The sequence below is a fragment of the Magnetospirillum moscoviense genome, from assembly GCF_001650635.1.
In the GTDB taxonomy this organism is placed as follows: Bacteria; Pseudomonadota; Alphaproteobacteria; order Rhodospirillales; family Magnetospirillaceae; genus Magnetospirillum; species Magnetospirillum moscoviense.
This window is the reverse complement of sequence record NZ_LWQU01000196.1, coordinates 1-56,053: the sequence shown is the minus strand read 5'-3', so window position 1 is coordinate 56,053 and position 56,053 is coordinate 1. Positions and strand designations below refer to the sequence as shown.

At 63.7% G+C, this 56,053-nt stretch carries 57 protein-coding genes and 1 other RNA gene (1 of these 58 cut by a window edge); 40 read left to right on the top strand and 18 right to left on the bottom strand.

All coding sequences use genetic code 11. The annotated features are described in order from the left end of the window. From A6A05_RS18765 to A6A05_RS18760, 3 genes are all read left to right on the top strand, one after another. On the top strand, positions 1-1,341 hold the 3' portion of the coding sequence (locus A6A05_RS18765; RefSeq protein ID WP_245644377.1) for a hypothetical protein. The gene continues 1,275 nt to the left of window position 1, outside the view; 1,341 of the gene's 2,616 nt are visible here — the last part of the coding sequence; the start codon falls outside the window, past its left edge; its stop codon occupies positions 1,339-1,341. Next, positions 1,322-1,687 (top strand): DUF6626 family protein, encoded by a 366-nt coding sequence (locus tag A6A05_RS21085; protein WP_172822324.1) that lies wholly within the window; start codon positions 1,322-1,324, stop codon positions 1,685-1,687. The genes A6A05_RS18765 and A6A05_RS21085 overlap by 20 nt, the downstream gene beginning before the upstream one ends. Before the next feature lie 89 nt (positions 1,688-1,776). Continuing rightward, positions 1,777-2,205 carry a hypothetical protein gene (locus A6A05_RS18760; protein ID WP_245644376.1) on the top strand — a complete coding sequence of 143 codons (429 nt, stop codon included), beginning with the start codon at positions 1,777-1,779 and terminating at the stop codon, positions 2,203-2,205. 115 nt (positions 2,206-2,320) lie between these two features. On the opposite strand, the gene A6A05_RS20400 is transcribed toward A6A05_RS18760, so the two are convergent. From A6A05_RS20400 to A6A05_RS18745, 3 genes are read right to left on the bottom strand one after another with little or no spacing between them, the layout of a single operon-like run. After that, positions 2,321-3,952 (bottom strand): DNA N-6-adenine-methyltransferase, encoded by a 1,632-nt coding sequence (locus A6A05_RS20400; protein ID WP_082911065.1) that lies wholly within the window; start codon positions 3,950-3,952, stop codon positions 2,321-2,323. Then, positions 3,952-4,350 (bottom strand): hypothetical protein, encoded by a 399-nt coding sequence (locus tag A6A05_RS18750; RefSeq protein ID WP_068504523.1) that lies wholly within the window; start codon positions 4,348-4,350, stop codon positions 3,952-3,954. Before A6A05_RS18750 ends, A6A05_RS20400 begins: the two co-directional genes overlap by 1 nt. Continuing rightward, a complete protein-coding gene (locus A6A05_RS18745; protein ID WP_068504521.1) occupies positions 4,351-5,088 on the bottom strand; it encodes a hypothetical protein in 738 nt (245 codons plus the stop codon). A 468-nt stretch (positions 5,089-5,556) separates the two neighbouring features. Between A6A05_RS18745 and A6A05_RS21080 the strand changes: the two genes are divergently transcribed. Both A6A05_RS21080 and A6A05_RS18740 read left to right on the top strand, forming a co-directional pair. After that, the gene (locus A6A05_RS21080; RefSeq protein WP_156521148.1) at positions 5,557-6,282 is read left to right on the top strand and encodes a hypothetical protein; all 726 of its coding nucleotides are present in this window, start codon (positions 5,557-5,559) and stop codon (positions 6,280-6,282) included. Positions 6,283-6,454: 172 nt separating this feature from the next. Continuing rightward, complete coding sequence (locus A6A05_RS18740) at positions 6,455-7,006, top strand: recombinase family protein (RefSeq protein WP_068504520.1); 552 nt, start codon at positions 6,455-6,457, stop codon at positions 7,004-7,006. Between the two features lie 7 nt (positions 7,007-7,013). On the opposite strand, the gene A6A05_RS21075 is transcribed toward A6A05_RS18740, so the two are convergent. The 4 genes from A6A05_RS21075 to A6A05_RS18730 form a co-directional block, all read right to left on the bottom strand. After that, positions 7,014-7,466, bottom strand: coding sequence for a hypothetical protein (locus A6A05_RS21075; protein ID WP_156521147.1), 453 nt, complete (start codon positions 7,464-7,466; stop codon positions 7,014-7,016). 10 nt (positions 7,467-7,476) lie between these two features. After that, a complete protein-coding gene (locus A6A05_RS21070; protein WP_156521146.1) occupies positions 7,477-8,349 on the bottom strand; it encodes a DUF6731 family protein in 873 nt (290 codons plus the stop codon). Between the two features lie 112 nt (positions 8,350-8,461). Continuing rightward, positions 8,462-9,739: a Y-family DNA polymerase gene (locus A6A05_RS18735; protein ID WP_068504518.1), complete on the bottom strand. Its 1,278-nt coding sequence runs from the start codon at positions 9,737-9,739 to the stop codon at positions 8,462-8,464. 6 nt (positions 9,740-9,745) lie between these two features. Further along, a complete protein-coding gene (locus tag A6A05_RS18730) occupies positions 9,746-10,237 on the bottom strand; it encodes a LexA family protein (RefSeq protein ID WP_245644375.1) in 492 nt (163 codons plus the stop codon). 686 nt (positions 10,238-10,923) lie between these two features. On the opposite strand from A6A05_RS18730, the gene A6A05_RS18725 reads away from it, so the two are divergent. The 5 genes from A6A05_RS18725 (at position 10,924) to A6A05_RS20395 (ending at position 13,308) form a co-directional block, all read left to right on the top strand. Beyond that, positions 10,924-11,943 carry a helix-turn-helix transcriptional regulator gene (locus A6A05_RS18725; RefSeq protein ID WP_245644374.1) on the top strand — a complete coding sequence of 340 codons (1,020 nt, stop codon included), beginning with the start codon at positions 10,924-10,926 and terminating at the stop codon, positions 11,941-11,943. 42 nt (positions 11,944-11,985) lie between these two features. Continuing rightward, positions 11,986-12,192, top strand: coding sequence for a hypothetical protein (locus tag A6A05_RS18720; RefSeq protein WP_172822323.1), 207 nt, complete (start codon positions 11,986-11,988; stop codon positions 12,190-12,192). After that, positions 12,189-12,338: a hypothetical protein gene (locus A6A05_RS21065; protein WP_008621732.1), complete on the top strand. Its 150-nt coding sequence runs from the start codon at positions 12,189-12,191 to the stop codon at positions 12,336-12,338. The genes A6A05_RS18720 and A6A05_RS21065 overlap by 4 nt, the downstream gene beginning before the upstream one ends. Positions 12,339-12,415: 77 nt before the next feature. Then, positions 12,416-12,982: an HD domain-containing protein gene (locus A6A05_RS18715; protein ID WP_245644373.1), complete on the top strand. Its 567-nt coding sequence runs from the start codon at positions 12,416-12,418 to the stop codon at positions 12,980-12,982. A 47-nt stretch (positions 12,983-13,029) separates the two neighbouring features. Then, positions 13,030-13,308, top strand: coding sequence for a DUF3572 domain-containing protein (locus A6A05_RS20395; RefSeq protein WP_235063004.1), 279 nt, complete (start codon positions 13,030-13,032; stop codon positions 13,306-13,308). Here A6A05_RS20395 and A6A05_RS18710 read toward each other — a convergent pair. From A6A05_RS18710 to nrdR, 3 genes are all read right to left on the bottom strand, one after another. After that, positions 13,294-14,187, bottom strand: a complete 894-nt coding sequence (locus tag A6A05_RS18710) for a 3'-5' exonuclease (protein ID WP_068504516.1) — start codon at positions 14,185-14,187, stop codon at positions 13,294-13,296. The genes A6A05_RS20395 and A6A05_RS18710 overlap by 15 nt on opposite strands. Before the next feature lie 16 nt (positions 14,188-14,203). Next, positions 14,204-14,998, bottom strand: coding sequence for a hypothetical protein (locus tag A6A05_RS20390; RefSeq protein WP_082911063.1), 795 nt, complete (start codon positions 14,996-14,998; stop codon positions 14,204-14,206). 65 nt (positions 14,999-15,063) lie between these two features. Further along, complete coding sequence (gene nrdR, locus A6A05_RS18700; RefSeq protein ID WP_068504513.1) at positions 15,064-15,525, bottom strand: transcriptional regulator NrdR; 462 nt, start codon at positions 15,523-15,525, stop codon at positions 15,064-15,066. Positions 15,526-15,713: 188 nt separating this feature from the next. Between nrdR and A6A05_RS18695 the strand changes: the two genes are divergently transcribed. The 3 genes from A6A05_RS18695 to A6A05_RS18685 are packed head-to-tail and all read left to right on the top strand — an operon-like array spanning position 15,714 to position 16,916. Next, a complete protein-coding gene (locus A6A05_RS18695; RefSeq protein WP_068504511.1) occupies positions 15,714-15,992 on the top strand; it encodes an HU family DNA-binding protein in 279 nt (92 codons plus the stop codon). After that, positions 15,982-16,395 carry a Ros/MucR family transcriptional regulator gene (locus tag A6A05_RS18690; protein WP_068504509.1) on the top strand — a complete coding sequence of 138 codons (414 nt, stop codon included), beginning with the start codon at positions 15,982-15,984 and terminating at the stop codon, positions 16,393-16,395. Before A6A05_RS18695 ends, A6A05_RS18690 begins: the two co-directional genes overlap by 11 nt. Positions 16,396-16,415: 20 nt before the next feature. Further along, entirely contained in the window at positions 16,416-16,916 is a 501-nt protein-coding gene (locus A6A05_RS18685; RefSeq protein ID WP_245644372.1) for a helix-turn-helix domain-containing protein, read from the top strand. A gap of 62 nt (positions 16,917-16,978) precedes the next feature. Here A6A05_RS18685 and A6A05_RS18680 read toward each other — a convergent pair whose 3' ends face one another. Then, the gene (locus A6A05_RS18680) at positions 16,979-17,599 is read right to left on the bottom strand and encodes a JAB domain-containing protein (protein ID WP_068504506.1); all 621 of its coding nucleotides are present in this window, start codon (positions 17,597-17,599) and stop codon (positions 16,979-16,981) included. After that, positions 17,596-18,144, bottom strand: a complete 549-nt coding sequence (locus tag A6A05_RS18675) for a hypothetical protein (RefSeq protein ID WP_068504504.1) — start codon at positions 18,142-18,144, stop codon at positions 17,596-17,598. The genes A6A05_RS18680 and A6A05_RS18675 overlap by 4 nt, the downstream gene beginning before the upstream one ends. 108 nt (positions 18,145-18,252) lie before the next feature. On the opposite strand from A6A05_RS18675, the gene A6A05_RS18670 reads away from it, so the two are divergent. Next, the gene (locus A6A05_RS18670) at positions 18,253-18,972 is read left to right on the top strand and encodes a hypothetical protein (RefSeq protein ID WP_068504502.1); all 720 of its coding nucleotides are present in this window, start codon (positions 18,253-18,255) and stop codon (positions 18,970-18,972) included. Positions 18,973-18,980: 8 nt separating this feature from the next. On the opposite strand, the gene hemA is transcribed toward A6A05_RS18670, so the two are convergent. From hemA to A6A05_RS18650, 4 genes are all read right to left on the bottom strand, one after another. Beyond that, on the bottom strand, positions 18,981-20,207 hold the full coding sequence (hemA, locus tag A6A05_RS18665) for a 5-aminolevulinate synthase (protein WP_068504500.1): 1,227 nt from the start codon (positions 20,205-20,207) through the stop codon (positions 18,981-18,983). Between the two features lie 147 nt (positions 20,208-20,354). Next, complete coding sequence (locus A6A05_RS18660; RefSeq protein WP_068504497.1) at positions 20,355-21,725, bottom strand: aspartate aminotransferase family protein; 1,371 nt, start codon at positions 21,723-21,725, stop codon at positions 20,355-20,357. 1 nt (position 21,726) lies between these two features. Continuing rightward, complete coding sequence (locus tag A6A05_RS18655; protein WP_068504496.1) at positions 21,727-22,032, bottom strand: hypothetical protein; 306 nt, start codon at positions 22,030-22,032, stop codon at positions 21,727-21,729. 69 nt (positions 22,033-22,101) lie between these two features. Next, complete coding sequence (locus A6A05_RS18650) at positions 22,102-23,529, bottom strand: thioredoxin-like domain-containing protein (protein ID WP_068504494.1); 1,428 nt, start codon at positions 23,527-23,529, stop codon at positions 22,102-22,104. Between the two features lie 177 nt (positions 23,530-23,706). On the opposite strand from A6A05_RS18650, the gene A6A05_RS18645 reads away from it, so the two are divergent. Both A6A05_RS18645 and A6A05_RS18640 read left to right on the top strand, forming a co-directional pair. Continuing rightward, the gene (locus A6A05_RS18645) at positions 23,707-24,531 is read left to right on the top strand and encodes a universal stress protein (protein ID WP_068504492.1); all 825 of its coding nucleotides are present in this window, start codon (positions 23,707-23,709) and stop codon (positions 24,529-24,531) included. A 205-nt stretch (positions 24,532-24,736) separates the two neighbouring features. After that, the gene (locus A6A05_RS18640) at positions 24,737-25,588 is read left to right on the top strand and encodes a VOC family protein (RefSeq protein WP_068504490.1); all 852 of its coding nucleotides are present in this window, start codon (positions 24,737-24,739) and stop codon (positions 25,586-25,588) included. On the opposite strand, the gene A6A05_RS18635 is transcribed toward A6A05_RS18640, so the two are convergent. After that, positions 25,566-26,558 (bottom strand): endonuclease/exonuclease/phosphatase family protein, encoded by a 993-nt coding sequence (locus tag A6A05_RS18635; RefSeq protein WP_245644371.1) that lies wholly within the window; start codon positions 26,556-26,558, stop codon positions 25,566-25,568. The two genes, A6A05_RS18640 and A6A05_RS18635, sit on opposite strands and share 23 nt — an antisense overlap. A gap of 118 nt (positions 26,559-26,676) precedes the next feature. On the opposite strand from A6A05_RS18635, the gene A6A05_RS18630 reads away from it, so the two are divergent. From A6A05_RS18630 to recN, 24 genes are all read left to right on the top strand, one after another. Further along, on the top strand, positions 26,677-27,126 hold the full coding sequence (locus A6A05_RS18630) for a bacteriohemerythrin (protein WP_068504489.1): 450 nt from the start codon (positions 26,677-26,679) through the stop codon (positions 27,124-27,126). Between the two features lie 24 nt (positions 27,127-27,150). Then, positions 27,151-27,903: a protein phosphatase CheZ gene (locus tag A6A05_RS18625; protein WP_068504487.1), complete on the top strand. Its 753-nt coding sequence runs from the start codon at positions 27,151-27,153 to the stop codon at positions 27,901-27,903. A gap of 269 nt (positions 27,904-28,172) precedes the next feature. Next, an RNA gene (rnpB, locus tag A6A05_RS18620) (RNase P RNA component class A) lies at positions 28,173-28,560 on the top strand. A 344-nt stretch (positions 28,561-28,904) separates the two neighbouring features. Next, complete coding sequence (mraZ, locus tag A6A05_RS18615; protein WP_068504485.1) at positions 28,905-29,378, top strand: division/cell wall cluster transcriptional repressor MraZ; 474 nt, start codon at positions 28,905-28,907, stop codon at positions 29,376-29,378. Continuing rightward, positions 29,375-30,373, top strand: coding sequence for a 16S rRNA (cytosine(1402)-N(4))-methyltransferase RsmH (gene rsmH, locus A6A05_RS18610; RefSeq protein WP_068504483.1), 999 nt, complete (start codon positions 29,375-29,377; stop codon positions 30,371-30,373). The genes mraZ and rsmH overlap by 4 nt, the downstream gene beginning before the upstream one ends. Then, positions 30,370-30,942: a cell division protein FtsL gene (gene ftsL / locus A6A05_RS18605; protein ID WP_068504481.1), complete on the top strand. Its 573-nt coding sequence runs from the start codon at positions 30,370-30,372 to the stop codon at positions 30,940-30,942. Before rsmH ends, ftsL begins: the two co-directional genes overlap by 4 nt. Beyond that, entirely contained in the window at positions 30,939-32,693 is a 1,755-nt protein-coding gene (locus tag A6A05_RS18600; protein WP_068504479.1) for a peptidoglycan D,D-transpeptidase FtsI family protein, read from the top strand. Before ftsL ends, A6A05_RS18600 begins: the two co-directional genes overlap by 4 nt. Further along, complete coding sequence (locus A6A05_RS18595) at positions 32,677-34,101, top strand: UDP-N-acetylmuramoyl-L-alanyl-D-glutamate--2,6-diaminopimelate ligase (protein WP_068504477.1); 1,425 nt, start codon at positions 32,677-32,679, stop codon at positions 34,099-34,101. Before A6A05_RS18600 ends, A6A05_RS18595 begins: the two co-directional genes overlap by 17 nt. Beyond that, positions 34,098-35,474 carry a UDP-N-acetylmuramoylalanyl-D-glutamyl-2,6-diaminopimelate--D-alanyl-D-alanine ligase gene (locus tag A6A05_RS18590; RefSeq protein ID WP_068504577.1) on the top strand — a complete coding sequence of 459 codons (1,377 nt, stop codon included), beginning with the start codon at positions 34,098-34,100 and terminating at the stop codon, positions 35,472-35,474. The genes A6A05_RS18595 and A6A05_RS18590 overlap by 4 nt, the downstream gene beginning before the upstream one ends. Positions 35,475-35,481: 7 nt before the next feature. After that, entirely contained in the window at positions 35,482-36,570 is a 1,089-nt protein-coding gene (gene mraY, locus A6A05_RS18585) for a phospho-N-acetylmuramoyl-pentapeptide-transferase (protein WP_068504475.1), read from the top strand. A gap of 6 nt (positions 36,571-36,576) precedes the next feature. Next, on the top strand, positions 36,577-37,923 hold the full coding sequence (gene murD / locus A6A05_RS18580) for a UDP-N-acetylmuramoyl-L-alanine--D-glutamate ligase (RefSeq protein WP_068504473.1): 1,347 nt from the start codon (positions 36,577-36,579) through the stop codon (positions 37,921-37,923). Beyond that, positions 37,920-39,047 carry a putative lipid II flippase FtsW gene (gene ftsW, locus A6A05_RS18575; protein WP_068504471.1) on the top strand — a complete coding sequence of 376 codons (1,128 nt, stop codon included), beginning with the start codon at positions 37,920-37,922 and terminating at the stop codon, positions 39,045-39,047. Before murD ends, ftsW begins: the two co-directional genes overlap by 4 nt. Beyond that, positions 39,044-40,159 carry an undecaprenyldiphospho-muramoylpentapeptide beta-N-acetylglucosaminyltransferase gene (murG, locus tag A6A05_RS18570; protein WP_068504469.1) on the top strand — a complete coding sequence of 372 codons (1,116 nt, stop codon included), beginning with the start codon at positions 39,044-39,046 and terminating at the stop codon, positions 40,157-40,159. Before ftsW ends, murG begins: the two co-directional genes overlap by 4 nt. Further along, positions 40,156-41,580 (top strand): UDP-N-acetylmuramate--L-alanine ligase, encoded by a 1,425-nt coding sequence (gene murC, locus A6A05_RS18565; protein WP_068504467.1) that lies wholly within the window; start codon positions 40,156-40,158, stop codon positions 41,578-41,580. Before murG ends, murC begins: the two co-directional genes overlap by 4 nt. Continuing rightward, a complete protein-coding gene (murB, locus tag A6A05_RS18560; protein ID WP_068504576.1) occupies positions 41,580-42,503 on the top strand; it encodes a UDP-N-acetylmuramate dehydrogenase in 924 nt (307 codons plus the stop codon). The genes murC and murB overlap by 1 nt, the downstream gene beginning before the upstream one ends. After that, on the top strand, positions 42,500-43,420 hold the full coding sequence (locus A6A05_RS18555; protein ID WP_068504465.1) for a D-alanine--D-alanine ligase: 921 nt from the start codon (positions 42,500-42,502) through the stop codon (positions 43,418-43,420). Before murB ends, A6A05_RS18555 begins: the two co-directional genes overlap by 4 nt. After that, the gene (locus A6A05_RS18550) at positions 43,408-44,373 is read left to right on the top strand and encodes a cell division protein FtsQ/DivIB (protein WP_068504462.1); all 966 of its coding nucleotides are present in this window, start codon (positions 43,408-43,410) and stop codon (positions 44,371-44,373) included. Before A6A05_RS18555 ends, A6A05_RS18550 begins: the two co-directional genes overlap by 13 nt. Position 44,374: 1 nt before the next feature. Then, a complete protein-coding gene (gene ftsA, locus A6A05_RS18545) occupies positions 44,375-45,610 on the top strand; it encodes a cell division protein FtsA (RefSeq protein WP_068504461.1) in 1,236 nt (411 codons plus the stop codon). A gap of 59 nt (positions 45,611-45,669) precedes the next feature. Then, on the top strand, positions 45,670-47,448 hold the full coding sequence (gene ftsZ, locus A6A05_RS18540) for a cell division protein FtsZ (protein ID WP_068504575.1): 1,779 nt from the start codon (positions 45,670-45,672) through the stop codon (positions 47,446-47,448). Between the two features lie 276 nt (positions 47,449-47,724). Further along, the gene (gene lpxC, locus A6A05_RS18535) at positions 47,725-48,651 is read left to right on the top strand and encodes a UDP-3-O-acyl-N-acetylglucosamine deacetylase (RefSeq protein WP_068504573.1); all 927 of its coding nucleotides are present in this window, start codon (positions 47,725-47,727) and stop codon (positions 48,649-48,651) included. Between the two features lie 185 nt (positions 48,652-48,836). Next, complete coding sequence (locus tag A6A05_RS18530; RefSeq protein WP_068504459.1) at positions 48,837-49,643, top strand: CbbQ/NirQ/NorQ/GpvN family protein; 807 nt, start codon at positions 48,837-48,839, stop codon at positions 49,641-49,643. Next, positions 49,636-51,621: a nitric oxide reductase activation protein NorD gene (locus tag A6A05_RS18525; RefSeq protein WP_172822321.1), complete on the top strand. Its 1,986-nt coding sequence runs from the start codon at positions 49,636-49,638 to the stop codon at positions 51,619-51,621. Before A6A05_RS18530 ends, A6A05_RS18525 begins: the two co-directional genes overlap by 8 nt. A 63-nt stretch (positions 51,622-51,684) precedes the next feature. Next, the gene (locus A6A05_RS18520) at positions 51,685-52,503 is read left to right on the top strand and encodes an outer membrane protein assembly factor BamD (protein WP_082911061.1); all 819 of its coding nucleotides are present in this window, start codon (positions 51,685-51,687) and stop codon (positions 52,501-52,503) included. Between the two features lie 7 nt (positions 52,504-52,510). Then, entirely contained in the window at positions 52,511-54,178 is a 1,668-nt protein-coding gene (recN, locus tag A6A05_RS18515; RefSeq protein ID WP_068504452.1) for a DNA repair protein RecN, read from the top strand. A 297-nt stretch (positions 54,179-54,475) separates the two neighbouring features. On the opposite strand, the gene A6A05_RS18510 is transcribed toward recN, so the two are convergent. Beyond that, positions 54,476-55,762: an IS4 family transposase gene (locus tag A6A05_RS18510; RefSeq protein WP_068504450.1), complete on the bottom strand. Its 1,287-nt coding sequence runs from the start codon at positions 55,760-55,762 to the stop codon at positions 54,476-54,478. Positions 55,763-56,053 lie beyond the last annotated feature (291 nt).

Sequence of the window (56,053 nt, the reverse complement as noted above, 5' to 3'; positions counted from 1 at the left end):
TGCAGTCTTCGTGATCTCCATTGCGATGTACCAGTTCGGGTCGTGGTCACCGATGTCAGTGTAGCCCAGTGGCTGGCCGATCAGTTTCCTGGCTGCACCATGGTCCAAGCTCCAGGTGTTCAGCTTGCAAAGAAGGGCAAGGGGCACCGCATTCGGCTCCATGCGGATAATTCAGCCCGTGTTCGGGCATATCGCAAGAGGCAAGATGAGCAGATGGGGGAAGTGGAACTGGCTAATATATTGCCCGGAATACAAAATGGTAAGATTTCACCGTTACGATTGGCGAATAATATATATTCACCTATCGTTACATCGAAACATGACCATTTGCCGTTAGCAGATACATCTGCATCTGATTTCATGGATTTGTCTATTCTGGAACGGGAGCTATTCGCTGGAACTTTGTTCCGCCACATCCGGGACACCAACACCACCCGTCATCTGTTCCTCAAGTCCATGGGCGACATGATCGAGTGGCTTCGTCATTGCCATGGGCGGACCTGCCAGGACAAGCACAGCAACTTCCTGATCAGCCCGACCCTGTTCAACCCAACTCTGGGCGACAAAAGCAGGGGAAGGGAAAACGCGGTGATCACCTGGGGCATCTGGCTCGATATCGATGATGGCGACATGCCCTATCACGCCTTCGCCAAGATGTTCGCGGGAAAAGCCATGGTGGTTTACAACACGGCCTCCTCGACCAACGACACCCGCTACCGGGTATTCATGCCGACGACCGGCTACATGATGGCTGAGACCTACGACTCCATCTGCAAACAGATCATCAAGGTGGTCCAGTCCAACGGATATTGCTCACCCCGGCAACGGAAACGGGGATCGGCAAAGCCATGCCATGGGATAGACCCGACCAAGCTGTCGGTGGAGAACATGATGTACCTGCCGTGCAAACCCATGGATGGCAGTGATGGGTTTTTCCGGGTCTATGACGGCGATCCGATCAATCCCACCCTATGGGTCCAGAACAACATCCTGCCTGTCGATATGCCTCCGCCGGTCTTGATTGCCGTTCCAGATGAATTGCCCATGCCCGAAGATCACTCTCATGCCGCTGCATATTTTGAGAAACTGGTCGCCGCCATCGGTGATGTCGTGCTGGGACGAAACTGCGGCCTATACCGGGCATCGCTGCATGGGTTCGCCATGGCAAGTGCCGGTTTGCTCGACACATGGATGGTCGAAACCCGGCTGGAACAGGCGGCATTCGCTGCGGGATTGGAAAAAAGAGAAATCGGGCCGACCATCGGAAGTGGCCGCTACAATTCCAGAAATCAGATAGGTCGATATCTGGGGTGGGCTGCACGTGGGAACGCAGCAGCTTGATAAATACTCCTGCAACATCAGCAGGAGTAACGTCGATATGCGTGAACTACAGGATATATACGAAGAGTTCCATTGCCTTGGAATCGTGAAATCAGGTCGTGAATTCGGGGAGTGGTTAAATCGTGGTCAAAGCTACTTAAGCTCATCGAAATCAAGAAACCGAAGGATATCGACTGAAGCACTTTTGTCATTGATATCAAATGTGACCGGAGTGATCGATGCAACAAATGAAGCTGCCGTAGAATGCACCGATGCTGCACAAGCTACTGAATATAAAGAGGGTGTGAAGGCACTGAAGAAACTTGAAAACGAAGCGTGGACGGAAGTTTGGCGTCGTGTCGAGTGATCGATACAAAAAATTATTTGTCTGGCTATATTGCAAATACTAAATTGAGTCCTTAACCTATGTGCAGATGTCAATGCATGGAGGTTACTATGCTTAACCTTAAGCTTTCCGATGCCAAGCGTCCGCTGATCTCGGAAACCCGCAAGAAGTCTGCCCGTGATGTGGTGATCGATGGGATTCAGAACCAGATCGGTCTGCTGGGTGATGCCAATTTCAAGGTCGAACGCACCCGCTACACCAAGGATTCCGAAGGCAATGCCATCCGCAAGTCGGTCGCGGCTCCCCCGAAGCCCTGGTTCTGGCGTGCTACCGATGGGAACATCATGGTGCAGGTACGCTACGGTCATGCCGTCGTGGTCGAACTCCAGCCGGGAAAGCCGAGCATTGTTGCCGGTAAGACCGAAAAGGAGGTGATCACTGTACTGACCCAGGTGGTCCAGGCCGTGAAGTCCGGCGAACTCGATACCCAGATCGAAGCGGCAAAGGCCAAGGCCAAGCGGAACAGGTCGGGTGAATAGGTCATCAGGGATCGGCGTGAAGGTTGGGTGAAAATTCGGCCTTCACGCCGCTTCATTGCATCGTTTTGAAATCCGGTGCAGCAATGTTCCGATGTCGCGGGCAGACGGTACTCCATCATCCCACCTTCTTGATCGCATCCCAATACCGCACAGGGTGATCGTGGATGGCAGGGCCGGATCGTTCGTACACGTCGATCACCGACTTGGGAAGCGACCGGAGATAATTCGAAAACGGCCTATGGTTTCCCCAGATCACAAAGGCCAAGCCCTCGGGCATCCGGGATTGAACTTCGACACCTTTCCCATCAATCCCCTTCAAGAACCCAACCTTGCCCGTGATGAAGAACACGCAGGCATGTTCACTCACGAATTTCCGCCAGTAGCTCGTGTGGGTGCGAACCGGGATGATACCGACCACGGTTTCGCATAGGGGCTGGTCACGAACAGCAGAAGATTCGGTCGGAGCATCGGGCATGTGGCGGCACCACACCGCATCGGCGGCCTTTTCGACCCAGTGACGAAGGCTATGATATGGGGGGTTCAACCAAACACGACCGTGCCATTTTTGAGCCAAGCCGTCGTCGTCCTGGGTGAAATGCTGGAGTGCCCAAACCGGGGCACTCTCCCCCTTGCTGGGCGAACAAGGGTCGAGATCGAGCGGCTGGTTGTCGTTGGCGGCATAGATATGGCGGAGCAAACTGGGCGGTGTATACCACTCGCAATTCTTTTTTTCGTTCCCCTCGGTGATGAAAAGGGTCCGGGCCTTCCATTCCTTCTTCGTGGGTTCACCAGCGGGTGAATCGTCGGTGGCCGTTTCGGCCTTCACCACCGGCACCTCATCATTGTTGGGCAAGACTACCGGGGCGGCCTGCTCGATCTCCACCCCGATGCTGCGGGCATGGAAGGCATAGAGCGGGGTGGAGTAGTTGGCACAGATCAGTTCCGCCGCCTCGTGAAACTTGCCCATGTTGCTGGTGTAGGTGCGGCAGATCGGATTCATGTCCGAGAATGCGACACGATTCTCCGGGCTGTCGTCCACAGTGACCAAGCAGGAATGGCCGCTGTTGCGAACGTGCCGGGCAAGCTCTTCCAGGTCGAGTTCGCCGCACGTATACATCCGCTTGCTTACCTTGGCATAGGGCGGGTCGAGAAAACACATGACCCCGGAGCCAGGGGCGTCCAGAACCTCGCGGTAGTCCAAATTGGTGATCCGGGCACCCTGGAGCCAAGCCGAAAACTGGGGGATGTAATTGATGTGGACCGGCTTGAGGCCGCGACCGTCACGTTCAATGCTCGGGGCAAAACGCGACATGCCGTTGGTGCCAAACATGGACAGGTGGTTGCGAACGTAGAAGCCCGCCGCCGCCTCGGCCCGGTCGTCGCTCTCGACCATCTGAACGGCCAGATCGAACAATTCTTGGCTGGCAGCCCCAAACTGTTCAATCAGCGAATGCAGCACCCGCATCAGACCGGCGGGGTCGTCGCGAACCACGGTCCACTGGTTGGCAATGTTGGAATCGAGGTCGTTGAGCCAGATATCCGTGACACGGCCCGTCCGAACCATACGGAAACCCACGGCGGCAGACCCGGCGAAGGGTTCGCGGTATTCCTCCACATTGAATGGGGCGAGGTTGACCAGATCGGAAGCCGTCCGGTGCTTCCCCCCAGGGGACTTGATCATGCTCGACATGGATTCAGGAACGGGAACCACGGTGGTGTTCAGGTAAGACTTGAGGGCGGTAATCATCACATGGCCTCCTGGAATTTCTGATTGTCGTTGCTGCTTTTCGTCATGCCGTGAATCTCAGCAGGGTACTTCTCGCTGTATTCCTTCCAGAGTTCCAGGCAGCCCCCGAACTTCTTGTAGCTCCCGGCCCCGGACTTGATCGCCTTGATCGTCCCCACCTTGATGCCATAGCGTTCGATCAGAACCGAAGGCGGGTCTTCGGAGAGGATGATGTCCGCCGCTTCGTCATAAGTACGGCGGGGCTTGTGGGTCTTCAGACCCTGCTTGGTCGGCGGCGGGTTGACCATGTACTGGTCCATGAGCCAGAGAATGCTCTTCCGCATGGCCTCGGATTCGGGGTGGTCGAAGGGCGTCCGCAGGGTGTAACGGGCGGCTTCAATCTGGGACTTGGTGAACATTTAAATGGCCTCCTTCATGGGCTGATTGTCATTGCTTCCGGTCTTGGCGACCTGGGCAGCCTTGCGGGTAAGCAGGCGGTCGATTTCGCCCTGGTCGCGTTCAACGACCCGTAAATTCGTAAGATTGAACTGCTCGTCGATGTCGCCCACGATCAGGACTCGACCCGGCGATTGAGCCAGGGCTTCGAGAGTCTGGCTGTCCTTGACATCATTGATGGTCGTGCACTGATGGTCGGCGTAGTGGGTGGTCGTCCCGATCTGCGGCAGACCGGCGACGTAGGTCTGGATGGTGCGGACCTTCTTCTCTTCGCGGTTCGGGTTGCGGCTGGTCCGACTCTCATTGCGGAAAGCTTTCACCAGCCCCGACATACCGCCCTGGTCGTGAATCAACCGCTTGACGTATTCGGCGGGGAACTCGTCACGGTGCAGTTCCAGATGCCGAAGGGCGGTCGCAATCTGCCCAAGACGGCGGCGGAAGTCCGTCTTCTCCGAGACGTTGTGGAACAAGACCTTGACCACGAGCAGGGTGAAATCGTCCACCGCCTTGCCCTTGACGGTCAGGCCATATTGGTGCTGGGCGAAATTGATAAACGCGGCCTCGTCCTTGCGGAGTTCGGGGAGCACCGCGAAAGCGGCGACGACGACGTTGACGAGGGCAATGTGGGTACGAAGCCCCAGGGAGACGGCGGAGTTCACCGCCTTCCGGGAAGGGCGAAGAATGACTTCATAGTCGGACATAATGGGTACTCCTTTTGATTCAAGCGGCCCGCCGCATAGCCAAGGCGGGGGGCTTGGGCGGGGTGGGCGGGTTGTTGTCGTTGGCAGGCGTCGGAATGGTCGAGTGACGTTCGCAAAGCACCAACCGCAAGCCGGTTGAGCATCCAACCAGCACATTGAAGTCCATGTGCATCGTTTGGTTGGCAAGTGCAGTGCAATTGGTAGCCATCTCAAACTCCTTTGAATGCCGACGCTGCATTTGAATTCAGCGTGTTTACAGGCTATCAGGCGAATTGGAGGCAGTAACGATGCAGCGAGATGATTCGGAGAAGGCAGTTTGAAACTGGCCGGAATCCTGAGAATATTCGACTGAACAACGGTATTCTTGGTGAGGAATGGCGTGGAATGAACCGGAATCGAAAGCCATGTGCAGCATTCCTCTGGACACACAGAGGGCATGATAGGGATCGCATCAAAAATGATACGCCCTTGGATGTTGCCCTGGCTCAATCGGTCACATTAAAGGTGCAGCATAAAAAGGCAGGCGAGATGGCCCGCCTTGCTGGCTTTGAAATTTCAAAAGTATTTTTGTTTGAAGAGACGGGGCATCTTCCTACATTTAAGGTCTTCCCAACGATTAATCTTGCAATGTCATGGTGCGAACGGAATGACGCACCGCTAATTATTCATTCTTTTAGACATCACAGTGGTCGCGGGTTTTCATCACTAACTACTGGAAGGATAAAATTCCAAACAGAGATTAATCATCGCGGCATCCAAATTATATGGATTGACCCTGCCGATAGGGACGAAGCTCTCCACGAGTATTTTGAACAGCAGAGAGATAAAGAGCGGCAACGGAGAAGAGATAAAATTAAAAAGCTTAGACGCACTGCGGGTCTAAAAAAATTCATTTCCGATGGCGGTAAACTCGGGTTTGCCGCAGAGTGGGCTAATAAGAAGGATGCACAGTCAAAAGGACGAGCAGCACAGAGTGATGCTGCAAAAGAGCGTGCTAAAATAATAATTGATGCAGTTAAAAGCATAAAGTCAGGCCATAAATCCGTTCCGAACAGACATCTTGCCGATATAATAAACACTATGATGATGAACAATCCTGAACTTCTGCCGCCGAGAGGGACGCGGTGGACGGAGTTTTCTATCCGTATCTACATCAAGAGGCATGGCGATAACGATCAACAAGACACAACATAGCTATCTACGAAATGTTCTGTTTAAAATACAATTTGAAGACATATTCCCTGCAACATTAAGGTATACTCTGCTGCAACACGGCCACAGTCAGGAAATATTGTTCCAGATGGGTTGCTTTTGTATTTATGTAACGCTTTAATATATGGGTCTATGACCCATATGGAGCAAATCCATGTTTTACGGGTATGCCCGCTGCTCTTCCACAGACCAATCCCTCGACATCCAGATCGATGCCTTGAAGGCTGCTGGGTGCCAGATCATCCGATCAGAAAAAATCAGCGGCACCAGCCGTGATGGCCGCCGCGAACTGGAAACTCTGCTGGAGTTCCTGCGAACCGATGATGTTCTGGTCGTGACCAGGATCGACCGGCTGGCCCGATCCATGGCCGACCTTCAGGACATCATCAAGGTACTGAAGGAACGGGGGGCCAGCTTGAAGGCCACCGAGCAGCCGTTCGACACGGGCGACATCTACGGTGCATTGACCATCAATCTGCTCGGGGTGTTCGCGGAATTTGAAACGCAGCTTCGGCGGGAACGACAGATCGAGGGAATCCAGCGGGCCAAGCAAGATCACCCGGAACGGTACCGTGGCCGACCGAGGTCCATCGACCCTACAGAAGTTCGGCGGCTCAAGAACGATGGGCTTGGCGTTGCGGCGATCAGCAAGGAACTGGGTATCGCCAGGACGAGCGTCTACCGGTCATTATCCATGGCGGAGTGAAATGAATTCATAACTGCTTGAGTATCGAAAAGATAATCCTGGTAACGCGGAGAAACTTTGCAATAACAATAATCCCGCTACAAACCCACACAATCATGAACGGGTTATTTATTTCGAGTGACGCGGCAACAATGACGTGACGCTCTGCTGGATTTATGAACATCAACACTATGCATAGAACTGCAAACCCAATTGACCACTCAATTGAGCTTTTTATAAAGTTAAATAATTCGCCTGAATAACCGGAGTCTTTCAATGCCTCAAAAGACGGAGATTTTGATGATGATATTAGTACCGCTTTTGCGGCACTAAGAAAGCCAACTAAAATTGCCGATGCACCGGCTGAAGCTGACATCATTGATGCAAAAGCATCCTTTGGCGGCAGTGGCGATCCGAAATACCAGAATACTGCACCTCCCATGATGGCGATTATTAATGGGTGATGTTTTTCAAAAAACATAATAATCCACCTACTTTATAAGCTTGTTTGTAGACCAGTAATTAATTGCGGTTTCAATTGCATTGAGCCGCTCCGTGCGAGGGTATCGGCGATCTGCTCCGACAGAAATATCTATTTCATGCTTCAGGATGGAATCAAGTAGATCGAGTATCTCAATTTCTGAATCAACAGCTTCTTTTGCTGATATGCATAGCTTCTCAACCCCATGCGGGAACGCCTTAATATAGTTAATGGCATCTTTTATGAAGCTACGATTAAGGCTGGAGGCTTTCCCCCGGCCAGCGGACAAAACTATGTGAGCAGTTTCCGTGCCGCCAGCCAGTCCCATATCGACAACCGCACCCAATGACATGCCTGATGTCCTGTGGATATGGCCAATTGGTGGGGTAGCAACTTTCATGTCAATTTTCTTAAATATACTCATCTTCGCAAATTGAGCCTGAACGTTGGCATTTATGTACGGTGATATCGATAGGCCTTCGCCATCTGGCTTTCTGCCAAGTTTGCGTGCTGTTGGTGATGTGAAATTATTGATATAATTTTCAATTGCTGTCCGATGCGGGCCAAATTGATTGTATTGAATGGCAAGTGTATTTGTTTTTGAGATGTATATTGCTGCAGTCTCTTCTGACACGGCCTCTCCAGCAAGAAGGCCAAGTGAAGTTGTGTTGGTTGCTTGTGTAGCTTTGCCCGGAAGAACAGCTTGCCGAAGGCGTGAGAAATCAAGCTTTAAAATACCACCGCTTCGAATAATAGATTCGAGCCGAATTCCCGCGTAAAAGCGATCTGCAAGTTTGAGAGAGTTTATATGGTCAATGACTTCACCAAATGTCGTTACTCCTTTTTTATATGTGAAGCCAACCTGATATCCATAGATTTTCATCTATTCCTCCAAAAATATCAGCGGCAACATGCAGCGGAATGTGCGTTATGGCTTTAAACATTCTAATAATAGCAGTGTCAAAAAATCCATCAACCGATTTTAAGGCATGTTTTTAGGCCTTCACTACCGGCAAATCATCCCAGTTGGTCGTGTAACTCGGCGTCCTGTTGCCGCATCGCATTTGCCAGGGTGCATCCTTCGGTGCCAGCCCGTACCCGACAGCCCCTTTGCCCAGCTTGCTGTTGATCCCATCCAAAGCGGCCATCAACGCCGTTGGCCGTGCCCCTGATTCGGGTGGTGGTGAAAATAAGTCGCGGGGAACGTCTTCGGGTCGAACCAAATCCAGCATGATCACCCCGGCCTTTTTATACGCGTAGCCATCTCGCCACGCCGATTTCAGCCCCTTCAGGGCAGCCCCGATGATGTGCGGGGTTGATGATGTCGGCGGCGAAAGACGGATCATCGAGTTCAGTGAAAACTGTGGCTGGTCGGGGCGGAAGCGGTCGGTATAGGCGAACACCTGGACGGCCCCGGCCACCAGTCCTTCACCGCGAATTTTCTCGGTAGCCCTACTGGCGAAGGTCAGCACTGCATCATGCACCTGCTGGAATTCGATCACGGATTCACCGAATGACCGCGAGCAGCAGGTGGTGTGCTTGTCCGATGGAGCCGTGTCGAGGGTATGGACGGGGGTTCCTCGTAGCTCCATCACGGTGCGAAGGCCGACAGCCCCCATGGTCTTCTTGATCCATCCATCGCTGGCCTTGGTCAGGTCAAAAGCGGTACGGATGCCATTGACACCGCAATGGGCTGCGTACTGGCGACCAATACCCCAAACATCGCCGACTGGCGTCTGCTTCAGGGCCGGTGTAACCCATTCAAGGTGCCCGGCGAGATCAAGAACGCCATTGGTTCGCGGTGATTTCTTCGCCATCCGATTGGCAAGCTTTGCCAAGGTCTTGGTGGTGCCGATTCCCACAGAAACCGGTATGCCGGTCCAGCGTCGCACTGTGGCTCGAATCTGATGGGACCATGCCGTCATGTCATCGACCGGTAGACCATCCAGGTCGAGGAAACATTCGTCGATGCTGTAGACCTCGGCCCCCGGTGAGAATGTCGCTAAAACGGACATGACCCGTTCGCTCATATCGCCATACAGGGCATAGTTCGAGGACAGCATGATCAGCCCCTGCTTCTCGGCCAGATCACGGAGCTTGAAGGCGGGTTCGCCCATGGGCACCCCGAGGGTCTTGGCTTCGGCGGATCGGGCAACGGCACAGCCGTCATTATTGGACAGCACGACCACAGGCTTGCCTTCGAGGGCGGGGTTGAACGCCCGCTCGCACGAGACGTAAAAATTGTTGCAGTCCACCAGGGCGTAGACCGCCATCGTCCACTACCGTTTAGCTAAAGCCGAGACGGCGAAGGTGACGACGCCCCATATCTGGACACCTTCTTCATCGTTCACCGGGAAGCTGGGGTAGTCGGGGTTGGCCGAAGCAAGCTCCCAACCATCCTCGACCTTCCGCAGGGTCTTCACCGTCAAACCGCCATCGAGCGTGGCTACAACAACGTCGCCGTCATGGGGCTGTACTGACCGATCCACCACCAGCAGGTCACCACTTTGGATTCCGGCATCCGTCATGCTGTCACCATCCGCCCGACAGAAGAATGTCGCCGCCGGTCGCTTCACCATCAACTCGTGGAGATCGAGCTTGCCCTCCAGGTGGTCATCGGCGGGTGACGGAAACCCAGCAGCCACCAGGGCGGAATAGATCGGTGCCGTGGATTCGGACGGTGCGAAGCCACGGGTGGATGCCAGACATGTGCCGGGCGGCAATGGTGCTTGAGCATTTGAGAACATGAGGGGAACGATAGCCTGGATCATAAGGGTTGGGCAATCCCTATGGCGAAATTTCCTTCAACCGTTTCTCCATCTCGGCCAGTTCCTCACCACGCTTTTTCGCCCAGTTTGAAAGGTGCCAACGTTCGTCTTGGTCATCTTAGGAATCATGATCGTCCTTCGATCCTCTGGTGATGAGGCTGATCCCGAAAATGACGAACAACCACCCAAGGAATGTGAGCATCGACGACCCCACTTTGAATTTTCGAGATCATACGGAGCCAGAGTGTCCATTTTGGACATGCTTCTTGTGTGCGTTTAAAAGTGCCTGCCATTGATCGTCCCCAGCCAGTGCTGCCTTCAACCTCGCTGGTGTGGGAATGGCGGACCAATAGGCTGCCAGGGCACTTCGCGATGCAAACCAGGATTCATCACGAGGTCCAGCAGGTTCGTGCCAGACGCCGAGACGGCCAAGTGGTAGCCATTCGGGGCTGACCTGGGCTCCTTTCTTGGTCATGCAGCCAAACGCTCCATCCCAAGGCCCCCAAATTCGAACATCACCATCATGGCGGCACTCAAAGAGATGGCCGTCAACGAACCGCCATCTGGCCGGAAAGCATTCTGATGTGGATGGGTTCCTCGTCATGGTGACCAGCATATTGGCCATAGGAGTCAAAAGCGGTCACCATCCGTTCTCAATGCGGTTGTCCCATTTGTCCATCCGAGAGAGAATGCGTGACCATTTCGGTCATGGGGGATTCGCCGTGCGGTACGAAAAGGCTGACAATCTCTTGCAGTTGGCATTGGAACTCCAGGCGGCACGAGGCGGTCTGTCGCTCTTGGACATCGAGCAAAAATTCGGCGTTGGTCGGCGTACTGCAATGCGAATGCGAGACGCCGCCATGAGAAACTTCCCCCAAATGGAGGAGGTCGCTACGGGTGAGCGGATCAAGCGGTGGCGATTGCCAACCGGCACCTTGGATCGATTGGTCGCATTCACCGCTGAGGAGTTGGCGGCTCTTGAGTCTGCCACCCGCCTGTTCGAGCGTGACAACCGGGAGGATGAGGCAGCCGAACTGGCCACATTGGGAGCCAAACTTCGGGCCTTGCTAAAGCCTGATGTCGCACGAAGGGTGGAACCGGACCTCGAAGCTCTGCTCGAAGCAGAGGGGCTGGCAATGCGGCCAGGGCCACGTCCCCGAATCGACATTTCGGTGGTCGAGGAACTGCGGCAGGCCATCATGGCTTGCACCAAGGTAAAGCTGCGATATCGGAATCGGAAAACCAAGCAGGTCAACGAGCGGTTGGTTCACCCGTATGGATTCCTGCACGGTCACCGAAACTACCTCGTCGCGTGGCATGAGAACCCAAAAGCCAATGCGGTCACGCTATTCGCCCTGCCACACATTGAGGGCATCGAACTGACAGCCGAGCCGTTCCAACGCGACCCAGAATTCTCCCTGGAAGCGTTTGCGACTCGGTCGTTTGGACTGTTTCAGAGTGAGCCATTCAAAACCGTCTGGCGGTTTTCTCCTGAAGCTGCCGATGATGCCGAGGAATTCATCTTCCATCCCACCCAGCAGGTGGAACGGCAATCGGATGGTTCTTTGCTTGTCACCATCATGGCGGCGTCGGACCTGGAAATGGCATGGCATCTGTATTCCTGGGGCGACAAGGTGGAGGTGTTGGAGCCACGTGAATTAGCCGAGATGGTTCATGGGCAACGGGTGGAGTGGGCCGCTTTGCCATAGGTGACCAAAATGGTCACTCATGCCTGTCACGATACCCTGGTGATGAACAGCATGACCACCCAGCACCCGACAGACGATGCCATTTACCGGGCGGCGGATGAACTAATTGCCCGCTACGGCATCCAGATCGCCATCGAACAAGCGACGCATCGAGCAGATGCGTTCGCACAGGCTGGCCGTTGGCCGGAACACGCTATGGCGATGAGGGTGCTGACGATGGTCGAGCAAATCGGAGGGGAAACTCGATGAAGCTTCTGACCCGGCTCGGGCTATTTTCTGCCATCGCCTTGGCACCGGTTCTGATGGACGACATCCACGACTATTTCGAATCTGCCGCGACCAATAAGGTGGTTATGGCAAGCCATCATCAGATCGCATCAATTCAAGGTCGATGATAATGGGAGAAATTGGTGATCGAGCATGGCAACGAATGCTCTCGGGCCGACGCCTCGACATTCTGAACCCCAGCCCCTTGGATATCGAGATCGAGGACATCGCACTGGGATTGTCCAGGCTGGCTCGATGGAATGGTCAGACCCATGGCGAGCATGGTTATTCGGTTGCACAGCACTCGATCCTGGTGACGGAACTGGTCGCGACCAATTCACCGGACATGCCGGTGCAATGTTTGCTGGCTGGACTGCTCCATGACGGTCCTGAATTCGTGACCTCAGACCTCGTAACCCCATTCAAGAGGGCTGTGGGCAAAGGATACATGGAGCTTGAGGCTCGAATGGCCGAGGCCATCCACACCGCATTCGGACTCCCTGCCGTACTGCCGGAGCAATGGCGAGCCGCCGTTGATAGTGCTGACCGTCTCGCTGCATTCCTTGAAGCGGTTCATCTGGCGGGATTTTCTGAGCTTGAAGCTCGACGCCTGTTCGGCTGGAAAAAATCCATGCCAGCAATTGAAATTGATCCATGGTCGTCGGCCATCGCCCGAGAAAAGTTTCTGGCGGTGTTCCTCGACCTGAAATCTGGCGGGCATCATTGCCGTAAGCGGTGGGAATCACCCCGCCGATCCGCATCGGGGAGGTGAATGTGGACCCCTTCAAAACATACGAACCGAAGCCAAGACCGGTAGCCATGAAGATGACCCCTGGTGATGCGGAAACTATCGCTCTTCAAGTGGTCGCCTGGATCATTGGCGACGACACCATGCGAGATCGGTTTATCTCCATCACAGGATGCGGTGCCGACGATCTGCGAAATCGTATCGATCAACCAGCATTCCTTGGATCGGTGCTGGACTTCCTTCTGGCCGACGAATCATCCGTGCTTGCGTTTGCTGACCATGTTGGTCTACCGCCAGAAGTGGCGATGATGGCCCGAGCCAAGCTTCCTGGATGGTCAGCACCGAATTGAGAATCTATCGACGGCGGTGATCCTGGCAGCATGAATGTCCACATCCCGCTGATAGATTTCTTGGAGCAGGAAATCCTTTTCCTGCTGAAGCTGATCCTCAGGCACATCGATGAACCAAGCCCGTGGACGGCCATCGCTTCCGTCCGACCAACGGTATCCCCGAGCTTTCAGAACATCCTTGAAGTCGAACGGCGAATTTTCTGCCCAGACCCGGCAGGTCGCTTCCCGTGCCTTTTCCAGCAGCTTGCCCATGGCTGGAACACCGGACTTCGGCAGTGGCCGGGCCAGGATTTCGATGGCAGCGTGGCAGTCGTCAGTCGCCCGGTGGCCATCATGGAAAAGGCCGAACCCGGCCAGAAGGTATCCGAGCTTGGTACCTTCGAATCCTTCACCTGTCCAATCTACCTGGGACATTGAGCAGCCCCACGGTTTGGTCGAGAAACTTGGGCAAAACCGTTCGATAAATTTGCGGTCGAAGGCGGCATTGTGGGCGATAACGATGGCAGCGGGGGCGGCGAAGGCGGCTACTTCGGCTGGGTCGATAACTTTCCCGGCGACCATTTCATCGGTGATGCCAGTTAGCTTGGTGATTTCCGCTGGGATTGGATTTGAAGGCTGCCTCAGACCTTGGAATGCATCCTGGATTTCGAAAATCCGACCATCCAGCCCATAGACAAATGGGACCATTGCCAACTCGATGATCTCGTCCTTGGCCGGGTCCAGGCCGGTGGTTTCAAGATCGATGAAAATACCGAGTCGGGTCTTGGAACCATCGTGCGGAACAAGGTTCTGGCGGGGGATCAATTTACGAAGGACGCGATACTGGCCGGTGGCCTCCAACGCCACAGCCATCTTCTCGTGATCACCCATTTCCTGCATTCCACGCTCCTCTTCCTCAGGCGACACCCAGAATCCAGCCTTCAACTTCAGCTACAGTTCGCTGTGGTGGTGAAAGGTTGGGGTGGAAGAACCCAGGAAGAGTGCCATCCCGGTCTGCTCGTGACATCCATGCCGCGATACTGAAAGCGTCATGCTGATCAGGTGTGCGATCCTGCCTGGGGAATCCACGGCTCCAGAGGGCGGGATAGGCTTCAACAATGGCAGAACGTCCTGAAGGAATTTCCCATCCATCGAAGGGCCAGAAATGAATTCGTCCGCCAAGCTGGTGGCGAATGAACCGGAGCCAGGGAATTCCGGAATGAGTAGATTTTGCGACGGTTCCCTGCACATCGAAGTGGAATACCGATTTGGCTCCACCGGCCCGTTCCTCAGTCAGTCGCCGCCACCGAGTGTTGCCGGTGCGATCCGCACCATTCCCCACGGCACCATGCCGAACGAAATCGACATAGACATGATCGCCGTCAGTGGGCCAATGAGCATGGAAATCATCAAGGAAGGTCGGCCAATCAGGAGGCAAACCATGCACTTCAAAATATCGAAGGGGGAAGGAGAAGCCGTGATCGATGCCAACCAAAGTCGGCACCTCATCTGAGAGCAGGTCCACAAGCCAGTGGGCGATACCCTTTCGGGACCAATATTTTCGAGGGGTCGGATTCGGAATAGGCGACGGCGGTGGTGGCACCTCAATCGGATCAGCAGCCCCAGTTGTGACGTAGACTCGCAGTCCTTTGAGGTTCGCTGTTGGCGTTTCCGCCCCGGAGTAGTCGATGCCCACATAACGGCTGAACATGATAAGCACATTCCAACGGAAGGGTATGGTAGGGCAATGCCTTGTGCTGTGATCGTCAGGGCGTATCAATCCCCGCTGCTGGTTCCCATCTTCCCCAGGAAATCCCCAAAATCTTTGGCCTCACGGAAGTTCCGGTAGACCGATGCATAACGGAGGTAGGCGACCTGATCGAGTTCCATCAGCACGTCCATGACCAGTTCGCCGATGAGCTTGGACGGAACTTCATTTTCGCCAAGGCTCTCCAGGCGGCGGTAGACGCCATTGGCAATCCGCTCGATCTGGTCATCTTCGACTGGGCGTTTTCGTAGGGCGATCTGAAGCGACTTGACCACTTTCTCCCGGTCGAAGGTCGAGCGTGATCCGTCCTTTTTGACCACGACCAGATCACGAATTTGAACCCGCTCGAAGGTGGTGAACCGTGATCCACACCCTGGACAAGCTCGGCGGCGACGGATGGCCGCATTGTCATCGGTCGGGCGAGAATCCTTCACCTGGGTATCATCCTGGCCGCAAAACGGGCATCGCATTTGTTTGCCTCCCCCCTACCGATATCCAGACCAATCATTCAGGAAATGGCGACCACCAGCAAGAACGGTGGCATCGGCATCCGAGAAGATCGGTACCAGAATTTCCGGCAACTTGTGAAATTTTGGGGAGCTTGACGGCACAAGCACCTCGTGTAAATCATGAACCCATGCTTTTCGTAGGGGGTGACATGAACAAGTCCGAATTGATCGCCGCCGTCGCCGATGGTGCCAACATGACCAAGGCCGACGCGGGCAATGCCATTGACGCTGTTTTTGCAGCCATCACCACCGCCATGAAGGCCGGTGATGATGTGCGTCTGGTCGGCTTCGGAACTTTCTCGGTTTCTGCCCGTCCTGCACGTGAAGGCAGGAATCCGCAGACTGGCAAGACCCTAACCATCGCGGCAAGCAAGTCTGCCAAATTCACTGCCGGTAAGGGCCTGAAGGACACTATCAATGGCCGATGACATCAAGGCTCTGACCACCAAGATCGTCGCGGCCTACTTGGGTGGCAACACCGTGGAAGCCACGGAAGTCCCGAACCTGATCAAGTCCGTTTATTCGACCTTGGTTGGCACGGACGCCCCGGTCACAGCACCGGCTGAACAGCAGCAACCTGCCGTTTCGGTAAAGAAGTCTGTGACCCCCGGCCATATCGTCTGTCTGGAATGCGGCGACCACCAGAAGATGCTGAAGCGGCATCTCCTGACCGGCCACGGACTGACCGCCGACGAGTACCGGACCAAGTGGTCGTTGCCCAGGGATTACCCCTTGGTCGCACCGGAATATGCTGCACGCCGATCCGAACTCGCCAAGGCAGCGGGGCTTGGCTTCACGCGGAAGAATCGTCGGCCCAAATCAGCCACCTGATGAGCAGGGAAGGGATCATCATGCCGCCACGTAAGAGTGCCAAGCCCGCAACCAAGCCTGCCAAGGAAGTCAGGAAGGTTGGTCGGTCCACCCGTGGCCGATTGGACGACGGCAGTGCCAATCCCATCGATGTCCATGTTGGTGCCCGCATTCGGCTTCGCCGGACCCTGCTTGGTATGAGCCAGGAAAAGCTGGGCGAATGCCTTGGGCTGACCTTCCAGCAGGTGCAAAAATACGAACGTGGAGCCAATCGGGTCGGAGCCTCCAGGCTGTTCGATCTATCCCGTGTTCTGGATGTCCGGGTAGGCTACTTTTTTGAGGAAATCTCTGATACTGCCCAGGCAGCATCGCCGGTCGAGGTGATCCGGGGCAATGTCACCAAGTCAGTTGAAATCCCCGACGATGATCCGATGGCACGGCGGGAAACCCTCGAATTGGTACGGGCCTATTTCACCATCGCCGATCCCAAGGTCCGGGATCAGGTTCTGTCGATGGCGAAGGCTTTGGGTGGTGCCAAATAGGGACGGGGAAGGGGATTACTTGCGACACAAATGCGACACACGCACCCTTGCGTCTTTATAACCTACTGAATTGCATGTGAAATAGGTCGGCGGCAAGTACGGTTGTGGACCATGATCAGGGCCGAGGCGTTCAGTTCCAGCGCCCTTTTCACCACCTCGCGCGGGTAAAGGGGGGTGTGATCGATGGTGCCTTGCTGCTGCAATTCGTCGGCCACCAGAACGTTCTTGCGGTCCAGGAACAGCAGGCGGAACTGCTCGGTCGGCAGGCGGCCCATGGCCATGTTGCAGTAATCGATCAACTGGTCCCAGCGGGTCAGCACCGGCTGGTCCAGCACCGCCAGCTTGGCCAGCCGCCGGGCCGATTGCTCGGCCACCTTCAGATAGGCGGCGACGGTGGGCGTGATGCGGGCCTTGTCGACCTTGGGAAAGGCTTCCAGCACGGCGACCGGGGCCGCCAGCACCTCGCCGAAACCGCCGAACTCGTCGATCAGGGCCTTGGCCAAGGGCTTGGTATCGACGCGGGCGATCACCGACGACAGCAACAATTCCAGCAATTCGTAATCGGGCAGGCTGTCGGGGGCGGCGAGAAACCGGCTGCGCAGGCGATCGCGATGGCCCAGATAATGCGGGTTGGCATCGGCGGTCTGGTCATCCAGTCCGGGCAGGGCGGGCTCGACGCTCACAGGCGGGCGCTGAACTCTTCCAGCCAGGCCAGCCGGGTTTCCAGCAATTCGATATCGTGATCCAGCCAATCGGTCAGGTGGCAGCCGTCGCCATCCCCGGCGAAGGCGCCGCGCAGATCGATCAGGCGGGCCAGTTCGCCTTCGACCGTCTCGATCATCAGGTCGGCCTGGGCGCGCTGCTGGTTGGCCGGCAGCAGGTCCATGAACCGCATCTTCAAGGCGACGATCAGCTTCGACAGATCGCTGCCGGCGCGCAGACGGGCGGTCAGCAGGTTGGTGAGTTCGACCCGGCCGGCCTCGGTGATGGCCAGGATGGCGTCGTCTTCCATGCCGGCACCGGTGCCATCGACCGCTTGGACCAGGCCTTCATAGCGCAGAAGCTCGATCGAGGTGCCCATCAGGTCGATCTGCGGCCCGGCCACCCGGCTGATGAAGTGACGCACCGCGCCGGCCAGTTCGCTGTAACGCTGAGGTGCGCGCGCAATCGAGCCCAGCGCGCACAAGCGCACCGCTTCCTTGGGGGTCAGGGTGTTGTCGGCGAACATCGGCCAAGCCTCGTTGTTCAATCAGCCAAATATAAGGGATGCAACGGCTGGCGTCCACTGTCGCAGGGGTTTATTCCAGGCGGCCGTTACGGTAGGGTCCGGCCCGCTATGCTTGCCGCCCCGGTACTCGATCTGCCTGCGCCCTCTGCCCGCCGCCGTTTCAAGGCGGCGCCGCTGGTGCTGTCGGCGCTGGTCCATCTGGCCCTGGCGATCGCGTGGCTGGGTTTTCCGATCCCCCAGATCAAGGATCCCGAGCCGCCGTCGGTGGCGGTCGAGCTGGTCCCCCCACCTGCCCAGAAGCCGGCCCCGCCGGCCGATCAGGGCGGGGCCAAGCCCCAGCCCGAGAAGGACGGCCGCGCCATTCCTCAACTGGAACAGGGCGAGTTGGCGCAACGATCCAGTCCGGCTCCGGCCAAGGAAACCACCGCCCCGTCGGCGGTGGTCGCCACGCCCGCCGAGAAGCTTGCCGCCGTCAAGAAGCCCGCTCCGGTCACCCAGAACGAGCGCGATTTCGTGTTGTCGCAGGTGGTCCGCCAGTGGAAGCCGCCGAAGGAGCTGGCCGCCTACGACCGGGCCGACATGCGGGTGGCGGTGACGGTGCGGGCCGATGGGTATTTCGCCGAGATTTACGATTCCCGCCGGCCCTGGAATCCGGACGAGGTGTTCGACGGCTATTCCCAGCTGCACCCGCAAAGCATTCAGCGGCGTACCATCGACGCGCTGTACCGGGCCATCCGTCAGGCCCAGCCGTTGAAGCTGCCCGACGCCTTAAGGGCCAAGGCACCGTTCGCGGTGCGGCTGGATTTCCGCTTCAAGGATGCGCGCTGACGCCGTCCTTATTCAGCCGCCTTGACGTGGACCTTGTGCAGGTCCAGTTCGTCCCACACCGCCACCACCGACTTGACCAGATGATCCATCATCTCGTCGGTGTGCAAGGGCGTCGGCGTGATACGCAGACGCTCGGTGCCGACCGGGACAGTGGGATAGTTGATGGGCTGGACGTAGATGTGGTGCTTCTTCAGCAACAGGTCGGATGCCTGCTTGCACAGCGCGGCATTGCCGACCATCACCGGCACGATATGGCTGACCGAATCCATCACCGGGATGCCCTGGGCCTTCAGGCGCGCCTTGCAGGTGGCGGCGCGTTCCTGGTGGCGGGTGCGGATCTCGGGGGTGCGGCGCAGCACCTGGATCGAGGCCCGGGCGGCGGCGGCCACCATCGGCGGCAAGGACGACGAGAAGATGAAGCCCGGCCCGAACGAGCGGACGTAATCGACCATCGATTTCGAGCCGGCGATATAGCCGCCGACCACGCCGATGGCCTTGGCCAGGGTGGCCTGGATGATGGTCAGGCGGTCGCGCTGGCCGTCGCGCTCGGCCACGCCCGAGCCCTCGGCGCCGTACATGCCGGCGGCATGGACCTCGTCGATGAAGGTCATGGCGTTATGGGCCTCGGCGACGTCGCACATTTCCTTGATCGGCGCGATGTCGCCATCCATCGAATAGACCGATTCGAACGCCACCAGCTTGGGCGTCTCCTTGGGATAGGCGCTCAACGCCTCGGCCAGGCTTTCCGGGTCGTTGTGGCGAAAGACGTGCTTGGCGGCGCGCGAATGGCGGATGCCCTCGATCATCGAGTTGTGGTTCAACTCGTCCGAGAAGATCACGCAGCCGGGGATGGTGGCGCCCAGGGTCGAGAGCGTCGTCTGGTTGGCGACATAGCCCGAGGTGAACAACAAGGCGGATTCCTTGGCGTTCCAGTCGGCGATCTCTTGTTCCAGCAGGACGTGGTAATGGTTGGTGCCCGAGATGTTGCGGGTGCCGCCGGCACCGGCACCGCAGCGATCGACCGCTTCCTTGGCCGCGGCCAGGACTTCGGGATGCTGGCCCATGCCCAGATAATCGTTCGAGCACCACACCACCACTTCGTGAATGCCGTCGTCGCGGTGGTTCAGCGCCACCGGGAAGCGGCCGCACTGGCGTTCCAGATCGGCGAACACCCGATAGCGGCCCTCGCTTTTCAGGTCGGCGATGCGCTTGGCGAAGTAATGCTCGTAATCCATCTGGTCTGGCCTCCCCCGCGTCGCTTCAGCTCGTGTCGTGCCGGCCGGGCGCGGAACATTCTTTGTCTAGGGCGCGATCCTAAAGGATTAGGGTTTCATGGTGCAACTAACTTGCCCGTAATCTCCCCAACCCTTTCAGGTGTGGGGTCAGACTGCCCCTGCCCCCACCAGCTCTCCATGAGCTTCGTCAAGGGCGCGGCGGAAGCGGCCCAGCATGTCTAGGATTTCCGCTTCGGAGATGATCAGGGGCGGCGCGAAGGCCACCGCGTCGCCCATCGCCCGCAAGATCACCCCGTGTGCCTGCGCCTTGGCCACCACCCTGGGTCCGACCGCCAGTTTGGGATCGAAGGCGGTGCGGCTGTCCTTGTCGGCCACCAGCTCGACGGCGCCGATCAGGCCGACGCCCCGGGCCTCGCCGACCAGGGGGTGCTGCTGCAACGCGGCCAGTCCGCGTTGCAGGACCGGGCCGACTTTGGCCACATGACCCAGGATGTCGCGCTCGGCATAGATCTTCAGCGTCTCGACCGCGACGGCCGCCGACACCGGATGGCCGCCATAGGTGAAACCGTGGCCGAACACGCCGATGCGGCCGGCTTCCTCGGCGATCGGGCCGAACACTTCCCCCGAGACGATCAGCGCCGAAATCGGCAGATAGCCCGACGACAACCCCTTGGCGACCGTCATCATGTCGGGGCGGATGCCGAAGGTGTCGCAGCCGAACATGTTGCCGGTGCGGCCGAACCCGGTGATCACCTCGTCGGCGACCAGCAGCACGTCGTACTTCTTCAACACCGCCTGGATCTTGGCGAAATAGGTGGCCGGCGGCACGATGACGCCGCCCGCGCCCATCACCGGCTCGGCGAAGAAGGCGGCGACGGTATCCGGGCCCTCGGCCAGGATCAGCTTTTCCAGTTCCTCGGCCCGGCGGGTGGCGAACTGCTCTTCGCTTTCGCCTTTTTCGCCGTAGCGCCAGTAATGGGGACAGCCGGTATGGAAGATGCGGTCGATGGGAACGTCGAACGAGCGCTGGTTGTTGACCAGCCCGGTCAGCGAGGCGGTGGCCACGGTAACACCGTGATAGGCGCGCTCGCGGGCGATGATCTTCTTCTTGTCGGGCCGGCCCAGGGCGTTGTTGCGGTACCAGATCAGCTTGATGGCGGTGTCGTTGGATTCCGAGCCCGAACAGGCGAACAACACGCGGGCATCGTCGATCGGCACCTGGGCCGCCAGCATCTCGGCCAATTGCACCGCCGGCGGATGGGTGCGGCTGGAAAATAGGTGATAGAAGGGCAGCTCGCGCATCTGGCGGGCGGCGGCCTCGACCAGGCGTTCCTCGCCCCAGCCCAGCGCCGTGCACCACAGGCCGGCCAGCCCCTCGATATAGTCCTTGCCGGCCTCGTCATAGACCCGCACCCCCTGGCCGCGGGTGATCACCAGCGGCCCGGTCTCGGGGTGCTTGACCAGGTTGGTATAGGGATGGAACAGGTGGGCGAGGTCGGAATCGGCGGTGCGGCTCATGTCAGGTCCGGGTGTGGGGCTTGATCTTGAAGGCGTAGACGTAAAGGTCGGTATCGACCACCTCTTTCTTGCGCGACTTGGCGCCACGGGTGGAGCGGAAATACTCGACGACGTCGTGGGCGTCCAACTCGTCCTTGGCCAGCCTTGAAATCCAGGCGTCGCCCTTGTCCTTCAGCTTGTGCTGGGAAAACAGCATCTGCTTGGGGGCGCCGGTGACGCCGACGAAGAAGTCGGCGAAGTTGCCGCCGTTGCGATCGACGAAGTCTTCGACATCCCCGATGATGTCCGAACGCGATTTTGCTGCCATTCAAGCCCCCGAAACCCATGGCCTGCGATGGTAGCGGCAGTTCAGAACCCCGCGCAAGAGAGGTTCACCCTAGGCCCAGATGCGCGACTGATGGGTGGCGGCGTCGATTTCCAGGATGCGGTGCTGGTTGGTGTCGCACACCAGCAAGCGGCCGATCCCGTCGGCGGCGATGCCGGCCGGCTCGCTCAAGGCCGGCGGGCCGTCGAGATCGGTGACCACCGCCCGATCCAGGTCGATGGCGCGGATCACCCCGTTATAGCTGTCGGCGACATAGATCATCCCCGGCGCCGTCGCCACCGCCAACGGATGCTGGAACCGCGCATCGACCAAGGCGCCGTTCAGATGGCCGAAATCGAACAGGCCGGCCCCGGCCAGGGTGCTGACCTCGCCCGATTTCAGGCACAGATGGCGGATCGCCGAGGTCTCGCTGTCGGCGAAATAAAGCCCGTCGCCACCGGCATTCACCGCCAGGCCCGAGGGTTGGGCCAGCCGGGCCTGTTGGGCCGGGCCGTCCTCGATGTCTTCGTCGCCGCTGCCGGCGACCAATCGGACATCGCCGCTGTCAAGGTCCAGGCAGCCCAACTGGTGGCTGCCGGCATTGGCGAAAAACAATTGGCGGCCGACCAGTTCCAGGTCCCACGGCGAGGCCAGCGCGGTATCGCCCCCCGGCGCCGGCAATTCCAGGAAACCGCCGCGACAGCCGAAGCCGGCCAGGGTGCTGACGGCGTCGCTGGCGCGGTCGATGCGGCGGATGGCATGGTTGCGGGTGTCGGCGACATAGATGGCGTCGGCATCGCAGGCCAGCCCCTCGGGGCCGTCGAAACTGGCGACCAATCCGTCGGCATAGCCGGCCTCGCCGCTGCCCCAGCGCCGCAATTCGCGGCCGTCATCATCGAACAGCACGATCTGATGATGGCCGGCATCGGCCACCGCCCACTGCTTTTGCCCGTCGGCACCCGGGCAATGCTTGATCTTGCCGGGAAACCGCAGGCGGCCGCCGCCGGCCAAAGCCGGGCGAATCGGCAGCGCCCCGGCAGCACTGTGCACCGGCTGACGCGACAGCATGTCGCTTAACCCCTTCAGCAGCATGTCGGGATGGGGCTCGCCGGCCAGTTGGCCGATGACGTGGCCGTCGGGCGAGATCAGCACCAGGGTCGGCCAGGCCTGGACGCAATATTCCTCCCACAGGATCAGATGCGGGTCGTGGACCACCGGATGGGTGACGCCCAAGCGGTCGATCGCCGCCGCCACCGCCGCCGGCTGGCATTCATGGTCGAATTTCGGGCTGTGGATGCCGATCACCACCAGCCGGTCGGGAAAGGCCTGTTCCAGCACCTGCAGCGTCGGCAGGGTGTGCAGGCAATTGACGCAGCAGAAGGTCCAGAAATCCAGCACCACCATGCGGCCCTTCAGGTCGGCCAGCGACAGCGGACGGTCGACGTTGAACCATACCTGGCCGGGGCGATCGATTTCTGGGGCGCGCACGATACCGAACATCGATGATACACTTCCCCGCGACCATGGACCCACTGATGCAACAGGTGGGGCCACCGCAGGCCGTTGGAAAGGGCAAGCGGGCGCTTTTGTCGATTCAGGGCTGCTTGCAGGTCACTGGTCCGACCAGTTCCGATGCTCTATCATCGGGGCAATCAATCAGCTGACAGGATGGCAGTCATGGCCTTCAAGGATATCCTGGTTCACGTCGACAACTCGCCGCAATGCGGCGTGCGTCTGGGTTTGGCGGCCCGCCTGGCCAAGGACCACCAGGCCCACCTGATCGCGCTGAACGTGCGCCACCGCCAGCATCTGCCGCAATATATCGCCGCCCAGTACGGCTCGATCCTCGACAAGATCGAGGACGAGCACAATGCCGAGGCCGCCCGCGAGGCCCGCGCCATCTTCGACCGCATCCAGCCCGATTACGGCGTCACCACCGAGTGGCGCGACGTCGACGGGCCGCTGGAAAGCACGGTGGCGCTGCACGCGCGCTATGTCGACCTGACGGTGGTCGGCCAGTCCCTGCCCGGCGAGGACGGCCCCGGCCTGGCCGATTCGCTGATCCTGGAGGTCGGCCGTCCGGTGCTGGTGGTGCCCTATGCCGGCCGCTTCGACATCATCGGCGAACGCATCCTGGTGGCGTGGAACGGCTCACGCGAGGCGACGCGGGCGGTGCACGATGCCCTGCCGATCCTGACCCGGGCCAAGCTGGCCCACGTCATCGCCGTCAACCCCACCGGCGGCATGGCCGGCCATGGCGACGTGCCCGGCGCCGATATCTGCCTGCACCTGTCGCGCCACGGCGCCAACGCGGTGTGCGAGCATATCCGGTCCGAGGACCTGAATATCGGCGAGATGCTGCTGTCGCGCGCCGCCGACGAGGATGTCGATCTGCTGGTGATGGGCGCCTATGGCCGCTCGCGCCTGCGCGAGCTGGTGATGGGCGGCGCCACCCGGCATCTGCTCCGTCACATGACCGTCCCCGTCCTGATGAGTCATTAGCGCGAGGCGCATGCCCGTAGCCGGGCGGCTCAATCGCCGCTCGGGCTTTATGGCACAGTGCCAAGCCCGGCGGCGCTTGAGCCGGCCCGGCACGGGCATGCGCTTCGCGCAATATGGAATCATCCTGAACCGACCGTTCGGGTGTTGACTCACCCCCCCGGTCGGGTGTCACCCTTCCCCGCTGCTCGAACGCTGTGAGGGACCGATGGCCAATTACATTCGTGGACTTGATCACGCCGTCATCGCCGTGCGCGACCTGAACCAGGCCGCCGAGACCTTCGCCCGGCTGGGCTTCACGCTGACGCCCAAGGGTGTCCATTCCGAATGGGGCACCGCCAACCATTGCATCATGTTCGGCCAGGATTACATCGCCCTGCAAGCCGCCGAAGGGGCCGGCTCCGAGGCTGAGTCCTTGCGCGCCTACACCGCCCAGCACGAAGGCCTGATCGGCATCGCCATCGGCTCCGACAATGGCGCGGCGGCCATTGAAAGCCTGCGCCGCGCCGGCCTGGACGTTCCCGATCCCGCCTCGCTGTCGCGCAAGCTCGAGACCCCCAAGGGGACGGCGACCTTGATGTTCTCGGAAACGCTGCTGCCGGCCGAGGCCACGCCCGGGGTGCGCAGCCGCCTGGTCCAGCACATCACCGCCGAGCGCGAACGCTTCCCCGAATGGATGGCCCATCCCAACGGCGCCTTCGGCATCGCCGCCATCACCGCCATCATCGACGAGCCGGCGGCGCTGACCGCGTCATGGGACAAGGTGTTCGGCCCGCATTCGTCGGTGCTGACCGACACCACCGTCACCGTCCATACCGGGCGCGGTCTGGTGTTCCTGACGCCCCCCGACGACGTCACCCAGCTGCATCCCGAGGCCGAGCTGGACGAATTGCCGCCGGCGCCGGCCTTGGTGGCGCTGGCCCTTCAGGTCGCCGATACCGGCCGCGCCGCCGAACTGCTGGCCCGCAACAAGGTCAGCTTCTCGCGCGACAGCGAGGGCACCATCCGCATCCCGCCGTCGGAAGCGCACGGCGTCTTCATCGAGATGGTCGGAGGCTGAATTCCGCCACCAGCGGCGCGTGATAGCTTTCCGGGCTGGCCCACACCAGCGCCGGCGAGATCAACTCGTCGCCCAGGGTCTCGTTGTGCAGCTCGGCGGCGCGGAAGCTGCCCAGCAGGAGGCGCGACACCAGGATATGGTCCAGCAGGATGCGCCGTCCGCGATGGATCACCGAAAAGCGCTGGCTTTCCGGGATCGAACGTTCGACCGGCACCAGCACGCGCGGCCCCAGATGGCCGTTGCCGGTGTCGTCCTCGTCGCCGCGGATGGTGCGGACCGGCGCCTCGTGGTCACCGGCGTTGAAATCGCCCAGAACGGCGATCAGGGCGTCGGGCTCGGAATCCAGGATGCGTTCGACCAGCAGGCGCGCTTCCAGCGCCTGGCCGGCCCGCTTGATGTCGGCCAGGAAGAATCCCTCGGCCCAACCGCCGATGCTGTTCCAGCGGCCGTGGCCGTCCTTCTGGCCGGGCAGCCAGGCCGCGCGCGGTGCCCGCAGATGGACGTTGACCACATGCAGCCGCTGGCCGCCGCCGGCATCCAGGACCACATGCAGGATCGGCCGATCCCATTCCACCGCCTCGGGCAGATCGGGGCGCGGCTGGGCGGTGACCGGCCGATAGCTGGGCGGCGGCACCAGATCGTGCCAGACCTGGGAATGTTCCAGCACCGGCAGCCGAGAGAGCACCACCAGATTGTGGCGGTCCGCCGGACGGACGCCGCCACGGCTGAGCGAGACGACGCGGTGGCGGTGTTCGTAATCGCTGCCGGCCACCAACCGATCCAGCGCCGACACCTCGCGCGGGCCGTGCTTGGTCAGCGCATGGGCGTTGATCTCTTGCAGGCACAAGACGTCGGCGCGCAGCCGCTGGAGTTGCGGCGCCAACACCCGGACGCGGTCGGCGAAGTCGCCTGCCCCGGGGCGGTCGTCCAGATTTTCCAGGTTGAAGGTGGCCAAGCGCAAGCGGGTCACGACACTGCCCCGTAATGAATGGGTTCCAGCCCCAGCATACCATCCCGACGACAGGTTGTGCGCCCAAGGTTGGCGTTGTAGCATTTTGGCTCAGGGCACGGGACGGGGAAGGCCGACGATGGCGATGCTGACATGGGACGAGGCTTACAGCGTGGGCAGCGCCATCCTCGATTCCGATCACCGCATCATCTTCAGCCTGCTGGCGCAGCTGAACGACGCCACCGACACCGACCAGAGCCGCGAGGTGGTGGGCAGCGTGCTGAAGGTTCTGGCCGAATATGCCGAGCATCACTTCCGCCGCGAGGAGGCGATCATGCGCCGGGCCAACTATCCCCTGGCCGAGCAGCACGAGCAGCTCCATCACGATCTGGAAAAGAAGGTGACGCAGATCTGCGAGCGCTGGCGGGCCGGAGAACGCGACGCTCTCAGCACCGACGTCCAGTCGCTGCTTAAGAATTGGTTGACCGACCATATTCTGGAAGATGATAAAGCATATGGCCCCTGGGTGGAGGCCGCGCAGGAACAAGACGGCGCGGTGGGCGGACCAGCCAATGGCTGGACAACGTGATTAGGGGGGGAGGTTCTTTCAGGCATGATGACCGAACGCAAGCTGTTCACAGCCGAGATCCAGCGCCTGAAGGCGATGTCGGGCAAGGGCGACGCGACGCCGCAGCTGATGGGGGCCTCGAACAACGAGGTCCTGAAGGCGCTGCAGGAAGTCCGTAACGAAATCAAGGTCCTCGAGCACCTGATCAAGGGCGAGGAGCCGCCGCCGGTCGCCGCCCAGGTGGCGAGCATGGAGGAAGTGGTCCACCAGCGTCAGGCCGAAGTGTCGATGCTGAAGACCGAGCTGCGCGCCCTGGCCGTCTGTATCGAGCAGACCAAGCAGGAAATCGCCGCGCTGAAGCCCAAGGACAGCGACGACGACCGGCTGATGACCGTCACCTTCGAGCTGGACGCCATCGTCAACGCCACCGAGGGTGCCACCAACTCGATCCTGGAAGGGGCCGAGAAGATCGACGCCCTGGCCCGCGAGATCGAATCGCACGGCGACGCCTACGTCAAGCGCCTGGCCGACGACATCTCGGAAACCGTCATCACCCTGTTCGAAGCCTGCAACTTCCAGGACATTACCGGCCAGCGCATCTCGAAGGTGGTCCGTACCCTGAAGTTCGTCGAGGGCAAGATCACCAACATGATCGACATCTGGGGCCCCGACAACATCGCCGAGATCGTGCCCAAGCAGGCCCCCGAGATCAGCGACAACGACGCCAAGTTGCTGAACGGCCCGGCATTGGAAAACCAGGGCATCAGCCAGGACGACATCGACAAATTGTTCGGCTGACCGCCTTTCTTGCGCATTCCCGACCGGGGGTCGGGGCCAGAAATGGCCTCGGCCCTTTTGCTTTGCCTACTCACAACCGGTTAATGCCAAAGAAATATTGGTAAATCGTCTTTTAATGTTTGTCAAAATCAGGTTAACCATATGTAGTTCTCGGCGCATTGCGCGCCTTTAAAGTAAACGTCACTTTTATTATTTATATTAGTCTCGGGTTACACCATCCAGTCACCCCCTTGACGCCGACACCGCCATCGGTGCACTGTGCGGGCGCGCCAGACGGCCGGACGGCCGCTTTTCACCCCGGTGAAGAGAGGAAAGTCCGGGCTCCACGGAAGTACGGTGCCGGATAACGTCCGGCGGGGGCGACCCTAGGGAAAGTGCCACAGAAAGCAAACCGCCCGCCTTCGGACGGGTAAGGGTGAAAGGGTGCGGTAAGAGCGCACCGCGGACCTGGCAACAGGGCCGGCACGGCAAACCCCACCGGGAGCAAGACCAAATAGGGGCGGCGGTTTTCTGCGGGTTTTCCCGTAGGAACGAAACGCGCTTCCGCGTAGCCGCCCGGGTCGGTCGCGAGAGGTGTCCGGCAACGGGCATCCCAGATGAATGGTCGTCACCAGGCCCAGCCTGGAACAGAACCCGGCTTACAGGCCGTCTGGCGCAAATTTCTCGATTTTCCACCCATACCATCCCATGCGGCGCCATCGGCGCCCACCCCCCAGCCCTGGCCCGCGCCCCGCCGGCCGGTTGTCGCGCGCCAATTTCGGCGCGACGGAAAAACATCATATTTTTCAATGAATTAAGGCGCATTCTTCGAGTACTTTGGTAAATTTGTCGTCAATTTGCAAACAGGCGGCTCGGCCCAGATTTTTACTAGTCAATACCATTGACGCCCATGATTACCCATGATATCCCATTTTCACCCATCGCATGGCGCTTCCAGGGGAAGTGCGCGCATTCGGTGGGGGGTTTTGGGGTAACGGGCTTTTCGGTAGGCGGACTGGGGGATGGGGCTTTTCCTCTCCACATTCGTGAACAAGGTTGACCGCAAGGGCCGGGTATCGGTCCCGGCGAGCTTCCGCGCGACCTTGTCCGTCCAGCCCTTCCAGGGGATCATCGCCTATCGCTCGTTCGCCCATGCCTGCATCGAAGGCTGCGGCATGGACTTCATGGAGCGGCTGTCCGACAGCGCCCAGAACCTCGACGCCTTCTCGCCCGAACATGACGATCTGTCGGCCCTGATCTTCGCCGACGCCCGCCAGCTGGCCTGGGACCCAGAGGGCCGCATCCTGCTGCCCGAGGATGTGATGGCCCATGCCGGCATCACCGAGGCCGCCGCCTTCGTCGGCAAGGGCCAGACCTTCCAGATCTGGGAACCCGAAAGCTACCGCGCGGCCGAGGCGGAAATCCGCGCCCGCGCCCTGGCCAATCGCCCCACCCTGCCCTTGAGGCCCAAGGCTCCGTCGCAGGAGCCGCGATGACCGCCCCCGCTCCCCACCCAGACTCGGAATCCATCCCCTCGGAATCCCCCCCCCACATCCCGGTCCTGCTGGACGAGGTGCTGGCCAGCCTGGCCCCGCTGAATGGCGGCCTGTTCGTCGATGGCACCTTCGGGGCCGGCGGCTATTCCCGCGCCCTGTTGGCGCAAGGGGCCGCCCGGGTGATCGGTATCGACCGCGACCCCGACGCCGTCGCCAACGGCCGCGCCCTGCCCGAGGCGGCCAGCGGCCGCCTGACCGTGCTGGCCGGCCGCTACGGCGACATGGACCGCCTGCTGGCCGAGCATGGGATCGGCTCGGTCGATGGCATCGCCCTGGATATCGGGGTGTCGTCGATGCAGATCGACCAGGCACAGCGCGGCTTCTCGTTCGCCAAGGACGGTCCGCTGGACATGCGGATGGAGCAGGCCGGCCCGTCGGCCGCCGACGTGGTCAACAATGCCTCGGAAGGCGAGCTGGCCGACATCATCTTTCATCTGGGCGAGGAACGGCACGCCCGCCGGGTCGCCCGCGCCATCGTCGCCGCCCGCGCCGACAAGCGGTTCGAGCGCACCTCGGACCTGGCCGAGGTGGTGCGCCGGACCGTGCGCAAGGGCAACGACACCATCGACCCGGCGACGCGCACCTTTCAGGCTTTGCGCATCCACGTCAACGACGAGCTGGGCGAACTGAGCCGCGGCCTGGCCGCCGCCGAACGGCTGCTGGCCCCGGGCGGGCGCCTGGCGGTGGTGACCTTCCATTCGCTCGAGGACCGCGCGGTCAAGACCTTCATGAAGCGCCGCTCGGGCGCGGTCGAAGGGGCGTCGCGCCACCTGCCGATGCAGGCCGCCGGGCCTGCCCCCACCTTCACCCTGCTGACCCGCAAGGCGGTTGCCGCCGGCCCGGCCGAACAGGCGCGCAACCCGCGCTCGCGCTCGGCCAAGCTGCGGGCCGCCATCCGGACCGGTGCCCCGGCCTGGGAAGGAGGCGACGCATGATCAAGGGATTGGGAACCAGCCTGTTGCTGGCCGCCATCGCCGGTGTTCTGGGCGTCGGCCTGTTCTTCGTCAAGCACGAGGTCCGCGACCAGGAAGCCCGCCTGGCCGAGCTGAACCGCGAGATCCAGCGCAACCAGGAAGAAATCCACGTCCTGAAGGCGGAATGGAGCTATCTGAACGACCCGGCCCGCCTGCGCCAGCTGTCCGAGAAGTTCCTGTCCATGCGGGTGATGGCGCCCAGCCAGATCACCTCGCTGACCCCGGCCCGCAAGGAGCCGACCGCCACCGCCGCCCTGGCCGCCCCCAAGCCCGTCCCGGTCCCGTCGGTCAAGAGCGAACAGACACGCCCGGCCCCCAAGGCCGAGCCGGTCAAGCCCGCCGACGCCAAGCCCGCCGCCCCGGTTTCGCCGCCCCCCTCGGTCCCGGCCCCGTCGGTCCTGGCCGCCTCGCCGGCGTTGGCGCCGGCGCCGCAGCCGCCCCGACCGGCGCCCCAGCCGCCCGGCCGCACCATCATCATCCAGTCGCCCGCCCTGGCCCAAACCCCCGATGGACCGGGAGGGCTGCGATGAGCCTGTTCCCGCGCAAGCCCCCCACGCCCCTGATGCATGCCGGCGAGGACCTTCAAAACGGTCCCGCCGCTTTGTATCTGGACGGCGTTCGCATGCGCGCCCTGGAAACCAGCCGTGGCCGTCTGGTGGCCACCGTCGCCGTCTTCACCGTCATCTTCGGCGTCATCGGCGCGCGCATGGTCGATGTCGCCGTGCTGGATTCCAATCCGGCCCGCCCGCGTGCGCTGCCCCACGCCCGCATTGACGGCGTCGAGATGGAACGCGGCGACATCGTCGACCGCAACGGCATCATCCTGGCCACCAGCCTGCCCACCGTGTCGCTGTACGCCCGCCCGCACGAAGTGCCCGACGCCCAGGAAGCGGTCGACAAGCTGGCCCGCGTGCTGCCCGACCTGGACAAGGCGGAAGTCCGCGCCCGGCTGGGCAACGGCAAGACCTTCGCCTATCTGCGCCGCAACCTGACGCCGCGGCAGCAATACGACGTCAACGCCCTGGGGATTCCCGGCCTTTACTTCGAGAAGGGCGAGCGCCGGGTCTATCCGCACGGCTCGCTGGTCGCCCACGCCGTCGGCATGACCGACATCGACAACAAGGGCATCGCCGGCATCGAGAAGCGCTTTGATGCCGGCCTGCGTTCCAGTGCCGAGCCGGTGCGGCTGGCCCTGGACATCCGCGTCCAGACCCTGGTCAGGAACGAACTGCAAAAGTCGGTCGAGACCTTCCGCGCCCTGGGTGCCACCGGCATGGTGATGGACATCCATACCGGCGAGATGCTGGCGATGGTCAGCCTGCCCGATTTCGACCCCAACGACCCGCCGGCCGGGGCCAACGACGCCCTGTTCAACCGCGCTACCAAGGGCGCCTACGAGATGGGCTCGACCTTCAAGCTGTTCAACACGGCGATGGCGCTGGAAAGCGGCCGGGTCAACCTGAATTCCAGCTTCGACGCCACCCGCCCGCTGAAGTACGGCAGCCACGAAATCCACGACGACCATGCCCTGAACCGCTGGATGACCGTGCCGGAAATCCTGGTCCATTCGTCCAACATCGGCTCGGCCCGCATGGCGCTGGAAGCCGGCACCGACTTCCAGCGCTCGTTCATGGGCCGCATCGGCATGCTGCAGACGCCCACCATCGAACTGCCCGAGGTCGGCGCCCCGATGGTTCCCAGCCCGTGGCGCGAGATCAACACCATCACCATCGCCTTCGGCCACGGCCTGTCGGTGACGCCGATCCAACTGGTTTCCGGCGCGGCGGCCCTGGTCAATGGCGGCATCTTCCGCCCCGCCACCTTGCTGGCCGCCGGCGACGGCCGCGCCATCCCCGGCGAACGGGTGCTGAAGCAGCGCACCTCGGACCAGATGCGCGCGCTGATGCGCATGGTGGTGACCGACGGCACCGGCAAGAAGGCCGAGGTGGCGGGCTACGACGTCGGGGGCAAGACCGGCACCGCCGAGAAGGCCGCCCATGGCGGTTACAAGAAGAAGGCGGTGTTGTCGTCCTTCGTTGCCGCCTTCCCGATGGACGCGCCCCGCTATGTGGTTGTCGCCATGATCGACGAGCCGCAGGGCACCAAGGAAACCTATGGCTTCATCACCGCCGGCTGGACGGCGGCCCCGGCCGCCGGTCGCATCATCGCCCAACTGGCGCCGATGATGGGCATCGCGCCCAAGGCCGCGCCCGAGCCGACCATCGCCGCCCGCCCCGCCACGCCCGGCCACGGGAGGGGCGATCTTGCCGCAACTCGCTGACCTGATCGCCGGTTGGACCGGCGCCAACCCCACCATCACCGGCCTGACCGCCGATTCCCGGAAAGTCGCGCCCGGCTTCCTGTTCGCCGCCCTGCCCGGCACCAAGGCCGACGGCCGCGCCTTCATCGACCGCGCCGTCGCCGCCGGCGCGGTGGCGATCCTGGCCCCCGAAGGTACCCCCGCCCCCGCAGGCGCCGTGCTGGTGACCCAGCCCGAGCCGCGCCGCGCCTTCGCCCTGGCGGCGGCCGCCTTCCACGGCCGCCAGCCGGCCCACATGGCCGCCGTCACCGGCACCAACGGCAAGACCTCGACCGCCAATTTCGCCCGCCAATTGTGGCGCGCGCTGGGCCACCGGGCCGCCGCCCTGGGCACCCTGGGGGTGATCGCCGAGGATTGGCCCCATGAAGGCAGCCTGACCACCCCCGACCCGGCCGACCTGCACACCACCCTGGCGGGCCTGGCCGACCACGGCATCACCCATGCCTGCATGGAGGCGTCCAGCCACGGCCTGGCCCAGTTCCGCCTGGACGGCGTCCGGCTCGAGGCCGCCGCCTTCACCAACCTGACCCGCGACCATCTGGATTATCACGGCACCATGGAGGAGTACGGCGCCGCCAAGCTGCGCCTGTTCACCGAATTGCTGCCGGCCACCGGTACGGCGATCGTCAACGCCGATTCTCCGGTCGCCGACCTGTTCCTGAAGGCCGCCAAGGGCCGGGGCCAGCCGATCCTGGCCTATGGCGTCCATGGCGCCGATCTGCGCCTGAAGGCGGCCCATGCCGCCCCCGACGGCCAGGTCCTGGATCTCGACATCCTGGGCCGCCCCGCCCGCATCCATCTGAAGCTGGCCGGCACCTTCCAGGCCGCCAACGCCCTGGCCGCCCTGGGCCTGGTCATCGCCTGCGGCGCCGATGCCGCCGCCGCCACGGCCGCCCTGGAAGGCCTGGACGGGGTGCCGGGGCGCTTGCAGCCGGTGGCGCCCTCGATCTTCGTCGATTACGCCCACACCCCCGACGCCCTGGAAACCGTGCTGAATGCGCTGCGCCCCCACGCCCATGGCCGACTGGTGGTGGTGTTCGGCTGCGGCGGCGACCGCGACCCCGGCAAGCGGCCGCAGATGGGGGCGATCGCCGCCCGTCTGGCCGATCGCGTCATCATCACCGACGACAATCCCCGGACCGAGGCCGCCGCCCCCATTCGCGCCGCCATCCTGGCCGCCTGCCCCGACGCGGTGGAAATCGCCGACCGCCGCGCAGCCATCCGCGCCGCCATCGCCGGCATGGAAGCGGGCGACGTGCTGGTGGTGGCCGGCAAGGGCCACGAACAGGGCCAGATCGTGGGCACCGAAATCCTGCCCTTCGACGATGCCACCGAATGCCGGGCCGCCCTGGACAGGAGGGCCCCATGACGCTGTGGAGCTCGGCCGAGGTCAAGGCCGCCACCAACGGCACAGCCCATGGCCCCGCCTGGGAGGCCTGCGGCGTGTCGATCGATTCGCGCACCATCGCCAAGGCCGATCTGTTCATCGCGCTGGCCGGCCCCAACCATGACGGCCACGACCACGTCAAGGCCGCCATCGCGGCCGGCGCCGCCGCCGCCCTGGTCCACCGAATCCCCGAAGGCTGCGACGATCTGCCGCTGGTGGTGGTCAACGACACCATGGAGGGCTTGCGCGACCTGGGCCGGGCCGCGCGCGCCCGCTCGGCCGCCTCGATCTGCGCGGTGACCGGCTCGGTCGGCAAGACCGGCACCAAGGAAATGCTGGCCCTGGCGCTGTCGCCCCAGGGCAAGACCCACTGGTCGGTCGGCAGTTTCAACAATCATTGGGGCGTGCCGCTGTCCCTGGCCCGCATGCCGCGCGACGCCCGCTATGCGGTGTTCGAATTGGGCATGAACCATCCCGGCGAGATCACCCCGCTGGTCGCCATGGTCCGCCCGCATGTGGCCATCATCACCACTGTCGAGGCGGTGCATTCGGCCTTCTTCGCCTCGACCGAGGACATCGCCGACGCCAAGGCGGAAATCTTTTCTGGGATCGAGCCCGGCGGCATCGCCATTCTGAACCGCGACAACCGCCATTTCCGCCGCCTGGCCAAGGCCGCCGGCAACATCACCATCCGCACCTTCGGCAGCCATATCGATGCCGACGCCCGCCTGCTGGATTGCGCCGTCGATCCCGACGAGACGGCGATCTTCGCCCTGCTGGACGACCACCCGGTGGCTTACCGCGTCGGCGTGCCCGGCCTGCATTGGGGCATGAACTCGCTGGCGGTGCTGCTGGCGGTGAAGGCGCTAAGCGCCGACCCGCTGGAAGCCGCCCAGTCCCTTGCCGCCATGAAGGCCCCCAAGGGCCGGGGCGAACGCCACGTCGTCGCCATCGGCGCCGGCAATTTCGAGCTGATCGACGAATCCTACAATGCCAGCCCGGTCTCGATGAAGGCGGCGATCTCGACGCTCGCCGCCGCCCGCCCGGCCAAGGGGGCGCGCCGCATCGCCATCCTGGGCGACATGCTGGAACTGGGCGGATCCGGGCCCGATCTGCACGCCAACCTGGCAGGGGCGGTCGCCACCTGGAACATCGATCTGGTCGCCTGCGCCGGTCCCTTGATGCGCCACCTGTCCGACGCCCTGCCCGAGGACAAGCGCGGCCCCACCGCCGCGTCCTCGGCCGAATTGGCGCCGCTGATCAAGGGCCTGGTCAAGGCCGGAGACGTGGTGATGGTCAAGGGCTCGGCCGGCAGCCGCATGGGCCTGATCGTCAAGACCTTGCTGGAGGGATGAGGGAAAGATGCTCTACAACCTGCTCTACCCCCTGGCCGACGATTATCAGGTCTTCAACCTGTTCAAGTACCTGACCTTCAGGACCGGCGGCGCCGTGCTGACCGCCCTGGTGGTCGCCTTCCTGATCGGGCCGGGCCTGATCCAGTGGCTGCGCAAGTGGCAAAAGCAGGGCCAGCCGATCCGCGCCGACGGGCCGGAATCGCACCTTCTGACCAAGAAGGGCACGCCGACCATGGGCGGCTTCCTGATCCTGATCGCCCTGGTGGTCGCCACGCTTCTGTGGGCCGACCTGCGCTCGCATTATGTGTGGATCGTCTTGCTGGTCACCTTGGGCTACGGCCTGCTGGGCTTCCTGGACGACTTCCTGAAAGTGTCGAAGAAGAACCCCAAGGGCCTGCCCGGCAAGGCCAAGCTGGCCGGCCAGATCAGTATCGCCCTGGTCGCCGCCTGGTGGGTGTATGCCATTCAGCGCGAACCGCTGGCCGGCTCGCTGGCGGTGCCCTTCCTCAAGGGCGTGCTGCTTCAACTGGGCTGGTTCTTCATCCCCTTCGCGGTGTTCGTCATCATCGGCGCCTCGAACGCCGTCAACCTGACCGACGGGCTGGACGGCCTGGCCATCGTCCCGGTGATGATCGCCGCCGGCGTGTTCGCCCTGATCAGCTACCTGGTCGGCCACGCGGTGTTCGCCAATTACCTGCAGATTCATTACGTCCCCGGCTCGGGCGAGTTGGCGGTGTTCTGCGGTGCCCTGGTCGGGGCCGGCCTGGGTTTCCTGTGGTTCAACGCGCCGCCGGCCATGGTGTTCATGGGCGACACCGGCTCGCTGTCGATGGGCGGCGCGCTGGGCGCCATCAGCGTGGTGACCAAGCATGAACTGGTGCTGGCCATCGTCGGCGGCCTGTTCGTGCTGGAAACGGTGTCGGTGATCGTCCAGGTCGCCAGCTTCAAGCTGACCGGCAAGCGGGTGTTCCGCATGGCGCCCCTGCACCATCACTTCGAGAAGAAAGGCTGGGCCGAACCGACCGTGGTCATCCGTTTCTGGATCATCGCCGGCATCCTGGCGCTGGTCGGCCTGTCCACCTTGAAGCTGAGGTAGGCCACGATGATCACGGTCTCGCAACTGAAGGGCAAGCGGGTGGCGGTGATGGGGCTGGGCAAGTCCGGCATCGCCACCGCCAAGGCGTTGCTGGCCTCGGGCGCGGGCGTGATGGCCTGGGACGACAATGAAGGGGCGCGCCGCATCGCCGCCGAGGAAGCCATCCCCGTCGCCGACCTGCTGGCCATCGACATCGCCAAGGCCGACCTTGTGGTGTGGAGCCCGGGCATCCCCCACACCTTCCCCCAGCCCCACCCCCTGGCCGAAAAGGCCCGCGCCGCCGGCGTGCCGGTGGTGTGCGACGTCGAATTGTTGGGTTGGGCCAAGACAGCCAATCGCATCCTGGCGGTGACCGGCACCAACGGCAAAAGCACCACCACCACCCTGCTGGCCCATGTGCTGGCCGCCAACGGCATTTCCGTCGCCGCCGGCGGCAATCTGGGCACCGCCGCCCTGGACCTGCCCGACCTGGAAGGCGACGGCCGCTATGTGCTGGAGCTGTCGTCCTATCAGCTGGAGCTGGTCGATCGCCTGCAGGTGTCGGCCGGCGTCCTGCTGAACGTCACCCCCGACCATCTGGGCCGCCATGGCGGCATGGAAGGCTATATCGCCGCCAAGCGTCGCCTGTTCGACCTGTTGGTGCCGGGTGGGGCCGCGGTGATCGGCATCGATGACGGCCCCGGCCGGGCGATGTCGGCGCAATTGATGGCCATGGGCCTTCGGGTGGTGCCGATCTCGGCCCAGAAGGTGCTGGACAACGGCATCTCGGCGCCTGACGGGATGCTGCTGGATCACGGCCGCGCCGTCTGCGACCTGCGCGACATTCCCACCCTGCCCGGCAGCCACAATTGGCAGAACGCCTGCGCCGTCTATGCGCTGGCCCGCGCCGACGGGTTGCTGCCCAAGGACATCGCCTCGGCTTTGGTCACCTATCCCGGCCTGGCGCATCGGCAAGAGCGGGTCGCCCAGATCGAGGGCGTCACCTGGGTCAACGATTCCAAGGCGACCAACGCCGACGCCGTCGAGAAGGCGCTGGTCTGCTACGAGGACATCCATTGGATCGCGGGCGGCCAGGCCAAGGAAGGCGGCATCAAGAGCCTGGAAAAGTATTTCGACCGTATCAAGCACGCCTATCTGATCGGCGAGGCGGCGGCCGATTTCGCCAAGGTGCTGGACGGCAAGGTCCCCTATAGCCTGTGCGGCGAGCTGATCATCGCCGTCAAGTCGGCCCACGCCCACGCCGAGCCGGGCGACACCGTGCTGTTAAGCCCCGCCTGCGCCTCGTGGGACCAGTTCAAGAGCTTCGAGCATCGGGGCGAGGTCTTCCGTGATCTGGTGGAGGGCCTGAAATGAGCTTCGGCCGCACCGACACCTCGATCCTGGGCCGCTGGTGGTGGACCGTCGACCGCTGGACCATCGCCGCCCTGCTGACCCTGGCTGGCATCGGCCTGCTGCTGACCATGGCCGCCAGTCCGGCGGTGGCCGACCGCATCGGTGCCGAGCCGTTCCACTTCATCCGCCGCCAGTTCATCTTCCTGGTGCCGGCCCTGACCGTGATGCTGGCGGTGTCGCTGATGAGCCCGCGCCAGGTCCGCCGCCTAGGCGTGATCGGCTTCGGGGCCGCGCTGGTGCTGCTGGTCGCCGTGCTGTTCCTGGCCCCCGAGGTCAAGGGCTCGACCCGCTGGCTTAACCTTGCCGGCATCTCGATCCAGCCGTCGGAATTCGTCAAGCCGACCTTCGCCATCGTCTCGGCCTGGATGTTCGCCGAAAGCCGACTGAACCCGGGCTTCCCCGGTCGCGCCGTCGCCTGTGGCCTGTTCGCCCTGACCGCGCTGCTGCTGTTGAAGCAGCCCGATGTCGGCCAGACCCTGGTGGTGACCGCCATCTGGGGCACCCAGTTCTTCCTGGCCGGCCTGCCGATCGTGCTGGTGGTCGCGCTGGGAGCATTGGCCGCGGTGGGGGCGGTCGGGGCCTATATCATTTTCCCGCACGTACAAAGCCGCATCGACCGCTTCGTCGATCCCTCGGCCGGCGACGGCACCTATCAGGTCACCACCGCCCTGAACGCCCTGAAAAGCGGTGGCCTGTTCGGGCGCGGCCCCGGTGAGGGCCGGGTCAAGCTGGTGCTGCCCGACGCCCATACCGACTTCATCCTGGCCGTGGCCGGCGAGGAATTCGGCATCATCTTGTGCCTGGCGGTGCTGGCGCTGTTCGCCTTCGTGGTGCTGCGCGGCCTGACCCGGGTGATGCACGAAGAGAATCTGTTCGTGGTGCTGGCCTCGGCCGGCCTGTTGGTGCAGTTCGGCCTGCAGGCCATCGTCAACATGGCCTCGACGCTTCGCCTGATGCCGACCAAGGGCATGACCCTGCCGTTCATTTCCTATGGCGGCTCGTCGATGCTGGCCCTGGCGCTGGCCATGGGCATGCTGCTGGCGCTGACCCGCAAGCGCTATGGCTCCGAGGAGTTCGAGCGATGAGCGCCCCCCTGGCCCTGCTGGCGGCCGGCGGTACCGGCGGTCACGTCTTCCCGGCCGAAGCGCTGGCGGCGACGCTGATGGAACGCGGCTGGCGCCTGGGCCTGGTCACCGACCGGCGCGGCCAGGCCTATGGTGGCACGCTGGGCGCCATCGACACCTGGCGCATCCATGCCGGCGCCATCGCCGGGCGCGGCATCCTTGCCCGCATCAAGGCCGCCGCCGCCCTGGGGATGGGAATCATCCAGGCCCGCGCCCTGCTCAAGCGCGTGCGGCCCGACGCCATCATCGGCTTCGGCGGCTATGCCTCGGTGCCGACCATGGTGGCCGCCACCATGCTGGGCCTGCCGACCGTGCTGCACGAACAAAACGGCGTGCTGGGCCGCGCCAACCGCCTATTGGCCGGCCGGGTCCGCGCCATCGCCACCTCGTATGCCACGGTGGCGCACCTGGATTTGGCCTGGGCCGCCAAGGTCACCCAGACCGGCATGCCGGTGCGCCCGCAGGTCGCCGCCCTGCGCGACGCCGCCTATCCGGCGCTGGATGCCGCCTCGCCCATCAGCCTGTTGGTGCTGGGCGGCAGCCAGGGTGCCCGCATCCTGTCCGAGGTGGTGCCCGCCGCGCTGAAGGGCCTGCCCGAGGCCTTGCGCTCGCGCATTCGCATCTCGCAGCAATGCCGGCCCGAGGATCTGGATGGGGTGCGCGCCGCCTATGCCGGCAGCGGCATCGATGCCACCCTGGACAGCTTCTTCGCCGACGTGCCCGAGCGCCTGGCCGCGGCTCATCTGGTCATCGCCCGCTCCGGCGCCTCGACCATGGCCGAGCTGACCTGCCTGGGCCGGCCGGCGATCCTGGTGCCCTATCCCCACGCCGTCGATGACCACCAGACCGCCAATGCCCGCGCCCTGGACGAGGTCGGCGGCGCCTGGCTGATGCCGCAGACCGACTTCACCGCCCACACCCTGGCCGCCCGGCTGGAATCCTTGTTCGCCCAGCCCGGCACCCTGGCCCGCGCCGCCTGTTGTGCGCGGGCCGCCGGGCGCCCCGACGCCGCCCTTCGGCTGGCCGATCTGGTCATCTCTCTTTCGCCCCATTCCAAGGAGTCGCGTCCATGAGGACGATGCCGCTGTCCATCGGCACCATTCATTTCGTCGGCATCGGCGGCATCGGCATGTCCGGCATCGCCGAGATTCTGCTGAACCTGGGCTATACCGTCCAGGGTTCGGACATCGCCGACAATTACAACGTCGATCGCCTGCGCAAGAAGGGCGCCACCGTCGAGATCGGCCACAAGGCCGAGAATCTGGGCGACGCCCGCGTGGTGGTGGTGTCGTCGGCGGTCAAGTCCGACAATCCCGAGCTGGTCGCCGCCCGGGCCAAGATGGTGCCGGTGGTGCGCCGCGCCGAAATGCTGGCCGAGCTGATGCGCCTGAAGACCGCCATCGCCATCGGCGGCACCCACGGCAAGACCACCACCACCTCGCTGATCGCCGCGTTGCTGGATGCGGCGCAGCTGGACCCCACCGTCATCAATGGCGGCATCATCAACGCCTATGGCACCAACGCCCGCCTGGGAGCCAGCGAGTGGATGGTGGTCGAGGCCGACGAATCCGACGGTTCCTTCACCAAGCTGCCGTCGACGGCGGTGATCGTCACCAACATCGACCCCGAGCACATGGACCATTACGGCAGCTTCGACAGACTGCGCGACGCCTTCCGCACCTTCGTCGAGAACATCCCGTTCTATGGCTTCGCCGCCATGTGCATCGACCATCCGGAAGTGCAGACGCTGATTTCGCGGGTGCCCGACCGCAAGATCGTCACCTACGGCTTCTCGCCCCAGGCTTTGGTGCGCGCCACCAACGTCAAGATCGGCCCGGGCGGCGCCCGCTTCGACGTGGTGGTCAACGACCGCGTCACCGGCAAAAGCCGGGTCATCGACGATGTCCGCCTGCCGATGTATGGCGAGCACAACGTCCTGAACGCCCTGGCCGCCGTGGTGGTGGCCAACGAATTGGGCCTGGCCAACGACGTGGTCAAGAAGGCGCTGGGCGGCTTCTCGGGCGTCAAGCGCCGCTTCACCAAGACCGGCGAGGCCAAGGGCATCACCGTGATCGACGATTACGGCCATCACCCGGTCGAGATCGCCGCCGTGCTGAAGGCGGCCCGCTCGGCCTCGACCGGCAATGTCGTCGCCGTGGTCCAGCCGCATCGCTATTCGCGCCTGTCCAGCCTGTTCAACGAATTCTGCACCTGCTTCAACGACGCCGACACCGTGATCGTCGCCGACGTCTATGCCGCCGGCGAACAGCCGATGGAAGGCTTCGACAAGAACGCCCTGGTCGCCGGCCTGCAGGAACGCGGCCACCGCAACGTCCTGGCCCTGCAAAGCCCGGCCGAGCTGGCCCCGATGGTCCGCTCGATCGCCAAGAAGGGCGACATGGTGGTGTGCCTGGGCGCCGGCAACATCACCCAATGGGCGCACGCCTTGCCGGCCGAGCTGGATGCCCTGCCGGTCCCGGAGGGCGCCGAATGATGACCGCCCGCAAGGCCACTCACTGGACCCAGGACCTGCCGCCCCTGAAGGGACGCGTCGCCTTCGACGCGCCCCTGGCCGGCTTGACCTGGTTCCGGGTCGGCGGCCCTGCGGAAATGCTGTTCCGTCCGGCCGACACCGACGACCTGGCCACGCTTCTGGCGGCCCTGCCGCCCGAGGTGCCGGTGACCGTGGTCGGCGTCGGCTCGAACCTGTTGATCCGTGACGGCGGCGTGCCCGGCGTGGTGGTGCGCCTGGCCGGCCCGTTCGCCGATATCCGCATCGACGGCACCCGCATCGAGGTCGGCGCCGGCGCCCTGGACCTGACCGTGTCCAAGCATGCCAGCGATGCCAGCCTGGCCGGGCTGGAATTCCTGTCCGGCGTGCCCGGCACCATCGGCGGCGCGCTGCGCATGAATGCCGGCGCCTTCGGCGGCGAAATGAAGGACGTCACCCTGTCGGCCGTCGCCATGGACCGCCAGGGCCGCATCCAGCGCCTGAGCGGCGCCGAATTGGGCTTTTCCTATCGCCATTGCGCCGTCCCCGAGGACGTCATTTTCCTGTCGGCGGTGCTGGAAGGAAAGCCCGGAGAGGCGGCCGAGATCGCCGCCCGCATGGAGGCGATCCGCACCGCGCGCGAGGACAGCCAGCCGCAGCGGGTGCGCACCGGCGGCTCGACCTTCGCCAACCCGCCCGGCGCCAAGGCGTGGGAGCTGATCGACAAGGCCGGCTGCCGGGGCCTGGCCATCGGCGGGGCCAGCGTGTCGGAAAAGCACTGCAATTTCCTTTTGAACAACGGCACCGCCACCGCCGCCGACATCGAGGCGCTGGGCGACGAGGTCCGCCGCCGCGTCCTCGAGACCAGCGGCATCGAACTGAAATGGGAAATCCGCCGCATCGGATCCAAGGGAGAAAAAGCATGAGCCGCCGCGTCACCGTGCTGATGGGAGGGGTCTCCGCCGAGCGCGAGGTGTCGCTGCGTTCGGGCGCCGCCGCCGCCGAGGCGCTGCGCCAGGCCGGCTTTGCCGTCACCACCATCGATGCAGGCCGCGAGCCCGCCAAGCTGATCACCGACATCGCCGCCACCCGCCCCGACGTGGTGTTCAACGCCCTGCACGGCCGCTTCGGCGAGGATGGCTGCGTCCAGGGCGTGCTGGACCTGATGGGGGTGCCCTATACCCATTCCGGCCTGCTGGCCTCGGCCGCCGCCATGGACAAGGCCTTCGCCCGCAATCTGTTCGCCCAGGCCGGCATCCCGGTGGCCGAGGGCCGCGTGGTCAGAAAGGGCGAGGTCCACGGCGACCCGATGGCCCGGCCCTATGTGGTCAAGCCGCTGAACGAGGGCTCGTCGGTCGGCGTCTATATTCTGAGGGACGGCGACAATCGCGATCCCTTGAAGGATTGGCCTTTCGAGGCCAGCCAGGTGCTGGTCGAGGCCTTCATCCCCGGCCGCGAGCTGACGGTGGCGGTGATGGGCGACCGTGCCCTGGGGGCGCTGGAAATCACCTCGGCACGCGGCTTCTACGATTACGACGCCAAATATGCCCCGGGCGGGTCGCGCCACATCATGCCGGCGCCGATCCCCGAGGAAGATTACGCCGACGCCTGCGCCTTGGCCCTGAAGGCCCATCTGGTGCTGGGCTGCCGTGGGGTGTCGCGCACCGACCTGCGCTATGACGACACCCACCCGCACGAGGCGCCCAAGCTTTACGTCCTGGAGGTCAACACCCAGCCGGGCATGACCGCCACCTCGCTGGTGCCCGAGATCGCCGCCCATGTCGGCATCTCGTTCCCCGAACTGGTTCGTTGGATGGTGGAGAACGCCGCATGCGACGAATAAGCGACACCGACATCGTCGTCACCTCGGACGACCGCATCCCCGCCTCGGCCCAGCCAGAGGCGCGGCCCAAGGCGCGCCGTGTCAACCCCGATGCCCGCAAGGCCGGCGAGGCCAAGCCGGCCCGGCCCAAGCGCCGCATGCGCCTGCCGAAATTCGCCTTCACGCCCCTGCAGAAGATGGCGGCCGGCGGCGTCGCCATCACCGCCCTGGTGGTGGGCGGCGCCGTGGTGTGGCATTCCGGGATCATCCAGCGCACCACCCAGACCGCCATCGCCGCCGTGATGCTGGCCACCGCCGACGCCGGTTTCCGCCTGACCGACATCACCGTCGCCGGTCGTGGCCGCACCGGCATGGACCAGGTCGCCATCGCCCTGGGGGCGCGCCACGGCGACCCGATCCTGGGGGTCAGCCTGGGCCAGGTGAAGGACCGGCTGGAAGCCATCGCCTCGGTCAAGACCGCCGCCGTCGAGCGCCATCTGCCCGGCGCCCTGCACATCACCCTGACCGAACGCCAGCCCATCGCCGTCTGGCAGAACAATGGCGGCCACATCCTGGTCGATAAGGACGGACACCAGATCCCCGGCTCGGTCGCCGGCTTCGAGCATCTGCCCCTGGTGGTCGGCGACGGCGCCGGCCCGCGCGCCGACGAGGTGCTGACCATGCTGTCCGCCGAGCCGGACATGGCCGCCCGGGTCAAGGCCATCGTCCGCGTCGGCAACCGGCGCTGGAACCTGATGCTGGACGACGTCAAGGACGGCCTGGAAGTGCGCCTGCCGGAAGAAAACGCCGACGCGGCGTGGAAGCGCTTCGCCGAGCTCGAGCGCACCCAAAGCTTCGCCGGGCGCAATGTCCGCATGGTCGATCTGCGCACCAGCGACCGCCTGATCTTGAAAACCGAACGGCCGCCGGCGCCCGCGGGCGACGCGCCGAAGCGCAAGGACAACGGAGCCTGACATGAGAGGCGGCCTGATCGCAGCGTTGGACGTCGGCAGCACCAAGGTGTGTTGCTTCCTGGCGCGTGTCCAGGAGGACGGCTCGCCCCGCATCGTCGGCATCGGCCACCAGCTGGCGCGCGGCATGCGCCTGGGCGCGGTGGTCGATATGGAGGAACTGGAACATTCGATCCGCGCCTCGGTCGATGCCGCCGAGGACATGGCGGGCGAACGGGCCCGCGCGGTGGTGGTCAACATCTCGGGCGGCGCGCCGGCCTCGACCAACGTCAAGGTCGAGGTGGCGATGAACGGCCACGCCGTCAACGAGGCCGACATCCGCCGCATGCTGGACCATGGCCGCGCCCACCACCACACCGCCGACCGCGAACTGATCCACGCCATCCCGGTCGATTACACCATCGACGGCACCGAGGGCATCAAGGACCCGCGCGGCATGTATGGCGATCGCCTGGGTGTGGCCATCCACGTCGTCTCGGCGGCGATCGGGCCGGTGCGCAACCTGACCACCGTGGTCCATCGCTGCCACCTGGACATCGAGGCCCGGGTCATCAGTCCCTATGCCGCTGGCCTGGCCTGCCTGGTCGATGACGAGCGGGAACTGGGCGTCACCTGCATCGACATGGGCGGCGGCACCACCTCGATCGCCGTGTTCGTCGGCGGCCAGTTGGTGCACACCGACGTCATTCCCGTCGGCGGCCACCACGTCACCAACGACATCGCCCGCGGCCTGTCGACCCCGGTGTCCTATGCCGAGCGGATGAAGACCCTTTTCGGCTCGGGCATGCCGTCGGCCGCCGACGACCGCGAGATGCTGAAGGTCCCGTTGGTCGGCGAGGACGAGGATGGCGCATCCAATCAGGTGCCGCGCTCGATGCTGATCCAGATCATCCAGCCGCGCATCGAAGAGACGTTGGAACTGGTGCGCTCGCATCTTGAACATTCGGGCTTCGACAAGATGGCCGGGCGCCGGGTCGTGCTGACCGGCGGCGCCAGCCAGATGCAAGGAGCCCGCGACCTGGCCTCGATGGTCCTGGACAAGCAGGTCCGCCTGGGTCGCCCCGTCGGTTTTCACGGATTGCCCGAAGCCACCAATGGCCCCGCCTTCTCCAGCTGTGCCGGCCTGATCCGTTACGCCCTGGCCCATCAGCCCGTCGCCAAGACGGGCCGCAAGGGCGGAAGTGACGAGGAAGGATCGGGCTGGGGCCGGTTCGGTCAGTGGCTGAAACGGAATTTCTAGCGTCATTGAGATTAACCAAGGGCCACAAATATGGGCCCACCAAGCGCGGAGGTATGAACATGCTGACCTTTCTTCCCGGGGCGGCCAACGAGCTGAAGCCCAAGATCACCGTGATCGGCGTCGGTGGCGCCGGCGGCAACGCCGTCAACAACATGATTTCGTCGAAGCTGGAAGGCGTCGAGTTCATCGTCGCCAATACCGACGCCCAGGCGATCACCCAGTCGCGCACCGAGCGCCGCATCCAGCTGGGCACCGCCATCACCCAAGGCCTGGGTGCCGGCTCGCGTCCCGAGATCGGCCGCGCCGCCGCCGAGGAAAGCCTGGAAGAGGTGATCGGCCAGATCGCCGGCGCCAACATGGTGTTCATCACCGCCGGCATGGGCGGCGGCACCGGCTCGGGCGCCGCTCCGGTCATCGCGCGGGCCGCCCGCGACCAGGGCATCCTGACCGTCGGCGTGGTGACCAAGCCGTTCCACTTCGAGGGCGCGCACCGCATGCGCACCGCCGAGGGCGCCATCGAGGAATTGTCGGCCTATGTCGATACCTTGATCATCATCCCCAACCAGAACCTGTTCCGCGTCGCCACCGAGCGCACCACCTTCGCCGACGCCTTCAAGATGGCCGACGACGTGCTGTATTCCGGCGTGCGCGGCGTCACCGACCTGATGATCATGCCCGGCCTGATCAACCTGGACTTCGCCGACATCCGCACCGTGATGAGCGAGATGGGTAAGGCCATGATGGGCACCGGCGAAGCCGAAGGTGACAAGCGCGCCATCGCGGCGGCCGAGGCGGCCATCTCGAACCCGTTGCTGGACGATACCTCGATGAAGGGCGCCAAGGGCGTGCTGATCAACATCACCGGCGGCATGGACATGACCCTGTTCGAGGTCGATGAAGCCGCCAACCGCATCCGCGACGAGGTCGATCCCGACGCCAACATCATCTTCGGCTCGACCTTCGACGAGAAGCTGAACGGCAAGATGCGGGTGTCGGTGGTGGCCACCGGCATCGCCTCGGAAGCCATGGCGGCGCCGAAGCCGACCGTGATCTCGCTGGTCGGCGGCAACACCGCTCCGGCCGCCCAGCAGCGCGTCGCCCAGCAGGCCCCGCAGCCGGCCTTCCGTCCGACCGTGGTCACCGCCGCCCAGACAGCCCCGGCCCAACAGCCGGTCGCCCGTCCGGCGCCCCAGGCCGCCGCCGCCCCGACGGTCGCCGTCCGGGTCACCCCGGCCGAACGTCCGACCACCCTCGAAATGCCCCTGCCGCAGCCGCAAGCCCGCGCCGAGGCCCACCCCCAGCCGCAGATGCAGGCCCGGCCGCAGCGGCAGCCGCAGCCCGAGTCCGCGCAAGTTCACCGCGCCGAGTCCGCGCACGTCCAACGCGCCGAGTCCGCGCACGTCCAACGCGCCGAGTCCGCGCACGTCCAACGCGCCGAGCCAACCTTCGCCCGCGAGCCGGCCCCGGCGGTCGAGCCGTCCTACGAGGAGGACCCGGCACATGCCGAGCATCCTGACATGGGCGAATTGAGCCGCACCGTCTCCGGCATCGTCGCCCAGCCCCAGCAGCCGGCGCCGCGCATGGCCCAACCGGCCCCGCAGCCGCAGCCGCAGGCCGAACCGCGTCGGGCCGGCGGCCTGTTCGGATTGCTGAGCAGCCGTCGTCAGCCGCAGCAACCGCCGCAGCAGCCGCAGCCGCAACAGCGCGTCGAACCCCGCGCCAATCCGGCCCCGCAGGCTCCGCGCATGGGGGCTCCGGCCGCCCATTCCGAGCCGACCATCGGCCGTGATTCCGGTGACCTGGACATCCCCGCCTTCCTGCGCCGTCAGGCCAATTAGGCGAGTGTGATCCGCGCTTGATATCGACTTGACCCGACGACCGCCGCCAAGGCTGCGGCCGTCGGGTTCCTCTTTCGCTGGAACCGCCTCTGCTGCGGTGTAACAAAGCGAAACAATGATTGATTTGAGGCCTGGACCCCCAAGAGCTAGTGTTTGAGCGTCGAAACCAAAGCCTGGGATCAACCGGGGCGACAAGGGGTTAAAGACGTGAAGTTCATCGCCGCCGACGTGGTCTCCGCCTTCCAGCCCGCCCCCGAGCTTTCCGACCGTACCGCGCTGCGCCAGCGCACGCTGAAGGCCGCCATCAGCTGCACCGGCGTCGGCCTGCATTCCGGCGCCAAGGTCACCATGACCCTGATGCCCGCCGAAGCCGATACCGGCATCCGTTTCCGCCGCACCGACGTCAAGGGCCAGGGCGCCATCGTGCCGGCCTTGTGGTCGCATGTCGGTGACACCCGCATGAATTCCTGCCTGGTCAACGAAGACGGCGTTCAGATCGGCACCGTCGAGCATCTGATGAGCGCGCTGGCCGGCTCGGGCATCGACAATTGCCTGATCGAGATCAACGGCGCCGAGGTGCCGGTGATGGACGGCTCGGCCGCCCCCTTCCTGTTCCTGATCGAATGCGCCGGCACCGTCGAACTGGCCGCGCCGCGCCGCGCCATCCGCATCCTGAAGCGCGTGTCGGTGACCGATGGCGACAAGACCGCCACCTTCACCCCCGCCGCCGGCTTCAAGGTCCGCTTCGACATCGATTTCGCCAGCCAGGCCATCGCCCAGCAAAGCCTGGCGCTGGCCGTGACCAAGGGCTCGTTCAAGTCCGAGATCAGCCGGGCGCGGACCTTCGGCTTCGAGCAGGAAGTCGCCTACCTGCGCGCCAACGGCCTGGCCCGTGGCGGCTCGCTCGACAATGCCGTGGTGATCGACAGCACCGGCACCAAGGTTCTGAACGATGACGGCCTGCGCTATGGCGACGAATTCGTCCGCCACAAGATCCTGGACGCCGTCGGCGACCTGTACCTGGCCGGCGCCCCCATCATCGGCGCCTTCCACGGCATCCGTTCGGGCCACGCCCTGAACAACCGCCTGCTGAAGGCCCTGTTCGCCGACCAGACCGCCTGGGCCTGGACCACCATCGCGCCGGGTTCGGCCGCCGCCCAGGGCATGAACGCCCCCGACACCGCCCTGGCCATCGCCGTCTGAAAGTTTCACCTCTCATCCAGGTGAACGAGCGCAGAACCCCCGCCGCCTTCGGACGGCGGGGGTTCTGTTTGCGGGTAGGCTATTCCCACCCGCCCCAAGGAAGTGGTCGCACCACCCGCCCATGGGGAGCTGTTTTAGCCGCGCCGCTGCATTACTTTTGTCGTGCCCCCATACCGAGGACACCGATGACCGACAGCCGCCGCCAATACCTGATCGATACCGAACCCTTCTACCGCCCGGCCGGCGCCGAGATCGCCCAGTTCGAGGCGGCCTGGAGCCGTCGCCTGCCGGTGATGCTGAAAGGCCCGACCGGCTGCGGCAAGTCGCGCTTCGTCGAGCACATGGCCTGGCGCCTGGGCCAGCCGCTGATCACGGTGGCCTGCAACGAGGACGTCACCGCGTCGGACCTGGTCGGCCGCTATCTGCTGGATGCCGACGGCACACGCTGGCAGGACGGCCCGCTGACGGTGGCGGCGCGCATCGGCGCCATCTGCTATCTGGACGAAATCGTCGAGGCCCGCCAGGACACGGTGGTCGCCATCCACCCGCTGACCGACCATCGCCGGGTCCTGCCGCTGGACAAGAAGGGCGAGCTGGTGCGCGCCCATCCCGACTTCCACTTGGTCATTTCCTACAATCCCGGCTACCAGAGCCTGATGAAGGACCTGAAGCAATCGACCAAGCAACGCTTCACCGCGCTGGATTTCGATTATCTGCCGGCCGAGGCCGAAGCCGCCATCGTCGCCCTCGAGGGCGGCATCGAGCCGGCCCTGGCCGCCCGGCTGGTCGATGTCGCCGCCAAGGCCCGCGCCTTGAAGGGCCATGGCCTGGACGAGGGCGCCTCGACCCGCCTGTTGGTCTATGCCGCCCAACTGATCGCTACCGGCATGAGCCCGCCCGACGCCTGCGCCATGGCCATGGTGCGGCCTTTGACCGACGATCCCGACATTCGCGCCACCCTGGCCCATGCGATCGACCTTGCGCTTGCCTGATCCCAGCGGCCCCGGCGCCGATACCGCCCGCTACCTGTCGGAAATCCCCGACCTGGCCCATCTGGCGCCCGTCTTCCTGGACAGCCTGCGGGAGATGGCCGGGCACCTGGGCTCGGACCACGAGGTCAGGGAATGGTGCGCCGTGGTCAAACGGATGACCCACCAGGCGCGCGGCGGCCTGGCGCCGCTGCTGCACCACGCGCCACGCTTGCTGGAAGTGGTGACCCTCGACGGGTTGCAGGCCTGGACCCAGTTCGGCATCGCCGCCTATCGTCATCAGCCGTTCCAGGTCCACCTTTACTTCAACCTGGAGACCGCCGATTCCCACGCAGCCCTGCAAAAGCAGCGACGCGGAATCCTGTTGGCCGATGTCGAGCGCCAGTTGCGCCTGACCCTGCGGGCGTTCTGGGGCGAAGATTGCGCCATCCACCCCTTCACCCAATGGGGCGACCCGACCCGGCGGCAATCCCCCCATCTCGACAAACTGGGCTTCCACCTGCCCGACGTGATCGACCATGGTGCCGCCCTGGATATCTACCGCGCCACCATCGCCCATCTGGCCGCCCACAAGCGCTGGAGCCGGCCGTTCATGGCCGACAATTTCAGCCAGTTGCAGCATCTGTCCATCGAGTGTTTCGAGGATGCCCGTGTCGAGACCCTGGCCAGGGGCCTGCATCCCGGCCTGGGTCGGTTGTTCCTGTCGCTGCATCCCCGGCCGCTTCCCGGGTCGGTGCCGCCCGGCTGGAACCCGATCCGCCATGTCCTGACCCGATTGTCGTTGGCCCTGCTGGACCCCGACCACCAGCCCGGCGATGCGGTCCTGGACGAATTCGCCGCCCGCTTTCGCGCCGAGATCGCCACCGACCCCCACGACCCGAACCTGTCGGCGCGGTTGGGCGTGGCCTTGCTGCCCCGCATCCGCACCGCCGATTTCGCCCTGGCCAGGATCTGGTTCGACGACACCATCGCCCTCTATCGCGACGACAACCGCTTCCTGTGGCAGTTCCTGGAAGATACCGACAGCAAGGACGATTTCCATTCCGACCACGGCACCGCCCCACCCGCCGAGACCGAGGCGCTGGTCCCGCCGGTCCATTGGCCGGAATGGGATTATCGCCGGGCCGAATACCGCCCCGAATGGACCACCGTGTTCGAGGCGCCGCCGCCGGCCGGCGACCCCGCCCCCATCGCCCGGATGCTGGATCGCCACGCCGACACCGCCAAGCGCCTGAAACGGGTGATCGATCGCCTGAAGCCCCAGAACCGCCGACGCATCCGTCACCAGGCCGACGGCGACGATATCGATCTCGACCAGGCGATCACCGCCCTGATCGACCGCCGCGCCGGCCTGTCCCCCGACAGCCGCATCCACCAAAGCCACGTCCCGGCTGGGCGCAACATCGCCGTCCTGGTCCTGCTGGACCTGTCACACTCGCTGAACGACCGCGTCGCCGGATCGGACCAGACATTGCTGACCTTGGCCCAGGAAGCCACCGCCTTGCTGGCCTGGGCCATCGAACAATTGGGCGACAGCTTCGCGGTGGCCGGCTTCTCCTCGAAAACCCGGCTCGAGGTGCGCTACATGCCCATCAAGTCCTTCGCCGAGCCGTGGTCGGATCTGGCCCAGGGCCGGCTGGCCGCCGCCCAGGCCGGAATGGCCACCCGCATGGGCGCGGCCCTGCGCCACGCCGGCCACCACCTAGATTCCCGGCGCGAGGACAAGAAGCTGGTGTTGCTGGTGTCCGACGGCGAGCCGGCCGACATCGACGAGGACGACGAGGATTACCTGAAGTGGGACACCCACCTGGCGGTCGGTGAGCTGCATGCGCGTGGCATCCACACCTTTTGCATGACGGTGGACACCAAGGCCGATTCCTATATCGCCGACATCTTCGGCGAAAACGGCTTCGCGGTGATCGATCAGGTCGAGCGCCTGCCCGAGAAGCTGACGGCAGCCTTTCTGTCGCTGACGCGCTGAGCCTCTTCCTTGCGGCCGACAGCGTGCTATAGTCCGGCACCACCCCTTGTGTCTTGGGATTCCATGAGCCGCGCCCTGTCCCGTACCGCCGCCTTCGCCCTGGTCGCCGCCTCGCTGGCGTTTTCGGCCTGTTCCGACAAGAAGGACGATTACGTCGAGCGCCCGGTCGAGGAGCTCTACAACGAGGCGATGGACCTGATCGACAAGAACGAATATTACCGCGCCTCGAAGGCCTTCGAGGAGGTCGAGCGCCAGCACCCCTATTCGGTGTGGGCGACCAAGGCGCAGTTGATGGGCGCCTATGCCCTGTACGAGCGCAACAAGTACGACGACGCCATCATCGGCCTGGACCGCTTCATTCAGCTGCATCCCGGCAACAAGGACGCCGCCTACGCCTATTACCTCAAGGGCCTGTCCTACTACGAACAGATCACCGACGTCGCCCGCGACCAGAAGATGACCGAACTGGCGCTGAAGGCCCTGCAAGAGGTGATCGACCGTTTCCCGGCCTCGACCTATGCCCGCGACGCCAAGCTGAAGGTCGATCTTGCCCGCGACCACATGGCCGGCAAGGAAATGAACGTCGCCCGCTATTACCAGGGCCGCGAGCATTATCTGGCCGCCCTGAACCGCTTCAAGGCGGTGGTCGAGCAGTACCAGACCACCTCGCACGTGCCCGAGGCCCTGCACCGCATGGTGGAAATTTATCTCATCCTGGGTCTGACCGACGAAGCCAAGAAGACGGCGGCGGTGCTGGGCCACAATTTCCCCGGCAGCGACTGGTACGAGGATAGCTATTCCCTGCTCAACACCGGCAAGACGGCCGCCTCTGCCAAGAAGGGCGAGGAAAAGAGCCGGGGCTGGTTCGGCTGGTTGTGGTAGCCGCAAGATGCTGGCGTCGCTGTCGATCCGCGATGTGGTGCTGATCGAGAAACTCGACCTGGCTTTCGATCCCGGCCTGTCGGTGTTCACCGGCGAAACCGGCGCCGGCAAGTCGATCTTGCTGGATTCGCTGTCGCTGGCGCTGGGCGCCAGGGCCGATTCCTCGCTGGTCCGCCACGGCAGCCCGCAATTGACCGTGATCGCCGAATTCGACCCGCCGGCCATCCACCCCGCCCGCGCCATCCTGGCCGAGCAAGACATCGACACCGACGGCCAGTCCTTGCTGCTGCGCCGGGTGGTCAGCGCCGACGGCCGCTCGAAGGCCTATGTCAACGACCAGCCGGTCAGCGTCGGCCTGCTCAGGAAGGTCGGCGACGAACTGGTGGAAATCCACGGCCAGTTCGAAAGCCACGGCCTGATGGATCAGGCCACCCATCGGCCGGTGCTGGACGCCTTCGCCGCCAATTCCGCGCAAGTTCAGGCGCTGGGGCAGGTGTGGAACGGATGGCGCCAAGCCGCCCAAGCCCGCCTCGAGGCCGAGACCCGCCTGAAGCAGGCCCGGGCCGAGGAAGATTATCTGCGCCACGCCCATGACGAATTGGCCGCCCTGGCCCCCAGGCCGGCCGAGGAAGCGCAACTGGCCGAGACCCGGGCCATGCTGCAGCATGGCGAGAAGCTGGTCGAGGCGATCAATGCCGCCGGGGCCGCCCTGTCCGGCCGGGCCGAGGTCGAGCAGGCGCTGCGCAGCGCCCAGCGGCTGCTGGAACGGGTCGCCGACCGCGCCGGGGGCAAGCTTGCCCCGGTGATCGCCGCCCTGGACCGCGCCGCTTTTGAAACCGCCGAGGCCATCGGCCTTTTAGAGCGGGTGTCGGCCGAGATCGACCTTGACCCCGGCCGGCTGGAAAAGGTCGAGGAACGGCTGTTCGCCCTGCGCGCCACCGCCCGCAAGCATGGTGTCGCCGTCGATGAATTGGCCGCCCTGAAGGACGATCTGGCGTCCCGCCTGGCCGCACTTGATGGCGGCGGCGACGATCTGGCCCGGCTGGCCCGCGCCGAACAGGCGGCGCGTGCCGCCTATGTCGAGGCCGCCCGCGCGCTTTCGGCCACCCGGTCGCAGGCCGCCACCCTGCTGGATCAGGCGGTCGCCGCCGAATTGCCGCCCTTGAAGCTGGACAAGGCCCGCTTCGTCACCCGCGTCACGACCGCCGCCGAAAGCGCCTGGGGGCCGCACGGCCTGGACGAGATCGAGTTCCTGGTCGCCACCAATCCCGGCAGCCCGCCGGCGCCGCTGGGCAAGGTCGCCTCGGGCGGCGAATTGTCGCGCTTCATGCTGGCCCTGAAGGTGGTGCTGGCCAAGTCGCAGCCGACGCCGACCATCGTGTTCGACGAAGTGGATTCCGGCATCGGCGGCGCCGTCGCGGCAGCTGTCGGCGACCGTTTGGCCCGGCTGGGCCAGGGCTTGCAGGTGCTGGTGGTGACCCATTCGCCGCAGGTGGCGGCCCAAGGCGCCCACCATTACCGCGTCGCCAAGCACGAAGCGGCGCCCGGCAAGGTGCTGACGGCGGTGGAACGGCTGAGCGCGGCCGAGCGACGCGAAGAGGTCGCCCGCATGCTGGCCGGCGAGAACGTCACCGACCAGGCCCGCGCCGCCGCCGATTCGCTGATGAGACTATAGGTCCCGGGTGAAACCCCAGGGTCTGTCTGGTCTAGGCTGAGGCATAATTCCCCGACCCGTCATGGCCGGGCTTGACCCACGGCTGTCCGGTTAAAAATCTCACTCCATCGATGAACCTGTTGCCTCGTGCGGGTTTGCTGGGAGATCGACGTTTCCGGGATAGCTGAAACCGTCTCCCCCGCTCAGCCGTCATTCCCGCGCAGGCGGGAATCCATGCATGACGCTGGAATGCTGTTTCTTCAATGGGATACAGCCGAGCGGGCGGTGCCATGGACCCCCGCGCAGGCGCTAGGGGATTCACACATCTCGGAGCCTCCAGCCGTAAGCGATGGATCGGAAATACTCCAGGCCGTGGCGGAAGGTGATCGGGCCGTGCGGCTTGGATTTTGGATAGCCATCCCAGCCGCCGAGCTTGGCGATGATCCAACCGGCCCAGGCGAGGGAATTGGGCGGGTGAGGGTTCTTTTGCAGGACGGTCTTGCCCTCCACCTCTGGCAACAGCGCGTGGAGGGTTTTGATTTCGGCGGGCGAGAAGACGATCTCGGCCTGTTGTGCGGACTGGCCGTCGCGGGCCTGGACGAGTTGCATGATCGTGCAGGCGGCGCGGGCGGCGATGGCGGTCAGCTTGATCAGCCGCTCGGCACTTTCCAACTGGCTGTCCTCCAGTTGCAGCCCCTGCTGCTTGAGGGTGCGGAAGAATTGCTCAATGGTCCAACGCTGTCGATACCAACCGACCACACGCCACGCCATGGCGGCATCTTCGACAGCATGGGTGGTCAAGAGCCGCCACAGGATGGGTTCTGCGTCCGCGGGCGCATCGACCTCGCTCACTTCCACCAGGCTCACTTCGATCGTCTTCGCCAGCGCCGCGCCCTGATTGGCCAAGTGGCTGGGCCGCTTGAGCGTAACCCGTCCGAAGCGGGCTACGAGTTGGGCGGTGCGGGCCGGGCGGCCCGGACGGGCGCGCAGTTCGATCACGGCGGCGCCCGCTGGCTGCAACGGCGCCGTCGAGAGATTGCCGCCGCCCTCCTTGACCGACCGATCCACATTGGCGCGGGTCAGGATGTGAAACCCGGGCTGCGGCAAGTGCGCCCATTTCTCGTAGATGTCGATCTCGCGGTCGCTGATCTCCGTCACCAGAGCTGCCCGGTGCAGAACGGCCTTGGCGGCCTGCGGCGTGGTCAGCCACCGTTCTGTCTCCTTCTCGGACAGCGGACGCTTCTTGTGGGGGGTGCTTACCCGACCATTGCGGGTCCAGACTTTACCCGACGCCAGCCCCAGAATTCCGCCCGTCTCGGCATCCAGACCCAGCATCGCGTGCAGAAGTACGCCGCGCCCGACACCCTTGCCGATTTCTCCCAGCCCACGATCACGCTCCTTGGTCGTGGCGAAGTTGATCTCGCTCGTATCCTGGATCGCCAGAACATGCCGCCCCGCGCAGGCTTCAGCGATTTCCGCTCCCCAGCCTTCGACCAGCGCTTCCACCGTCACCCGCGGATTCGCGAGAAACCGCGAGAAGCCGACGATACCGCCTCGACGGCCGCCCGCCAGACGACGAAGGCAGATGCTCTCCCGCGCAACCATCCGCGACAGAAGCAGAGCCCCCTTTTTGCCAGGCGCTCGTCGCCGAACTCGCCCAGCGTCAAACCCTCCGCCGCCATCGCAATACGCCTCCCCTGCAACACACGGGAATCGAATCATGGTGGCGGCAGTGCGGTCAATCGCGTTTCGCCCGGCGACGACGAGATGTGTGCATCCCCTAGCGCCTGCGCGGGGATGACGGCTCTTGGGTGGATACGCCCCATAGGCGTTAACATAGCCTGGACAGGCGGGCGTGAGCGTGATTCAAGATGGAATGACTCATCCATCATGCCC

Excerpts from the sequence above, each read along its gene's own strand:
- A6A05_RS18685 (WP_245644372.1), top strand. The coding sequence starts at position 16,416 with ATGCCGCCACGTAAGAGTGCCAAGCCCGCAACCAAGCCTGCCAAGGAA.
- A6A05_RS18745 (WP_068504521.1), bottom strand. The coding sequence starts at position 5,088 with ATGTCCGACTATGAAGTCATTCTTCGCCCTTCCCGGAAGGCGGTGAAC.
- A6A05_RS18660 (WP_068504497.1), bottom strand. The coding sequence starts at position 21,725 with ATGAGCCGCACCGCCGATTCCGACCTCGCCCACCTGTTCCATCCCTAT.
- A6A05_RS18550 (WP_068504462.1), top strand. The coding sequence starts at position 43,408 with ATGCGACGAATAAGCGACACCGACATCGTCGTCACCTCGGACGACCGC.
- A6A05_RS18735 (WP_068504518.1), bottom strand. The coding sequence starts at position 9,739 with ATGGCGGTCTACGCCCTGGTGGACTGCAACAATTTTTACGTCTCGTGC.
- A6A05_RS21075 (WP_156521147.1), bottom strand. The coding sequence starts at position 7,466 with ATGTTTTTTGAAAAACATCACCCATTAATAATCGCCATCATGGGAGGT.
- rsmH (WP_068504483.1), top strand. The coding sequence starts at position 29,375 with ATGACCGCCCCCGCTCCCCACCCAGACTCGGAATCCATCCCCTCGGAA.
- ftsL (WP_068504481.1), top strand. The coding sequence starts at position 30,370 with ATGATCAAGGGATTGGGAACCAGCCTGTTGCTGGCCGCCATCGCCGGT.
- A6A05_RS20390 (WP_082911063.1), bottom strand. The coding sequence starts at position 14,998 with ATGTTCAGCCGTTATGTGGGCATCGACTACTCCGGGGCGGAAACGCCA.
- A6A05_RS18555 (WP_068504465.1), top strand. The coding sequence starts at position 42,500 with ATGAGCCGCCGCGTCACCGTGCTGATGGGAGGGGTCTCCGCCGAGCGC.
- A6A05_RS18740 (WP_068504520.1), top strand. The coding sequence starts at position 6,455 with ATGTTTTACGGGTATGCCCGCTGCTCTTCCACAGACCAATCCCTCGAC.
- A6A05_RS20400 (WP_082911065.1), bottom strand. The coding sequence starts at position 3,952 with ATGATTACCGCCCTCAAGTCTTACCTGAACACCACCGTGGTTCCCGTT.
- A6A05_RS18510 (WP_068504450.1), bottom strand. The coding sequence starts at position 55,762 with ATGGTTGCGCGGGAGAGCATCTGCCTTCGTCGTCTGGCGGGCGGCCGT.
- A6A05_RS18675 (WP_068504504.1), bottom strand. The coding sequence starts at position 18,144 with ATGTTCGCCGACAACACCCTGACCCCCAAGGAAGCGGTGCGCTTGTGC.
- A6A05_RS18590 (WP_068504577.1), top strand. The coding sequence starts at position 34,098 with ATGACGCTGTGGAGCTCGGCCGAGGTCAAGGCCGCCACCAACGGCACA.
- mraZ (WP_068504485.1), top strand. The coding sequence starts at position 28,905 with ATGGGGCTTTTCCTCTCCACATTCGTGAACAAGGTTGACCGCAAGGGC.
- A6A05_RS18520 (WP_082911061.1), top strand. The coding sequence starts at position 51,685 with ATGAGCCGCGCCCTGTCCCGTACCGCCGCCTTCGCCCTGGTCGCCGCC.
- A6A05_RS18725 (WP_245644374.1), top strand. The coding sequence starts at position 10,924 with ATGCGTGACCATTTCGGTCATGGGGGATTCGCCGTGCGGTACGAAAAG.
- A6A05_RS18645 (WP_068504492.1), top strand. The coding sequence starts at position 23,707 with ATGGCCTTCAAGGATATCCTGGTTCACGTCGACAACTCGCCGCAATGC.
- A6A05_RS18695 (WP_068504511.1), top strand. The coding sequence starts at position 15,714 with ATGAACAAGTCCGAATTGATCGCCGCCGTCGCCGATGGTGCCAACATG.
- A6A05_RS18670 (WP_068504502.1), top strand. The coding sequence starts at position 18,253 with ATGCTTGCCGCCCCGGTACTCGATCTGCCTGCGCCCTCTGCCCGCCGC.
- A6A05_RS18625 (WP_068504487.1), top strand. The coding sequence starts at position 27,151 with ATGATGACCGAACGCAAGCTGTTCACAGCCGAGATCCAGCGCCTGAAG.
- murB (WP_068504576.1), top strand. The coding sequence starts at position 41,580 with ATGACCGCCCGCAAGGCCACTCACTGGACCCAGGACCTGCCGCCCCTG.
- A6A05_RS18760 (WP_245644376.1), top strand. The coding sequence starts at position 1,777 with ATGCTTAACCTTAAGCTTTCCGATGCCAAGCGTCCGCTGATCTCGGAA.
- A6A05_RS18750 (WP_068504523.1), bottom strand. The coding sequence starts at position 4,350 with ATGTTCACCAAGTCCCAGATTGAAGCCGCCCGTTACACCCTGCGGACG.
- murC (WP_068504467.1), top strand. The coding sequence starts at position 40,156 with ATGAGGACGATGCCGCTGTCCATCGGCACCATTCATTTCGTCGGCATC.
- A6A05_RS18630 (WP_068504489.1), top strand. The coding sequence starts at position 26,677 with ATGGCGATGCTGACATGGGACGAGGCTTACAGCGTGGGCAGCGCCATC.
- A6A05_RS18530 (WP_068504459.1), top strand. The coding sequence starts at position 48,837 with ATGACCGACAGCCGCCGCCAATACCTGATCGATACCGAACCCTTCTAC.
- A6A05_RS20395 (WP_235063004.1), top strand. The coding sequence starts at position 13,030 with ATGAAGATGACCCCTGGTGATGCGGAAACTATCGCTCTTCAAGTGGTC.
- mraY (WP_068504475.1), top strand. The coding sequence starts at position 35,482 with ATGCTCTACAACCTGCTCTACCCCCTGGCCGACGATTATCAGGTCTTC.
- A6A05_RS18600 (WP_068504479.1), top strand. The coding sequence starts at position 30,939 with ATGAGCCTGTTCCCGCGCAAGCCCCCCACGCCCCTGATGCATGCCGGC.
- recN (WP_068504452.1), top strand. The coding sequence starts at position 52,511 with ATGCTGGCGTCGCTGTCGATCCGCGATGTGGTGCTGATCGAGAAACTC.
- A6A05_RS18720 (WP_172822323.1), top strand. The coding sequence starts at position 11,986 with ATGAACAGCATGACCACCCAGCACCCGACAGACGATGCCATTTACCGG.
- A6A05_RS18730 (WP_245644375.1), bottom strand. The coding sequence starts at position 10,237 with ATGATCCAGGCTATCGTTCCCCTCATGTTCTCAAATGCTCAAGCACCA.
- A6A05_RS21070 (WP_156521146.1), bottom strand. The coding sequence starts at position 8,349 with ATGAAAATCTATGGATATCAGGTTGGCTTCACATATAAAAAAGGAGTA.
- A6A05_RS21065 (WP_008621732.1), top strand. The coding sequence starts at position 12,189 with ATGAAGCTTCTGACCCGGCTCGGGCTATTTTCTGCCATCGCCTTGGCA.
- hemA (WP_068504500.1), bottom strand. The coding sequence starts at position 20,207 with ATGGATTACGAGCATTACTTCGCCAAGCGCATCGCCGACCTGAAAAGC.
- nrdR (WP_068504513.1), bottom strand. The coding sequence starts at position 15,525 with ATGCGATGCCCGTTTTGCGGCCAGGATGATACCCAGGTGAAGGATTCT.
- ftsZ (WP_068504575.1), top strand. The coding sequence starts at position 45,670 with ATGCTGACCTTTCTTCCCGGGGCGGCCAACGAGCTGAAGCCCAAGATC.
- ftsA (WP_068504461.1), top strand. The coding sequence starts at position 44,375 with ATGAGAGGCGGCCTGATCGCAGCGTTGGACGTCGGCAGCACCAAGGTG.
- A6A05_RS18655 (WP_068504496.1), bottom strand. The coding sequence starts at position 22,032 with ATGGCAGCAAAATCGCGTTCGGACATCATCGGGGATGTCGAAGACTTC.
- ftsW (WP_068504471.1), top strand. The coding sequence starts at position 37,920 with ATGAGCTTCGGCCGCACCGACACCTCGATCCTGGGCCGCTGGTGGTGG.
- A6A05_RS18650 (WP_068504494.1), bottom strand. The coding sequence starts at position 23,529 with ATGTTCGGTATCGTGCGCGCCCCAGAAATCGATCGCCCCGGCCAGGTA.
- A6A05_RS18710 (WP_068504516.1), bottom strand. The coding sequence starts at position 14,187 with ATGCAGGAAATGGGTGATCACGAGAAGATGGCTGTGGCGTTGGAGGCC.
- A6A05_RS18640 (WP_068504490.1), top strand. The coding sequence starts at position 24,737 with ATGGCCAATTACATTCGTGGACTTGATCACGCCGTCATCGCCGTGCGC.
- murD (WP_068504473.1), top strand. The coding sequence starts at position 36,577 with ATGATCACGGTCTCGCAACTGAAGGGCAAGCGGGTGGCGGTGATGGGG.
- murG (WP_068504469.1), top strand. The coding sequence starts at position 39,044 with ATGAGCGCCCCCCTGGCCCTGCTGGCGGCCGGCGGTACCGGCGGTCAC.
- A6A05_RS18690 (WP_068504509.1), top strand. The coding sequence starts at position 15,982 with ATGGCCGATGACATCAAGGCTCTGACCACCAAGATCGTCGCGGCCTAC.